The organism is Xylanibacter ruminicola Ga6B6 (assembly GCF_000687715.1).
GTDB lineage: Bacteria > Bacteroidota > Bacteroidia > Bacteroidales > Bacteroidaceae > Prevotella > Prevotella ruminicola_B.
The window spans coordinates 1-57671 of the sequence record NZ_JHXD01000018.1; the positions used below are offsets into that span (position 1 = coordinate 1).

At 49.6% G+C, this 57671-nt stretch carries 35 protein-coding genes (1 of these 35 running past the window's edge); 24 read left to right on the top strand and 11 right to left on the bottom strand.

Translation table 11 applies throughout. The annotated features are described in order from the left end of the window. The 7 genes from T500_RS15855 to T500_RS0110875 form a co-directional block, all read left to right on the top strand. Window positions 1–242 (top strand): ATP-binding protein (locus T500_RS15855; protein WP_036908997.1); only part of this gene is annotated, 242 nt, incomplete at its 5' end. Between the two features lie 669 nt (window positions 243–911). Next, on the top strand, window positions 912–2075 hold the full coding sequence (locus T500_RS0110840; RefSeq protein ID WP_028908124.1) for an AAA family ATPase: 1164 nt from the start codon (window positions 912–914) through the stop codon (window positions 2073–2075). A 266-nt stretch (window positions 2076–2341) separates the two neighbouring features. Beyond that, window positions 2342–3370, top strand: a complete 1029-nt coding sequence (locus T500_RS16475) for a DUF6371 domain-containing protein (RefSeq protein ID WP_051612034.1) — start codon at window positions 2342–2344, stop codon at window positions 3368–3370. A gap of 445 nt (window positions 3371–3815) precedes the next feature. After that, the gene (locus tag T500_RS16480) at window positions 3816–4412 is read left to right on the top strand and encodes a hypothetical protein (protein ID WP_051612035.1); all 597 of its coding nucleotides are present in this window, start codon (window positions 3816–3818) and stop codon (window positions 4410–4412) included. Window positions 4413–4777: 365 nt separating this feature from the next. Continuing rightward, window positions 4778–5218 carry an N-acetylmuramoyl-L-alanine amidase gene (locus tag T500_RS0110865; RefSeq protein ID WP_028908126.1) on the top strand — a complete coding sequence of 147 codons (441 nt, stop codon included), beginning with the start codon at window positions 4778–4780 and terminating at the stop codon, window positions 5216–5218. 413 nt (window positions 5219–5631) lie between these two features. Continuing rightward, window positions 5632–6489, top strand: a complete 858-nt coding sequence (locus T500_RS0110870; RefSeq protein WP_196243508.1) for an MraY family glycosyltransferase — start codon at window positions 5632–5634, stop codon at window positions 6487–6489. 17 nt (window positions 6490–6506) lie between these two features. Further along, window positions 6507–7640, top strand: a complete 1134-nt coding sequence (locus T500_RS0110875) for an MraY family glycosyltransferase (protein WP_230580896.1) — start codon at window positions 6507–6509, stop codon at window positions 7638–7640. Between the two features lie 30 nt (window positions 7641–7670). Here the strand turns inward: T500_RS0110875 and T500_RS0110880 are convergent, their stop codons facing one another. Together T500_RS0110880 and hflX are read right to left on the bottom strand one after the other, a co-directional pair. Further along, window positions 7671–9524, bottom strand: a complete 1854-nt coding sequence (locus T500_RS0110880; RefSeq protein WP_028908129.1) for a DUF4954 family protein — start codon at window positions 9522–9524, stop codon at window positions 7671–7673. Continuing rightward, complete coding sequence (hflX, locus tag T500_RS0110885) at window positions 9517–10848, bottom strand: GTPase HflX (RefSeq protein ID WP_028908130.1); 1332 nt, start codon at window positions 10846–10848, stop codon at window positions 9517–9519. Before hflX ends, T500_RS0110880 begins: the two co-directional genes overlap by 8 nt. A gap of 135 nt (window positions 10849–10983) precedes the next feature. On the opposite strand from hflX, the gene nagB reads away from it, so the two are divergent. The 5 genes from nagB to T500_RS0110910 all read left to right on the top strand — a co-directional run bounded on the left by nagB (window position 10984) and on the right by T500_RS0110910 (window position 19923). After that, window positions 10984–11778, top strand: coding sequence for a glucosamine-6-phosphate deaminase (nagB, locus tag T500_RS0110890; RefSeq protein ID WP_028908131.1), 795 nt, complete (start codon window positions 10984–10986; stop codon window positions 11776–11778). A gap of 25 nt (window positions 11779–11803) precedes the next feature. Then, window positions 11804–13747 carry a glycoside hydrolase family 97 protein gene (locus tag T500_RS0110895; RefSeq protein ID WP_028908132.1) on the top strand — a complete coding sequence of 648 codons (1944 nt, stop codon included), beginning with the start codon at window positions 11804–11806 and terminating at the stop codon, window positions 13745–13747. Window positions 13748–13857: 110 nt separating this feature from the next. Next, window positions 13858–16761, top strand: coding sequence for a M16 family metallopeptidase (locus T500_RS0110900; protein ID WP_028908133.1), 2904 nt, complete (start codon window positions 13858–13860; stop codon window positions 16759–16761). A 31-nt stretch (window positions 16762–16792) separates the two neighbouring features. Further along, the gene (locus tag T500_RS0110905; protein WP_028908134.1) at window positions 16793–18442 is read left to right on the top strand and encodes a fumarate hydratase; all 1650 of its coding nucleotides are present in this window, start codon (window positions 16793–16795) and stop codon (window positions 18440–18442) included. A 53-nt stretch (window positions 18443–18495) separates the two neighbouring features. Then, window positions 18496–19923, top strand: a complete 1428-nt coding sequence (locus tag T500_RS0110910; protein ID WP_196243510.1) for a M6 family metalloprotease domain-containing protein — start codon at window positions 18496–18498, stop codon at window positions 19921–19923. Between the two features lie 18 nt (window positions 19924–19941). Here the strand turns inward: T500_RS0110910 and clpB are convergent, their stop codons facing one another. Further along, a complete protein-coding gene (gene clpB, locus T500_RS0110915; RefSeq protein ID WP_028908136.1) occupies window positions 19942–22452 on the bottom strand; it encodes an ATP-dependent chaperone ClpB in 2511 nt (836 codons plus the stop codon). 197 nt (window positions 22453–22649) lie between these two features. Here clpB and T500_RS0110920 point away from each other — a divergent pair, with 197 nt between their 5' ends. Then, window positions 22650–25142, top strand: a complete 2493-nt coding sequence (locus tag T500_RS0110920) for a TonB-dependent receptor (protein ID WP_230580897.1) — start codon at window positions 22650–22652, stop codon at window positions 25140–25142. A gap of 120 nt (window positions 25143–25262) precedes the next feature. Here the strand turns inward: T500_RS0110920 and typA are convergent, their stop codons facing one another. Continuing rightward, on the bottom strand, window positions 25263–27065 hold the full coding sequence (gene typA, locus T500_RS0110925) for a translational GTPase TypA (RefSeq protein WP_028908138.1): 1803 nt from the start codon (window positions 27063–27065) through the stop codon (window positions 25263–25265). Window positions 27066–27258: 193 nt separating this feature from the next. Between typA and rpsO the strand changes: the two genes are divergently transcribed. Further along, on the top strand, window positions 27259–27528 hold the full coding sequence (rpsO, locus tag T500_RS0110930; protein WP_013063513.1) for a 30S ribosomal protein S15: 270 nt from the start codon (window positions 27259–27261) through the stop codon (window positions 27526–27528). A 79-nt stretch (window positions 27529–27607) separates the two neighbouring features. Here rpsO and T500_RS0110935 read toward each other — a convergent pair whose 3' ends face one another. The 3 genes from T500_RS0110935 to T500_RS0110945 are packed head-to-tail and all read right to left on the bottom strand — an operon-like array spanning window position 27608 to window position 29501. Further along, window positions 27608–28102 (bottom strand): S-ribosylhomocysteine lyase, encoded by a 495-nt coding sequence (locus T500_RS0110935; protein WP_028908139.1) that lies wholly within the window; start codon window positions 28100–28102, stop codon window positions 27608–27610. Window positions 28103–28105: 3 nt separating this feature from the next. Continuing rightward, window positions 28106–28735, bottom strand: coding sequence for a 5'-methylthioadenosine/S-adenosylhomocysteine nucleosidase (mtnN, locus tag T500_RS0110940; RefSeq protein WP_028908140.1), 630 nt, complete (start codon window positions 28733–28735; stop codon window positions 28106–28108). A gap of 19 nt (window positions 28736–28754) precedes the next feature. Then, window positions 28755–29501 (bottom strand): TrmH family RNA methyltransferase, encoded by a 747-nt coding sequence (locus T500_RS0110945; RefSeq protein ID WP_028908141.1) that lies wholly within the window; start codon window positions 29499–29501, stop codon window positions 28755–28757. A gap of 125 nt (window positions 29502–29626) precedes the next feature. Here T500_RS0110945 and T500_RS0110950 point away from each other — a divergent pair, with 125 nt between their 5' ends. The 4 genes from T500_RS0110950 to T500_RS0110965 are packed head-to-tail and all read left to right on the top strand — an operon-like array spanning window position 29627 to window position 38024. Beyond that, window positions 29627–32110: a YfhO family protein gene (locus tag T500_RS0110950; protein WP_028908142.1), complete on the top strand. Its 2484-nt coding sequence runs from the start codon at window positions 29627–29629 to the stop codon at window positions 32108–32110. A gap of 3 nt (window positions 32111–32113) precedes the next feature. Beyond that, window positions 32114–34768 carry a bifunctional fucokinase/fucose-1-phosphate guanylyltransferase gene (locus tag T500_RS0110955; RefSeq protein ID WP_028908143.1) on the top strand — a complete coding sequence of 885 codons (2655 nt, stop codon included), beginning with the start codon at window positions 32114–32116 and terminating at the stop codon, window positions 34766–34768. Further along, window positions 34768–35571 carry a GSCFA domain-containing protein gene (locus T500_RS0110960; protein ID WP_028908144.1) on the top strand — a complete coding sequence of 268 codons (804 nt, stop codon included), beginning with the start codon at window positions 34768–34770 and terminating at the stop codon, window positions 35569–35571. Before T500_RS0110955 ends, T500_RS0110960 begins: the two co-directional genes overlap by 1 nt. Continuing rightward, window positions 35568–38024, top strand: coding sequence for a bifunctional UDP-N-acetylmuramoyl-tripeptide:D-alanyl-D-alanine ligase/alanine racemase (locus tag T500_RS0110965; RefSeq protein ID WP_028908145.1), 2457 nt, complete (start codon window positions 35568–35570; stop codon window positions 38022–38024). The genes T500_RS0110960 and T500_RS0110965 overlap by 4 nt, the downstream gene beginning before the upstream one ends. Before the next feature lie 50 nt (window positions 38025–38074). Here the strand turns inward: T500_RS0110965 and T500_RS0110970 are convergent, their stop codons facing one another. Together T500_RS0110970 and T500_RS0110975 are read right to left on the bottom strand one after the other, a co-directional pair. Beyond that, complete coding sequence (locus T500_RS0110970; RefSeq protein ID WP_139209046.1) at window positions 38075–38545, bottom strand: hypothetical protein; 471 nt, start codon at window positions 38543–38545, stop codon at window positions 38075–38077. Between the two features lie 319 nt (window positions 38546–38864). After that, the gene (locus T500_RS0110975; protein WP_028908146.1) at window positions 38865–41306 is read right to left on the bottom strand and encodes a GH36-type glycosyl hydrolase domain-containing protein; all 2442 of its coding nucleotides are present in this window, start codon (window positions 41304–41306) and stop codon (window positions 38865–38867) included. A gap of 289 nt (window positions 41307–41595) precedes the next feature. Here T500_RS0110975 and T500_RS0110980 point away from each other — a divergent pair, with 289 nt between their 5' ends. After that, a complete protein-coding gene (locus T500_RS0110980) occupies window positions 41596–44868 on the top strand; it encodes a SusC/RagA family TonB-linked outer membrane protein (protein ID WP_028908147.1) in 3273 nt (1090 codons plus the stop codon). A 28-nt stretch (window positions 44869–44896) separates the two neighbouring features. Next, entirely contained in the window at window positions 44897–46441 is a 1545-nt protein-coding gene (locus tag T500_RS0110985; RefSeq protein ID WP_028908148.1) for a RagB/SusD family nutrient uptake outer membrane protein, read from the top strand. Here the strand turns inward: T500_RS0110985 and T500_RS0110990 are convergent. Both T500_RS0110990 and T500_RS0110995 read right to left on the bottom strand, forming a co-directional pair. Then, window positions 46398–47585 carry an aminoacetone oxidase family FAD-binding enzyme gene (locus T500_RS0110990; protein WP_028908149.1) on the bottom strand — a complete coding sequence of 396 codons (1188 nt, stop codon included), beginning with the start codon at window positions 47583–47585 and terminating at the stop codon, window positions 46398–46400. The genes T500_RS0110985 and T500_RS0110990 overlap by 44 nt on opposite strands. Before the next feature lie 28 nt (window positions 47586–47613). Then, complete coding sequence (locus T500_RS0110995) at window positions 47614–49674, bottom strand: acetate--CoA ligase family protein (RefSeq protein WP_028908150.1); 2061 nt, start codon at window positions 49672–49674, stop codon at window positions 47614–47616. Between the two features lie 114 nt (window positions 49675–49788). On the opposite strand from T500_RS0110995, the gene T500_RS0111000 reads away from it, so the two are divergent. The 4 genes in view from T500_RS0111000 to T500_RS0111015 are tightly spaced (at most 28 nt apart) and all read left to right on the top strand, a layout consistent with a single transcriptional unit that may run on beyond the window. Then, window positions 49789–55074 (top strand): alpha-2-macroglobulin family protein, encoded by a 5286-nt coding sequence (locus T500_RS0111000; RefSeq protein WP_028908151.1) that lies wholly within the window; start codon window positions 49789–49791, stop codon window positions 55072–55074. A 14-nt stretch (window positions 55075–55088) separates the two neighbouring features. Then, entirely contained in the window at window positions 55089–56159 is a 1071-nt protein-coding gene (locus T500_RS0111005) for a DUF1573 domain-containing protein (protein ID WP_028908152.1), read from the top strand. 28 nt (window positions 56160–56187) lie between these two features. Beyond that, on the top strand, window positions 56188–57288 hold the full coding sequence (gene meaB / locus T500_RS0111010; protein WP_028908153.1) for a methylmalonyl Co-A mutase-associated GTPase MeaB: 1101 nt from the start codon (window positions 56188–56190) through the stop codon (window positions 57286–57288). 27 nt (window positions 57289–57315) lie between these two features. Further along, window positions 57316–57671: the 5' end (the start) of a 4-hydroxy-3-methylbut-2-enyl diphosphate reductase gene (locus T500_RS0111015; protein WP_013063493.1), read on the top strand. It continues 520 nt past the right edge of the window; only the first 356 of its 876 coding nucleotides appear in the window; the start codon lies at window positions 57316–57318; the stop codon falls past the right edge of the window.

The window sequence follows — 57671 nt, forward strand, 5'->3', positions numbered from 1 at the left end:
TGCTTGATGGGCAGCAACTGTTAGACTTTATGGAGATTATCGAGGACAGACATGGTCAGAAGTCCACTATCATCGTGTCTCAATTGCCAGTTTCAAACTGGTACGACGTGCTTAAGAAGAATACCACTGCTGCTGATGCCATCCTTGACAGAATCGTGCACACAGCTGTACGTTTTGACCTCAAAGGAGAGAGTATGCGGAAGAAAAAATCGACAAAAAAGAGCGATGTTACAGAAAAATGATTAAATTTGCAGCGCCATTAGGATGAACGAGTCAGAAAAGTGAACGGATATCCCCGTTTTGGGTGGGTGGATATCGACCGTTTTTTGCAAAGTAATATTAAATTTTCAAATAAACAAATAATAATTGCGTTTTTTGATTAATTGCGGGAGCTCCAACCATGAAGCTCCCGCTGTTGTTTTTATGGTTGGGTGACTAGGGCGAAGAGGGCTTCGCGGAAGCCTTGGGAGAAGATGGGGGGCTCGTTGGGGAAGGCTTCTTGGTAGTCGTGCTCCAGACTGTCGAGAACCTTGGCTATCAGTTGCCATTTTTGATAGGAACTGAGTCCGGGCTTCTGCAGGAAGTAACGGAGCACTACATAGCCCTGCCAAAGGGCTATTACACTGTCTTCGCTTTTAAAAAACGGTCCCGTGTCTTGCGACCAACATGGACATTCTCAAGGTTACGCACAGTGGCCTGCGCGTCGTTGTCAATCATGCCTTTAATCAAGGCACGAAATGACGGTGTTGTCATAAAATCTTTCATCTTATTGTTAAAATGTGTTAGTTTTGTGTGCCCCTAATGGAGCACAAAGTGGATGCAAAGTTATTGTATTTTTATTATATTTGTGTCGTCAATCCATCAAGCAACTGAATTTTTCACATCATTTAAACATTAACATTATATCAATTATGCAGAACCTAAAACCTGTGGTGTTTAATCCGGATGCGGGGCATCTGATTCGTGGCGAGCTTTGGCTGGCAGGCATCTCCTGCCAGCAGGAGCACCGACTGAAACAGTTGGAACAGCGACGTATTACACCAACCACTAAGTTACGGCCGATGGAGTTCCTGTTTCGCTTGGCGGGCAAGCCCTGCTTTGCTCGTGGTGAACTGACAGGACTATCGGGCAAGGCCAAGAGCGGTAAGACATTTGTTTCAAGTATTTTGATGGCACTATGCTTTCGCAACCAGTTGCTCTCCGTAGAAAGGATCGAGCCGAAACGGTTGCACGTGCTGTGGTATGATACTGAACAGAGCGAAGAGTCGACGCAAGACATCCTCAAGCATCGTATCATACCACTTACAGGCATAGCTGAAGAACGATTCCCGATGGAACAGATGGATGTGTTTAACGTGCGTGGCGAAACCATGACTGAACGCTTAGGCCTGTTAGAACTGTTGGTTTTGCGCTATCAGCCCGACCTGGTAGTGCTGGATGGTATTCGCGATCTGGTGGCCGATATCAACGATGGTGTGGTGGCGCAGGACACCATAGAACGGTTGATGCGTCTGGCTTCGGATAACCATTGTGCCATTGTGTGTGTGCTGCACCAGAACAAGAGTCAGGAGGATAAGAATCTGCGTGGCTGGATTGGTACGGAGCTGAAGAACAAAGCCTTCGAGGTGTACGAGTGTGCCAAGAATTCGGAGCGCATCTTTACGTGGGGGCAGACGGATACACGCAAATACACCATCGCGACACCATTGCAGTTTGCTGTGAATGATGAGGGGCTGCCGTATCAGTGTACCCACGAAGAGTTGGTTGAAGCGCAGTTCCGCAGTCAGCAGAAGATGGCCGACAAATTGCAAGATCAGAAAAAATTGCCTGATTTGAATCCGAAGTATGCACACAAGGAGGGGCGCAGGCATGTGTTCGACGTTAAACAACTGTTTACCGACATCATGCAGCCAGGACAGGTATATACCGAGGAGCAGTTGATACCGAAGATTTTTGATCTTACCGGCGCCATCAAGCCGAAGTTGCATGATGAGATGTTGAAAAAGGCGGTAGATGAGAATGTAATCGTGTGTGTGACGAATCCGTTTGGTAAAAAAGAGTATGGCCTACGGTGAAGGGCTAACGTGCCCCACATACTACATTCTCTCTCGTAGAGAGAATTACGTATGGGGACTTAGCCATCACCTACGGAGTTATGAGCCCCCTACAGGGGCGAATGAATGGGGGCTCCCATTCACGTAGGGGCAAGCCCCTACGCTATGTTAGAAAGACCCCTTCAGGGTTAGGCAAGCCCCTACGCTATGTTAGCAAGACCCCTTCAGGGTCAAGCAAGCCCCTACGCTATGTTAGAAAGACCCTTTCAGGGTCAAAAATTTGAACAATGAAATACAGTGAATTAGATCTTCAAAAAATACGTGAGGTGCCTATATTTGATGTTTGTTCGAAGTTGGGCATTACGCTGAAGGGTAAGGGTAAACTTACCAAGCGTACCCTTTGCTGGCACCATAACGATAAGCACCCTTCCATGCGTGTTAACAGCGAAAAGAACCTCTACAAGTGCTTTGTTTGTGGCGAGGGTGGGGATGTGATCAAGCTGGTGCAGGAGCAAGAGAATCTGGATTTCCTGGCGGCTTGCGATTGGTTGGTAAAGGAGTTTGATGTGATATTGACACCCCCAACCGTTCAGAAACCTGTAAAAAGCAAACCTTCTGCACCGCCACCACCACCTGTTGTGGTGCCGCTGGATGCGACATTGGTTGCCAAAGCGAAAGGCCTGGGTTCGGAGTTTTGCAAAGCTGTGGTAGCCGCTGGTTATCTGAGCGAGGGGCAGCTACGCCATGCGGCAGAACGCTATCAGCTGGGCTATTCGAAAGAAGGTGGCGTTATCTTCTGGGAGATAGACGAACAGCAGCAGGTGCATACCGGCAAGATTATGTATTACCAACCCGACTGTCATCGCGACAAGGGGCATAACCCCACTTGGGTGCATACCATCCTGAAGCAGCAACTGCCTGCTGACTACGAGTTGCAGCATTGTCTGTTTGGGTTGCACCTGCTCAATGAACGCTCTGAACGCGTAGCGATTGTAGAATCAGAGAAAACGGCGGTAATCATGTCGGAGAAGTTTACGGATTTTGTGTGGTTATCGTGTGGTGGCATGCAAATGCTGAAACCAGAGTTGTTAGCACCCTTAGTACAGTATCGCATCATTATCTTCCCTGATGCCGATCCTGAGGGTGAGGCATTCAAGCAATGGACCGATATTGTGAATGAGGCACAGCGCCTATATCGCTTCCGTTATCCCATCCGTCTGTCGCCCCTGTTGGAACAGAAGGCTACTCAGGACCAGAAAAATCGAAAAATTGATATTGTAGATTTTTTATTTGAACAAGATGAAAGCCATGTATAAATCAGAACTCGCCAGATTGGCTGGCGTGTCACCCAGAACTTTTCAGCGCTATATGGTTTCTCGCCAAAACGTTCTTGAGAAAATGGGCGTAAGTCTTCATGCGCATCTGTTGCCACCTCAGGCCGTAAAATACATCTGTGATGACTATGGCATAGAAATCTGAATTTTTTTTCAGCCAAAATCGGCCAATAACAGACAAAAACAGACAACAGCATTTCAAAATGTTGTATCTTTGTAACCGGTAAGCGAACCAAATGATACCGAGTCATCTACGGGTCATTGAGACTATCTTTACGAGTCATTCAGAACGTCGGAACACCTCATTGAGATAATCCCTTAGGGGGTATAAAGATTATCTGAACAACTCATTAAGACTATCCGGATAGCGTGTTAAGATAGTCTCGTCGCCAGCCATAAACTATAAACATTTAAACATTAAAAAAACATGAGTCAGAAATTTATCAAGTCGCAGAACAAGAACAGTTCAAGTACGGCATTCGGCAAGTATTTTGCCCAGGCCGTGTACGACAACCACTTTGTGGGAACCGAGGAACTGGCAGATTTCATCCAGCGTCAGGCCTCAGTGAAGAAGAGTGACATCAAGGCTGTGCTGCAGGAACTGGGCGAAGCTTTTAAGCATTTCTTCGAGATGGGCCAGAAGATCAAACTCGACGGCATTGGCATCTTCAAGGTGGGTTTCTCCAGCATCGGTGTAACGAAACTCGAGGATTGCGGTGCCCAGACCATTACAACGCGCCGAGTGCTGTTCCAGCCCGAGACCACCCGCGTGGTGGTTGGTCAGCAGAAGACCAATGATGGTAGCGTGAAGCAGAAGTACGTGAATGCCATCACCATGCTGAAGGACGTAACCTTCGAGGAAACCCACGACAACGCCATGAATATCGAGCCAGAAGGCTCGGGCTCTGGAAACAACGGAGGTTCTTCGCAGAATTCAGGTGGAACTGGTAACGGTCAGAACACCGGTGGTAACTCAGGCGGCGGTGGCAACCCAGGCGGCAGCGGTGGCAGCGACATGAATTAACGAGCTAAGCATCTAAGGATCAAGGGCGTGTCCGGAGAAAAGCTATGACGCACCAGGTGGCCTAAGCGCCACAACAATATCCAATATCCGTTATGAAAGCATCTTGCGCGTCCCTTGCCTTAGTTCTTCCTTTTTATCATCCATAAACCTTAACCATTAATAATTATTAGCAATGAAAATCAAGTGGTCGACAATTAAGCAAATTATTAAACTCCTTGCAACCGTTATTACAACCGTGGCGGGTACCCTGGCCGTGCAGAGTTGCACTCCGCATTGGTTTTAGGGGCATTGCCCCTACCCAGGGGCAAGCCCCTGGGCTATGTTATACAGCCCTTTCAGGGCAATTACTCATAACTCAAACAATAATGACAGAATTGAAACCCCTTAAGAAAGTGGCGATGCTTGTGGTGCATTGTACGGCAACCAAATGTAACCGCCCATTCAGTGTTGAGAACCTGATAGGCTGTGGGATGGCCAAGTATGGTCAGTGTTCCTATCACTACTATGTACGCAGAGATGGACAGGTAATCCCGCTTTTGCCCGAAACGGTACAAGGTGTACATGCCAGGCATTACAACTACTGTTCGCTCGGTATTGTATATGAAGGCGGACTGAACGAGAAAGGCCAGGCTTACGATACCCGCACCGAAGCCCAGAAGCATGCGCTCTATGAGCTGCTGAAGGATCTGACCGAGGAATATCCTCAAGCCCGGATTATAGGACACTGCGAACTGCCCCACGTGGCCAAGGATTGTCCCTGCTACCTGCCCAGTCGCGAGTACGCCAACCTCCAGCCTAAGTGCTGAGACCTAACGGTTAACACCACGCCCCTAAGAAGAACAACGCTCCTTAGGGGCGTTTTCATTATTTTTTTCTTTTTGCAAGAAGAATGTTGCGTTATAATTTGTTTATTTAAAAATTTAGTATTACCTTTGCGGCGGATATTAGCAGTGGAATTTACTAAATGTTATATTACTCAATCATTATACCGCTATTGTTGGCAACCTCTCTGGCTCTTTATATCATCCCCCGTATTATTATGGTGAGTGTGAAGAAAGAACTGATGGGTGATGAGGCATTAGTGCGTGACGGAAGAGTTAGGCGAAATGTTCCGCGATTTGGGGGCGTTTCGCTTTTCCCTATACTTGTAATCAGTGTAGGCTTGCCTTTGGCTTGCACCTTTTTGCTGAATGACCAGTTCTCGACATATGCCGAAAATATGGAATATTTCGTGCAGTTTATGTTGATGATGACTGGGCTGACAGCCATGTATTTGGTTGGCGTGATGGACGACCTAGTGGGTGTGTCGCTTAAATCGAAACTCTCGATTGAGGTGTTGGCAGCCACTTTGATACCGCTTTCGGGCGCACGTATTGATCATTTGGATGGCCTGTTAGGTTTGTACGAATTGGAGCCGTGGATTAGCTTTCCGCTGACCATTGCTGCAGTGGTGTATGTATCGAATACGATATCGATGCTGGATGATATTGATGGCTTGGCTTCGGGTATGGCTATCATCGCTTTTGCTGTGATGGCTGTTTTTTGTGGCATGGCTAATCAGTATCTGCTACTGATGGTCTGTGTGGCTATGGTGGGGTTGTTGGGCCCATTCCTGTTCCGCAATGTGCTGGGCTGGCGAGTGGGCTGGCGCAAATTGTTCTTTGGTGATACTGGCGGTTTGACCATCGGCTATATTCTGGCTTACATAGTGATCTCTGTAAGTAGGATGGGAGGCGATGAATTGCCTTTTGGTATTGGAATGGCATGCTTTGGTACGTTGCTGATACCTATGTTTGATGTGATGCGTGTAGGTATCACCCGTCTGGTAAACGGCAGAAATGTATTCAGAACAGGTGACCGTAATCACATTCATCATCGACTGATTCAGGCAGGTTTGCAGCCCCGTCAGGTGCTGATGGTTGTACTGCTGATTACCGCTGAATTTATCGGCCTGAATATTTGGGGCGTTCTGCAAAGATGGGACCTGTCGCTGCTGTTAGTGGTAGATGTGTCGGCATGGGGCCTGATACAGGTTGTGATTATGTATTATAAAAATCGTGGGAGGGATAAGGCTTGAATTATTTTTTCGATATATTGATTAAGGCTGGGGCTGATGTGGATGCCCTGAAAACGGCTTATTCAACGGCTGTTCCTTTCCTGCTGTCTGCCTTGTTGGGCTGGTTGTTCGTACCAAGAGTGCTGTTGATTAGCAGAAAAAAGAAACTGTATGATATTCCTGATGCCCGCAAAGTGCATAACCGCCCCATCCCTAGATTGGGTGGTATTACTTTCTTCCCAGTACTTATCATGAGCTTCTGTCTCACCATAGGAATTTGGATGCTGATGCATTTGTATGGCGGATTGCTTCAGGTAAACCTGCTAATTGCGCGTTTTATCCTGTTGTCGGTGGGTATGATGGTACTTTATCTGACGGGTGTGACTGACGATTTGATAGGTGTATCGTATAAAGCCAAATTCATGGTGCAGATAGTTTGTGCCATGTTGTTCCCATTGTCAGGTTTGTGGATTCACGATTTGTCGGGCTTGTTCTGGTTACATGAAATTCCGGCTTGGATAGGTATTCCGCTTACTGTATTCTTAGTGGTGTATATTACGAATGCCATTAATCTGATTGATGGCGTGGATGGATTGGCATCGGGCCTCTGTTCAATTTCGCTCTTTACCTTGGGTATGGCTGCTGCCATCAAGGCACAATATCTGTTTAGTATGATTTCGTTCGGCATGCTGGGCGTGTTGCTGCCATTCTGGTTTTATAACGTGTTTGGCAATGCTGAAAAAGGTAAGAAAATATTTATGGGGGATACGGGTAGTTTGACATTAGGCTATCTGCTGAGTTTTCTGTTGGTATATATGGCTAGTCTGGATAAGATGGGATTCCCTAGAGGAATGTTGCTCATGGGCTTCTCGACGATGATTATCCCATTGATGGATATCCCACGTGTAATGTTGGCCCGAGTGCGTGAGGGCAGAAATCCGTTTACGCCTGATAAGAATCACATTCACCATAAGCTGATGCGAACAGGTATGAAGCCTTTCTGGACGATGATTACACTCTTGGTGGTTACTATGTTCCTGATTGTGTTTACTGTTGGTAGTGTGATGCTGGATATCAATAAAACACTGATTCTGTTGGTTGATATCTTCTTAGGTGTGATGCTACATCTTACTATTGATTACTTTATTAAGAAGAAAGAGAGTAAAAAATAAATAAAGCCTCGCAACTGCGAGGCTTTATTGTTAGTTTTCGTAATCAATCTCGTGATCGAGTTTGGAGAGGAAATCTTCGTAAACGTCCTGCTCGACATCACCCATCTGGAATTCTTTTTCGGCATCCTTGCGGATCTCGGCAATCCAGGCGCGGCGGGCTCTTACGTAGTCCTCACGAATGCGCTCACAGGCAGCCTCGTCGAGTTCTTCGAGCTGGTAGTAGTCGAGAATCATCTGGTAGCTCCATGCCCAGCGGTAATCGCTATAGTTGTTGTTGATCTCAACAAAACGGTCGAGCACATCGTGGATATTGTCGATGTTGCCATTCTTGATATCCTCAACCAGGCGCTGCTCCTCGCTCTCGGGCAACAGCAGTCCGCTCATGTCAATCCAGCGGCCCTGGCCTGTGGTGCTGATAGGCTTGCCAATATAGCCCTCCTTCTGGGCACGCTTCAGTACGGCACCCATATAGATGCGCAGAGCGATATCGTAGTACTTTAATCCCTTACGCAACGAGGTGGCATTAATCACGTACTCGTGGAAGTTGTAAGTGGTTACATTATCACCCGAAGCATGGCGCAGGTCCTTCAGAATCTGGATACCCTGCATAATCTCGCCTACGGTGAAAGGTGAGAGCCAGTCGAAGTTGATGATACTCTTACGCGACTGCTTAGAACGCTTATCGCGCTTGGGCCATTTCTTAATATCACGATACAATCCCACGGTGGTGATGTTACGACCTGGTACCAGATAGCAATCGTCGCCATAAGCCAACAGGTAACTGAATGGCAGATTGCGGGTATCGGGGTGGTGCATCAGCTTACCGAAGCACACCGAGAAAGCACCGATAGTGGCTGGCATGAGCACATAAGCACCTGAGGCGGTCTTGGTACCGCGCTCCAACGTACCATAGTGCATGGGGCCCATCTTATAGGCATGGTTCGAGAAGTTGGTGTTAGAGCCTGCGTTATAGAACGAGAACTCGCCACCAATCAGCAGCGAACTCTTATGGTGAGAGGCTGAGAATGGGCCGCAGAAGGCAGCACAGGCCTCGCCATTGGCCATGAACGAGTTGGCAAAGAAGAGGCTAGCCTCGGCGGTAAATCCATTGGTAATCTGACAGGCCTCGCCCACAAAGCAATCCTGCATTTTTACTGAGTTGTTAATCGAGCAACCATCGCAGATAATCGAATTCTCGCAAATCACACCTGTGCCGATAAATACAGGAGCATCCATCGAACTCATCACAGTACACTCTGAGAGGCGTGCTGCACCACTAATTTCGCAATCGCCCTTGATGATGGTGTTGGTGATATCCTTGGCATTGATAATCTTTACGTTGTTACCGATATAGCCACGATCTGGGCGCGATACACGCAGTTCGTCCTCAATCATCTGCTGGAGGGTTTGCTTCAGGTTCTTGTCGTTGTTATGTTTTACCATAAACGACGCCAGCTGTGAGTTCAACTCGCGGAAAATGGTTACATTGCCATCGCCCATCTCGTTGAGTACCGAAATCACTGAGCCTTCACCATAAGTGGCATCATCGGTGGTCTCGAGCGTACATATATTAGATATGTAACAGTCGTTACCAATGGTGTAGTTATTGATGTAATTGCCTATCTTCTCGATAAGGCAGTCGTTACCAACCGTTACATTACGCAGGGTGGCATCGTTGATACCAGAGTGCTTGGTGAAGCCCTTGCTTACCTCGACCATCTTGTTGAATGCGCCTAAGCAGATGTCGCCATAGAACATCACACGATGGAAGTTGTACGGTTTAAAGTTCTCGTCGACTAAAACACGTTGCCAGTCCTCTGCCCAGCAGCCGTTGTTCTCCAAAACGTCGATTTCGTTCTGGGTTAGTTGTCTGTAATTACTCATAATCTTGATATAAAAAGTCGTTATAGGGGTATTTCTGCACATGCAGCTCACGTACTCGTTTGTACAGAATGTCGCGCAGTGCATCAATATTATCCTTTTGTTTGGCCGAGATGAACAGACACTCCAGGTAGTGCTGGTTCTCGCCTGTGCGAGCCATCCAGGTTTTCTCAAGGTCGTCGAGTGTCATGTTCTCCTTGGTGGCAGGTGTCAGGTCGTCCTCCTCTTTCTCCACCCAGGTATAGGCATCAATCTTGTTGAATACCAGCATGGCAGGCTTATCGGCACAGCCTAACTCCTTCAAGGTCTCCTCAACCACGCGGATCTGATCCTCAAAGTCGGGGTGGGAGATATCTACCACGTGTACCAGCAGATCGGCCTCGCGCACCTCGTCGAGGGTGCTCTTGAACGATTCAACCAGGTCGCTGGGTAACTTGCGGATGAATCCAACGGTATCGGCCAACAGGAATGGCAGGTTATCGATGGTCATCTTACGTACAGTGGTATCGAGTGTGGCAAAGAGCTTGTTCTCGGCAAACACCTCGCTCTTGGCCAGCAGGTTCATCATGGTACTCTTACCTACGTTGGTATAACCTACGAGGGCCACACGAATCAGGCGACCGCGATTCTTACGCTGGGTGGTTTTCTGTTTGTCGATCTCGGCCAGGCGCTGTTTCAACAGGGTGATGCGCTGCAGAATGATACGACGGTCCATCTCCAACTGGGTTTCACCTGGTCCACGCAGTCCTACCGAACCTTTTCCGCCACCAGAGCCTGAGCCACCGCCCTGGCGCTCCAAGTGGGTCCAGAGTCGTTGCAAGCGGGGCAGCATATAGCGATGCTGCGCCAGCTCAACCTGGGCCTTGGCCTCGGCAGTCTGGGCACGCATGGCAAAGATATCGAGAATGAGTGAGGTTCGATCCAGAATCTTTACCTGCAGTTCCTTTTCGATATTGCGCATCTGCTTGGCACTCAGTTCATCATCAAAGATAACCATACCTACAGGCTGGGGGGCATTCGACTCGTCGAGCAAACCCTCGGCAAACAGCGAGGCATCCTGCTCGTCCAACCACTCATCGTAGGCATCTTGGCACTGCTTGATATATTCTTTGATTTCAAGCAGTTTACCGCTACCCACATAGGTGGTCTGACTGGGTCCACCCACTTTCTGGGTGAAACGCTTCACGGTTACAGCCCCGGCAGTATCTGCCAGAAACTCAAGTTCGTCGAGATATTCCTTGGTCTTGGCCTCATTCTGCTCTTTGGTAATGAGTCCCACCAGTACGGCAGTCTCTGCTTTCGCTTCTGATATTACAAATTCTTTCATATTGGGCACAAAGTTACGAATAAGTGCGTAAAAATCACTAAAAATCTATGTTAATCCGTGTTAATCCGTGCCTAAAAAGAATATTTCGTTGTATTTTTGCACGGAAATAGAAATAAACTTAAAAACAAATAGTGTATGAGAGTAATTATTCAGAGTGACTATCAGAAAATGTCACAGTGGGCTGCTAACCACGTTATTAAGCGTATCAACGAGTTCAATCCAACTCCCGATCACAAGTTTGTGCTGGGATTGCCAACCGGTTCATCGCCAGTAGGAATGTATAATGCACTGGTTGAGGCTAACCGTGCTGGTAAGGTTTCGTTTAAGAATGTGATTACCTTTAACATGGACGAGTATGTTGGTTTGCCCGAGGCTCATCCAGAAAGCTATCATGCTTTTATGGCCCGCAACCTGTTTGATCATATCGACTGCCCCAAGGAGAATATCCACATTCTGAATGGTAACGCACCTGACCTGCAGGCTGAGTGCAAGCACTACGAGGAGATGATTAAAGAGGCTGGTGGTATCGACCTGTTTATCGGTGGTATTGGTCCCGATGGTCATATTGCCTTTAACGAGCCAGGTTCATCACTGCGTAGCCGCACTCGTATGAAGACACTGACTACCGACACTCGTATTGCTAACAGCCGTTTCTTTGGTGGTAAGCCCGAGAATGTTCCTGCTCACGCACTGACTGTAGGTGTTGGTACCGTGATGGATGCCCGCGAGGTGATGATTCTGGTGAATGGTCATGGTAAGGCTCGCGCTATGCAGGCTGCTATTGAGGGAGCTGTAAACCACATGTGGACCATCTCGGCTCTGCAGATGCATGAGCACGGTATCATCGTGAGCGATGAGGAGGCTGCTGATGAGTTGAAGGTTAGCACCTATAAGTACTTTAAGGATATCGAAAGCGAACAGCTTTTGTAAAATGTTAATATTGAAAAATGTAAGAATGAGAAAATTATTCTTAGCAATATGCATAGCGTCATCAGTCCTTTGTTGGGCTGATGACGTTCGTGTTTCATCGCCTAACGGGAGTTTGGTGGTGACTGTGAGTGATGCTGATGGGCATCTGAGTTATACAGCGACTCTGGATGGTAAGCAAATGTTGGCACCATCGGCCCTGGGTATGAAAACCAGTTTGGGCGACCTGACAAAAGAATTGTCAATTGTAAAGTCTCAATTGTCAACTGTCAATTCCAGCTACCAGATGCGTGGCACCAAGGCATCGAAGGTGGATTATCAGGCTAATGCCTTGACTATCGACCTGCAGAACAAGGATGGTGTGAAGTTCAGTATCCTGTTCCAGGTGTCGGACAATGATATCGCCTTCCGCTATCAGATGCCTCGACAGACTATCCGCCGTCGTGAGTACAAGCGTGTGCGAATCCTTTCAGAGGTGAGCGGTTTTAACTTCCCTGATGGTACTACTACCTTTATCTCGCCACAGATTGGGCCTGAGACAGGCTGGGAGCAGACCAAGCCTTCGTATGAGGAGGGCTACTCTAACGATGCCCCCATGGACAAGGCTTCGCAGTATGGTCATGGTTACATCTTCCCTGCGCTGTTCCATCTGCCTACTGGTTGGGCACTGGTGAGTGAAACGGGTGTTACAGGAGGTTATTGCGGTAGTCATCTGAGCGATTATCAGACAGGTAGCGGCTATACCGTGGCTTATCCCGATAAGGGGGAGAACAATGGCTTTGGTACCGATTTTGCAGCTATTCCCCTGCCAGGCGAAACACCTTGGCGCACCATTACTTTGGGTAGCACTTTGAAGCCCATCCTGGAGACTACCATCAGCTATGATGTGGTAGAGCCCCGCTATCAGGCATCAACTGATTACAAGCCAGGACGCTACACCTGGAGCTGGCTGATTGGTCAGGACAACTCGATTAACTATAATGATCAGGTACGTTTTATTGATCTGGCTTCGGCCATGGGCTTTGAGTACTGTCTGGTAGACAACTGGTGGGACCAGAATATTGGTCGTGAGCGTATTGCAGAACTCTCGAAATATGCCCAGAGCAAAGGTGTACACCTGCTGATGTGGTATAACAGTAATGGTTTCTGGAACGATGCCCCACAAACCCCACGTAACTGCATGAATACCGCCATTGCCCGCGAAAAGGAGATGAGCTGGTTGGAGAGTATTGGTGTAAAGGGTATCAAGGTCGACTTCTTCGGTGGCGACAAGCAGCAGACCATGCAGCTGTATGAGGATATCCTGAGTGATGCCAATCGTCATGGTTTGCAGGTGGTGTTCCATGGTTGCACCGTGCCTCGTGGCTGGGAACGTATGTATCCTAACTTTGTGGCTTCGGAGGCTGTGCTGGCTTCGGAGAACCTGTTCTTTGGCGAGGGTGCTACCATCAGCGAGGGCTTCGACCTGACGTTGCATCCCTTCTGTCGTAATGCTACTGCCTCGATGGACTGGGGCGGTATTATCATGAACAAGTTCATGTCGACCGATAACAAGAGTCGTCACTCGCGAAAAACTACCGATATCTTCGAATTGGCATCGGGTATTACCATGCAGACCTCGGTACAGTGTGTGGCCATGCAGCCAAACAACCTGCAGGAGTTGCCCCAGTTTGAGATGGACTTTTTGCGTGAGTTGCCCACCACTTGGGAGGAGACACACTTTATTGATGGCTATCCCGGCAAGTATGTGGTGATGGCACGTAAAGCCACCAATGGCAAGTGGTACATCGCAGGCTTGAATGCCCAGAAAGAACCACTTGCGCTGACCCTTGATTTGAAGGCGTTTGGTGACCTGACTAAGTTGCTTGTTGACGATAAGCAGATGCAGCCAGTACAGACTGCCTTGAAGAAAGATAAGAAGGGAAAGATAAAAGTCACAATTCAGCCGAATGGCGGAATGATTATTAAATAACATCAAGGAGCATTTTTTTATTAAGAAATGCTCCTTTTTATTTGCAAATGTCGCAAATAATACCTACCTTTGCGGCTGAAATAATTATTATTATCAATTTATTATTATTAATGAAAACTAAATTTTTACTGACTATCGCAGCCATGGCACTTGGAATGAGTGCTCAGGCTAAGGATTACAAGTACGTCACCGTTCCTGGCGACATGATGCAAACCCGTATGTACACATTGGATAACGGATTGAAGGTGTACCTGAGTGTGAACACTGAGAAACCACGTATTCAGACTTATATTGCCGTACGTACCGGTTCGAAGAACGACCCTGCCGAAACCACAGGATTGGCTCACTATCTGGAGCACTTGATGTTTAAGGGCACCAAGCAGTTCGGTACTAACAACCCAGAGGCTGAGGCCCCACTGCTGGCAGAGATTGAGCAGCGCTACGAGGCTTATCGTAAGCTCACCGATCCTGAGGCTCGCAAAAAGGCATACCACGAGATTGACTCTGTTTCTCAGGTGGCTGCCCAGTACTTTATTCCTAATGAGTACGACAAACTGATGGCTGCTATTGGTGCTGAGGGTACCAATGCCTATACATCTAACGATGTGACTTGCTATACCGAGAATATCCCATCGAACGAGATTGATAACTGGGCCAAGATTCAGGCCGACCGTTTCCAGAATATGGTGATTCGCGGTTTCCACACTGAGCTGGAGGCTGTGTATGAGGAGTATAACATCGGACTCACATCCGACTCTCGTAAGCTCTTTGCTACCATCTCAAAGATGCTGTGGCCTAACCATCCTTATGGAACACAGACCACCATCGGTACTCAGGAGCACCTGAAGAACCCCTCAATCACCAATATCAAGAACTACTTTAATAAGTGGTATCGCCCTAATAACGTAGCCATCTGTATGGCTGGTGACTTCGATCCCGACAAGACCATCGCCACCATCGATAAGTACTTCAGCACCTGGAAACCCGGTGCAGATGTGAAGCAGCCCACCTTCGCTCCGCTGCCAGCACTTACGCAGCCTAAGGACACCACCATCGTTGGTCCTGAGGCCGAGCGCGTATGGATGGCTTGGCGCGCCAAGCAGGCCAATGCGTTGCAGGCTGATACCCTGCAGCTGTTGGAGGATGTGCTGAGCAATGGACGTGCCGGACTTTTCGACCTGGATCTGAACCAGACCATGAAGGTGCAGCGCGCCAATGGTGGTACCGAGCTCTTGCGCGATCATGGTGCTTTCTTCCTGATGGGTACACCTAAGCAGGGTCAGAGTCTGGAGGAAGTGCGCAGTCTGATGCTGGCCGAGATTGAGAAGCTGAAGAAGGGCGATTTCCCTGAGAGTCTGTTGCCAAGCATCATCAACAACTACAAGCGCAATCGCTATCAGGAGCTGGAGAGCAACGAGGGACGTGCTGATATGTTTGTAAACGCCTTTATTAACGAGGTAGACTGGAAACAGGAGGTTGAGAGTATCGACCGCGTGTCGAAGATTACTAAGCAGGAACTGGTGGCTTTCGCCAACAAGTTCTTTACAGATGCATATGTAACCGTATTCAAGAAGCAGGGTGTTGACAGCCTGCAGAAGAAAATTGACAAGCCTGCTATTACGCCCATCCCCACCAACCGCGACATGATGAGTGAGTTTGTGAAGGATGTACAGAATACAAAGGTAGAGCCTATCCAGCCAAGATTTGTTGACTTTAAGAAGGACCTGACCATCGCCAAGACTAAGAAGGGACTGCCACTAAAGTATGTGAAGAATACAGAGAACGGCCTGTTCCAGATGAACCTGCGCTATGAGTTTGGTCGCAAAGCCGACAATCGCTACGATGTAGCAACAGACTATATCGATTATCTGGGTACTGACAAGTACACTGCTGCTGAGCTGAAGCAGAAGTTCTATGAGCTTGGTTGCGACGTATTTATTGCCGAGGGTAGCGATGCTATCAACGTGCACCTGATGGGTCTGAGCGAGAATATGCAGGCTGCTATGGCACTGGGCGAGGAACTGCTGCAGAACGCCAAGGTGGATAAGGCTGCTTACGACGAGATGGTGAGCCAGATTTTGAAGCGTCGTAATGATGGCAAGAAGAACCAGCGTGGCTACTTTAACTGGCTGTATAACTATGGTGTATTTGGCCAGCGCAACTACAGCAGAGACATCATGACTGAGGAGCAGCTGAAGAATACCGACCCACAGGTGTTTGTTGACCTGTTGAAGAACCTGAGCAGCTATGAGCACAGCGTGGAGTATTATGGACCTATGAGCCTGAAGGAGGTTTCTGACATCGTGACAAAAATTCATAAGATGCCAAAGAAACTGATGCCTGTGCCACAGAACAAAGAGTACGAGCGCCAGCAGACACCTACCAACGAGGTATGGATTGCACCATTCGACGCTAAGAATATCTATATGCGTATGTATCACGATGAGCATCGCGACTGGAATATTGATGAAGCTGCTGTAGTTAGTGTATTCAACGAGTACTTTGGTGGTGGCATGAATGGTATCGTGTTCCAGGAGATGCGTGAGGCACGTGGTCTGGCTTATAATGCCGCCGCCTACTATGGACGTCCTGACAAGAAGAGTGGCAAGGAAAGCTATTTTACCCACATCATCACTCAGAACGATAAGATGATGGATTGTATCAATCACTTCCATAAGATTCTGAACGAGATGCCAGCCAGTGAGACTGCATTCAAGATTGCTAAGGATGCACTGACCAAGCAGTTGGCCAGCCTGCGTACCACCAAGATGAGCATCATCAATAAGTGGAACGCTATGAAGGAGCTGGGTCTGGACTACGATCTGAACCAGAAGATTTATCAGGATTTGGACAAGGTGACACTGCAGGATATGGTGAACTTCGAGAAGAAGACTATGGCCAATAAAACCTATCGCTACATTATTCTGGGCGATGAGAAGGAACTCGACATGAAGGCACTCGAGAAGATCGGTCCTGTGAAGAGACTGACTACCGAAGAAGTTTTTGGATACTAAAGATTAAGAGATAAATTTATATTTTGTGATTATGGCTAAGACAGTTGAATTTAAGTATGCGCCCATGTTCCAGGTGGGCGAGGACAAGACGGAATATCGTCTGTTGTCAAAGGAAGGCGTAACTACCGCCGAGTTTGAAGGTAAGCAGATCGTGAAGGTTAGCAAAGAAGCCCTCACTCTCTTGGCCCAGCAGGCTTTCCACGATGTGGAGTTTATGCTGCGTCGCGAACATAACGAACAGGTGGCTAAGATCCTCACCGATCCCGAGGCCTCTGAGAATGATAAGTATGTAGCCCTGCAGTTCCTGCGCAATGCAGAGGTGGCTTGCAAGGGTATCCTGCCTTTCTGTCAGGATACTGGTACTGCCATCATCCACGGTGAGAAGGGACAGCAGATATGGACTGGTTTCGAGGATGAAGAGGCTCTGAGCCTTGGTGTGTTCAACACCTTTACTCAGGACAACCTGCGCTACTCGCAGAACGCTCCTCTGAATATGTACGACGAGGTGAACACCCGTTGCAACCTGCCTGCACAGATTGACATCGAGGCAACAGAGGGTGCTGAGTATAAGTTTGTGATGGTAGCTAAGGGTGGTGGCTCTGCCAACAAGACCTACTTCTACCCAATGACCAAGGCTACCATCCAGAACGAGGGTACACTCATCCCATTCCTGGTAGAGAAGATGAAGAGTCTGGGTACAGCTGCATGTCCTCCATACCACATCGCATTCGTTATCGGTGGTACATCGGCTGAGAAGAACCTGCTGACAGTGAAGCTGGCTTCAATCAAGTTCTACGACGGTCTGCCAACAACTGGTGACGAGACCGGTCGTGCTTTCCGTGATATCGACCTGGAGCAGAAGCTGATTAAGGAGGCTCAGAAGATTGGACTGGGTGCACAGTTCGGTGGTAAGTATCTGGCACACGATATCCGTGTGATCCGTCTGCCTCGTCATGGCGCCAGCTGTCCTATCGGTATGGGTGTAAGCTGCTCTGCCGACCGTAACATCAAGGCAAAGATCAATGCCGATGGTATCTGGCTGGAGAAGATGGATAGCAACCCAACAGAGCTGATTCCTGAGGAGTTGCGTAAGCCTGGTGAGGGCGGCAAGGGTATCGAGATCGATTTGAATGAGGGTATCGATGCTGTACGTGCTGAGCTCTCTAAGTATCCTGTAAGCACCCGTGTGAACCTGAAGGGTACCATCATCGTGGCTCGTGATATCGCTCACGCTAAGCTCAAGGCTCGTCTGGATGCTGGTGAGGGTATGCCTGAGTACTTCAAGAAGTATCCTGTGCTGTATGCTGGACCTGCTAAGACTCCAGAGGGCTATCCTTGTGGATCGATGGGACCAACAACAGCTAACCGTATGGACCCATACGTTGATGAGTTCCAGGCTAACGGTGCATCACTGGTTATGATTGCTAAGGGTAACCGCTCGGATGTAGTTACCGAGGCTTGTAAGAAGCATGGTGGTTTCTACCTCGGAACCATTGGTGGTGTAGCCGCAGTTCTCTCTAAGAGCTCTATCAAGAGCATTGAGTGCGTAGAGTACCCAGAGCTGGGTATGGAGGCTGTATGGAAGATTGAGGTTGAGGACTTCCCCGCATTCATCCTGGTTGACGACAAGGGTAATGACTTCTTCAAGACCCTGAAGCCATGGACACCTTGCGCAAAATAATACAGTTCGCATTTGTGTTGCTGGTGGCAGTTGCCACCAGCGCACAGCGGCGAATGCCTTGTTTACGAAATATCCCCACTGATAAAGCTAAGACCCGCGGGGTGCTTAGCTATCCCGTTCAAGATTGGGATCCGCAGAAAGTGTATCGTCAGGCTGTGGTGCTGATATCCTTTGCCGATTGCGATTTTTCGATGGAGGATCCTGCCGCCTATTACCAGCGTTTGTTTAATGAGAATGGCTATAACGAGGGTTATGGTTTAGGCTCTGTGGCTGATTATTTTCGCGATCAGTCAGGTGGACTTTTTAACTTGCAGTTTGACATTTATGGCCCTATTAAGGTTAGCATCAGTGCAAAAGGTTCTTATAATAACTATGGCTTTAATGCTATGGAAGAGGCTTTGGCGGCATTGGATACCTTGACCACTCAAGACTTCTCTGTTTACGATTGGAATGGAGATGGTGTGGTTGAACAGATGCTGTTTGTGGCAGCTGGTCTTTGCGGAAACCAGGCTTCGGGTTACATTTGGCCTAACACAGATTATACTACTTTTAATGCCCCAGGAAAAAAGGAAATGGTGAATACCTGTATAACTTGTGAACTGTGGAGAGACAAGACACTATGTGGTATTGGTACCATTTGCCACGAGTTTGCCCATTGCTTAGGGTTGCCTGATATCTACCCTACTAGTGGCTCAAGCTATTTCTCGGTGGTGGATGAGTGGGACCTGATGGATGGGGGAAACTACACCAACAAGGGTTGGTGCCCCCCCAACTTATCGATCTTGGAGAAAATGCTCTTGGGGTGGGGGACACCTACCGAACTGACAGAACCCACTACTATCACAGAAATGAAGCCTGTAAGTGAGGGAGGGGCAACCTATTTAATTCGTAACTCTGGCTGCACAAACGAGTACTATCTGCTGGAGAATCGAAGACAAACTAAGTGGGATTATGGTATTCCTGGCAATGGCTTAGCAATTTTTCATGTAGATTACGATCAGGAAAGGTGGCATTTAAATGAAGTAAATATTGCTGATACCCTTTTCCGTTACGATTTGTTCCATGCGGATAGTAAGGATTACCTGACTTGGGATCCCAAGAATAATGGCAAGGATTTGGGGAAATATACGATGGACGACTGGTTGCGTAACAGGTACCTGAGTACCTCGACTTATCCTTATACCAATCCCGAAACGCAGTTGATAAACGATGTGCTGAATGATAGCAGTACACCTGCATCTACCGTGCATAATAAGAATGCTGAAGGTGCCCTGCTGATGTCGAAGGCTATTACCAATATCCGTATAGCTGATGATGGTACGGTATCATTCGATTTTATGAAAGGTACATCGGACATCCAGCCGATTATCGAGGTAAAGGATACTGATAATCGTTGGTACGACCTGCAAGGCCGACAGCTACAAGGCGAACCACGCCAGAAAGGAGTTTATATCCATAACAGAAAAAAGGTTGCTCGATAACTCGAGCAACCCTTTTTCTTAATTCCTAAAGATTAGTCCTTCGCCGTATTCATCGATGATGATAGGTTTGGTGCGATCCACCTCGTCTGACAGGATCTTCTTCGACAGGTCGTTGAGCACGAACTGCTGGATGGCACGCTTTACAGGACGAGCACCATAGTCGGGATCGTAACCCTGCTCGGCCAGATAGTCGATGGCCTGTGGTGTACACTCTAAGGTGATGCCCTGAGGTGCCAGCATATCGGTAACCTTCTTCATCTGCAACTTCACTACGTCGGCAATCTGTTCCTTGGTAAGAGGTGTAAAGGTGATAATCTCATCAATACGGTTCAGGAACTCTGGGCGCATAGTGGCTCTGAGTTGCTCACGGGTAGCGTTCGAGGTCATGATAATGATGGTGTTCTTAAAGTTGGCGGTACGTCCCTTGTTGTCCGTCAAACGTCCATCGTCCAGCACCTGCAACAGAATGTTGAACACATCCGGATGGGCCTTCTCAATCTCATCGAACAGCACTACCGAGTAAGGCTTGCGGCGCACGGCCTCGGTCAGTTGTCCACCCTCGTCGTAGCCTACGTATCCTGGAGGTGCACCAATCAGTCGGCTCACGCTGTATTTCTCCTGATACTCACTCATGTCGATACGCGTCATCATGGTCTCGTCGTTAAACAGATAGTCGGCCAAGGTCTTGGCGAGCTCTGTTTTACCTACACCTGTGGTACCTAAGAAGATGAAACTTGCGATAGGACGCTTAGGATCCTGCAAACCAGCACGACTGCGGCGCACAGCATCAGATACAGCGATAATGGCTTCGTCCTGACCAATCACGCGCTTGTGCAACTCATCCTCCAGATGCAACAGCTTTTCGCGTTCGCTCTGCATCATCTTGGTAACAGGGATGCCTGTCCAGCGGCTTACTACCTCGGCGATGTCATCGGCGGTAACCTCTTCGCGAACCAGAGAGTTATCGCCTTGGGCATTGGCCAGCTGACTCTGGATATGTGCAATGTCGTCCTCAAGTGCTTTCAGTTTCGAGTAACGTATTTCGGCTACCTTACCATAGTCGCCCTCGCGCTCAGCACGTTCTGCCTCCAGTTTGAGGTTCTCAATGTCCTGCTTGTCCTGCTGGATTTTGTTGATGAGTTGGCGCTCGCCTTCCCACTTGGCACGGAACTGGGTTTCCTGCTCCTTCAGTTCGGCGATGTCCTTATCCAACTGTGCTATCTTCTGGGTGTCGCCCTCTCTCTTGATAGCCTCGCGCTCGATTTCGAGCTGGGCCAAACGGCGGGTAATCTCATCCAATTCCTCAGGTACCGAGTCGCGCTCCATACGTAACTTGGCTGCGGCCTCGTCCATCAGGTCGATAGCCTTATCAGGCAGGAATCGCTCGCTGATATATCGCTCTGAGAGTTGTACGGCAGCGATACAGGCATCGTCCTGGATACGTACCTTGTGGTGATTTTCGTAGCGCTCTTTCAAGCCTCGCAGAATACTGATGGCGCTCAGTTCATCAGGCTCATCTACCATCACAGTCTGGAATCGACGCTCCAGGGCCTTATCCTTTTCAAAGTATTTCTGATACTCGTTCAGTGTAGTGGCACCAATGGCTCTCAGTTCGCCACGTGCCAGGGCTGGCTTCAGAATGTTGGCGGCATCCATGGCACCCTCGCCACCGCCGGCACCTACCAGGGTGTGGATCTCGTCGATAAACAGGATGATGCGGCCCTCAGCCTTGGTCACCTCGTTGATCACACTCTTCAGGCGCTCCTCAAATTCTCCTTTGTACTTGGCACCAGCTACCAGCGCACCCATATCCAGCGAGTAGAGTTGCTTGTCCTTCAGGTTCTCAGGTACATCGCCACGCACAATACGGCCAGCCAGTCCCTCAACGATGGCAGTCTTACCCGTACCAGGTTCACCTATTAATATAGGGTTGTTCTTGGTGCGACGACTCAGAATCTGCAGCACACGACGGATCTCATCGTCGCGACCAATCACTGGGTCCAGCTTGCCTTGTCGCGCCAGATCAACCAGGTTCTTGGCGTATTTCTCCAAACTCTGGTAGTTGTCGTCGGCACTCTGCGATTGTACTTTCTGTCCCTGGCGCAACTCCTGAATAGCAGCCTGCATTTCCTTCTCGGTACAGCCGGCATCCTTCATAATGCGCGAGGCGGTAGAGTTAACTTTGAGCAGGGCGAGTAGGATAGGTTCTACCGATACAAACTCGTCGCCACCTTTTTGGGCTACCTCTTGCGCGCGCACGAGTACATTATTACTATCACTGGAGAGATAAGGCTGACCAGCGCCCTGCACTTTGGGCAGATGCTGTATCTCCTGATCTACCAGTAACTCTATCTGCTGGGCATTCACACCCAACTTCTGGAAGATGAAGGTGGTTACATCCTTCGCCTTCTCTATCACACCTTTCAGTATGTGTACAGGTTCGATGACCTGCTGACCATTCATCTGGGCACTGTTTACTGCCTGCTGAATGGCTTCTTGTGCTTTAATTGTAAACTTGTCGAATGTCATATATAACTCCTTTCTTTATTATTATTCCTATGTTCTTATTATCCAAAACCATGCCGAGTGAATAAATGCTGACAAAATGGCATTGATATATGTCTGTTTGTCGCAGTACTCCTGAAAATCCATATAAATGTGGATTGCTCAAGTTGCAAAAATTGCGTACCTTTGCAGCGCAATTAAGAACATAAGTTGTAAAATTGATGAATAAGAAGATTGTTTTCGTGCTTTTGGCACTGGGTGGCCAGCTTTCTGGCCTGGCCACTCCTCTTTTTAGTCTCGATACTGAGGCTCTTAGCGATTCAAGTAAAGTAGTCGACCTCGACGAGGTAGTTGTAGTTTCGCAGCCTAAGGAGCAGGTTCGCCTGCGTCTGCTGCCTGTGAGCAGCAACGTGTTTGGTAGCGAGCAGCTTCAGCAGCTCAACGTACATGATCTGTCGCAGCTGTCGCAGTATGTACCTTCGTTTGTGATGCCATCGTATGGTTCGCGCCTCACCTCGTCGATGTATATCCGTGGTATCGGTTCGCGTATCAACAACCCTGCAGTAGGTGTGTATTACGATAATATCCCACTGATGTCGAAGTCGGCTTTCAATAACCATTTCTATATGCTGGATCGTGTAGACGTGCTGCGTGGTCCCCAGGGTTCGCTCTATGGCATGAACACTGAGGGTGGACTGGTACGTATCTACTCTAAGAATCCTATGGAATCGGCTTGCCGCTTGCTACCGGAGGGACGCAAGAATTATCAGGGCACTGATATCAAGTTGGGTATCGGCACAGGTCTGTATAGCAATGTAGAGGTGGCTCACTACCATCGTCCATCTGAGAAGCTGGCATTCAGCGTGGCTGGTTTCTACAGCGGTCTGAAGGGCTTTATCAATAATCAGAACTTCGACCAGAAGAATGACCTGACCAACGAGGCTGGTGGTAAACTCCGTCTGATCTATGCCCCAAACAAGCAGCTGAAGTTTGACTGGACTGCTGATTATCAGTATGTAAACCAGAATGGTTTCGGCTATGGAGAATTCCAACCTTTTGAATGGAGTTCGGTAAAACCTTATACCATGAAGCCTGATGACCCTGCCACCACCATTATGAATGGTTACAAGCGCAATATGTTCACCACAGGTTTGAACATTGGTTACGAGACAGAGAGCCTGCTCTTTACCTCAACCACCAGCTATCAGTACCTGAACGACCTGATGCTGATGGACCAGGATTATATGACAGGCGATTATCTGCAGCTTAATCAGGCTCAGAAGATGAACGCCATCACTCAGGAGTTTGTGCTGCGTAGCAACAACAAGGGTCTGATTCGTCAGATATTCCCAAGTCGTTGGCAGCATGCTACAGGTTTGTTCGCTTCGTACCAGTGGCTTAACACCAATGCACCCGTGCTCTTTGGCGATGGCATCACAGGTCCTATCGGCAATGCGATTGCCAATGCTATGAAGAACTCTATGCTCCAGGCTATGATTGGTCGCTATATGGGGCAGGGTATGAGTGCCCAGGCTGCTCAGACTGCTGCTCAGGCTGCAGTAGATAAGATGGGTGTAACCATGACTGCCGAGATGGCTGTGCCTGGTGAGTACAAAACTCCAACTTGGAACTTTGCAGCTTTCCACGAGAGTAACATCCTGTTGGGCGACAACTGGAAGCTTACCCTTGGTTTGCGCTTTAATATAGATAAGGTGAAGATTGAGTACGATGCTTTGGCTTATATGAACATGACTGGTGGTACAGCCAATGCTACAGCTACCTATCACCTCACATCGCATGTACAGGACAGTCGCTCTAAGAGCTACACCCAGCTGCTGCCAAAGGTGGCGCTGACCTATAGCTTCGACGAGAATATTGGTAATATCTACGCACTGGTATCAAAGGGCTATCGCGCTGGTGGATACAATTTCCAGATGTTCAGCGATGTGCTGCAGACTGAGTTGAATGCGCATCAGCAGGACGCTATGCGTGGTGACTACGATGTGGAGCACACTGCTGCCGACTATGATGCTATCAACGAGACTATCGCATATAAGCCAGAGGAGAGTTGGAACTATGAGATTGGTACCCACCTCAACCTGTTTGGTGGTAGCACCCACTTCGACTTGGCTCTTTACTACATGCAGATTCGCAATCAACAGCTGTCGATCATGGAGCCTAACAGCAACTATGGTCGCATAATGGTCAATGCAGGTAAGAGTCACTCATGCGGACTTGAGGCTACTCTGCGTGGAAAGGCTATCGACAATGCTCTCGACTGGGCTGTAACCTATGCATTCACAAATGCTAAGTTTGATGAGTACCAGCATACCGTAGGTGGTTCTACATCTCCAAATACGGATACATTCGCTGGCGATTACGATGGCAACTATGTTCCATTCGTTCCCCAGCACACTCTTAGCGCTATGGTTGACTGGCACATTGGCAAGTTCACCATTGGTGCCAACATGAATGGCCAGGGTAAAACATGGTGGGACGAGGCTAACACCTACGCCCAGAAGTTCTATGCTGTGGCTGGTGCACATGCTGATTACGACTTCGGACCAGTGCTGGTATCGCTTTGGGGACGAAACCTCACCAACACGCACTACAATACATTTGCCGTTGCATCGAGTGCTGTAGGTGGAACTCACTACTTCGCTCAGCGAGCAACACCTATCCAGGTTGGATTAGACGTAAACATTCACTTCTAAGCATAAAAAAACCTCGCCGATTGGCGAGGCTTTTTTTGCTATATAAACCTTATACTTTATTAGCCTTGACCTACAGTCGAGCCTGCTTGCGTTCGGCAATCGATGCAAGCATCATTACACTCACTGTTTCGCAGCCTTTTTACGCTGGTCGTGATCCAGAATCGTTTTGCGCATACGCATCGACTTTGGTGTTACCTCTACCAGCTCGTCGCTCTTGATGTACTCCAGGCACTCCTCAAGACTCATTACGGTCTTTGGAATAATGCGAGCCTTATCATCGGTACCCGATGCACGTACGTTAGTAAGCTGCTTAGCCTTACATACGTTTACTACCAGGTCGTTATCGTGAACATGCTCACCTACTACCTGACCCATGTAAACATCCTCACCTGGATCGATGAAGAACTTACCACGGTCCTGCAGCTTATCGATAGCATAAGCAAAGGCGTTACCAGTATCCATCGATATCATCGAACCATTTACACGGCGCTCAATCTCGCCCTTGTATGGCTGATACTCCTTAAAGCGGTGGGCCATGATAGCCTCGCCCTGACTGGCCGTAAGCACATTGGTACGCAGTCCGATGATTCCGCGTGATGGGATATCGAACTCGATATTTACACGCTCGCCCTGACTCTCCATTGATGTCATTTCACCCTTACGACGGGTTACCATATCAATCATCTTTGATGAGAACTCCTCGGGCACGTTGATAGTGAGCTCCTCAACAGGCTCGTGCTTTACACCGTCGATCTCCTTGTAGATTACCTGAGGCTGACCAACCTGCAACTCGTAGCCCTCACGACGCATGGTCTCAACCAGCACTGAGAGGTGCAGCACACCACGTCCTGATACAATCCACTTATCGGTGCTATCCTCGAAAGGTGACACGCGCAGGGCCAGGTTCTTCTCCAGCTCCTTCTCCAAGCGGTCGTTAATATGGCGCGATGTAACAAACTTACCCTCCTTACCAAAGAAAGGCGAGTCGTTAATCATGAAGAGCATCGACATGGTAGGCTCGTCGATAGCGATAGGAGCGAGTGGCTCTGGGTTCTCCAGGTCGCAGATGCTATCGCCAATCTCAAACTTGTCCAGTCCGATTACAGCGCAGATGTCGCCACACTCCACCTGTTCGGTATGTACATGTCCCATACCCTCAAAGGTGTGCAGCTCCTTAATCTTAGTCTTCTCCATGGTGCCATCGCGGTGTGCAATGGTTACCTGCATGCCATCCTTCAGGGTGCCACGGTGTACACGACCTACGGCGATACGACCCTGATAGCTCGAGTAGTCGAGTGATGTGATGAGCATCTGGGGTGTTCCCTCTTCCTGTTTTGGGGCGGGGATCATCTCTACGATTTTATCAAGCAGATAAGTGATATTGTCGGTAGGTTTCTGCCAGTCCTCACTCATCCAGCCATTCTTAGCCGAACCATAAACCACGGGGAAATCCAACTGCTCCTCGGTGGCATTGAGCGAGAACATCAGATCGAATACCATCTCGTAAACCTCCTCAGGGCGGCAGTTAGGCTTATCTACCTTGTTAACTACAACGATAGGCTTCAGTCCGATTTCGAGTGCCTTCTGCAGCACGAAACGAGTCTGAGGCATAGGACCTTCGAAGGCATCAACCAACAGCAGACAGCCATCGGCCATGTTGAGCACACGCTCTACCTCGCCACCGAAATCCGAGTGTCCTGGAGTGTCGATGATATTGATTTTAACGCCTTTCCAATTGATACTGACGTTTTTTGAAAGAATGGTGATACCACGCTCGCGCTCCAAGTCGTTGGCATCCAGTACCTGATTGCTGAGATTCTGTCCGTCACGGAACAGGTGTCCAGCCAGCATCATCTTGTCCACGAGTGTTGTTTTTCCGTGGTCAACATGAGCGATAATTGCAATGTTTCTGATATCCTGCATACGAAAATACTTAAATTCGGGTGCAAAGTTACACATTTTTTCGGAAAAAATTTGTAGAAACGAAAAAAAGTTGTACCTTTGCAGCCGCATTTCGGAAAATCCGGAGCATTTGACGACGTAAACCCACTGGTGATTAGGCGGGAATCGCGTTTGAAAAATGTTATTGCAACAATTTTTTAATCACATTAAAATTATGTATTTAGACAAGGCAAAGAAAGAGGAGATCTTCGGTCAGTACGGTAAGAGCACTACTGATACTGGTTCTGCAGAGGCTCAGATTGCACTCTTCAGCTACCGTATCTCTCACCTGACAGAGCACCTGAAGAAGAATCACAAGGATCACAACACTGCACGTTCACTCACCATGCTGGTAGGTAAGCGTCGTAAGTTGCTGAAGTACCTGTACAATAACGATATCAATCGTTATCGTGCTATCATCAAGGCTCTGGGTCTCCGTAAGTAATATTCGTACTTACAACCAAGAAAAGAATAATCCCCATCTCAATCGAGGTGGGGATTACTTTTTTATGCTTGTTGATAGATTAGGCATCGGCAAACACCTTACCATCTTCGAGTGTAATCTGCAGTTTGGTGTACTCACAGTGGAAATCGTTCTTTAGGCGATCCAGATAGCGGGCGCACTCCCATTTGCACATGGGCAGATCGTGCAGCAGATAGTTGCCACAGGCCTCGGGACGTGTAGCAGGCACCTCGTCCTGTGTCAGTATCCACTCCAGGCACTCGATGGTCAACTGGCGCATATCCTCAACTGTGTATTCGCCTGTCATAATGATGTACATACCTGTGAGGCAGCCCATCGGACCTACATATACCACATCCTCTTTGGCGCACGAATTGCGGAACCAGGTGGCCATCAGGTGCTCAATGCTGTGGATAGCGGCAGGGGCAACAGCAGGCTCCTTGTTGGGTTCGGTAATGCGCAAGTCGAATGTGGTGAAACCTTTATCCACACGCGATACGTAGATACCTGGCTTCAGGTGCGTGTGGTCAATTGTAAAACTCTGTATAACTTCCATAATTTAAAGACTTTCAATGAATGTTTTGGTGGTGATGAATGATTTCTCGGCCACGGTATCCCAGAAGTTGTGATACTGCGAGGCATCAGTGTCGCGCAGGGGAATATCGCTGATTACACGGAACGAGATAAAGGGCACCTTATAGATGTGGCACACCTGCGCGATGGCACAGCTCTCCATATCCACGGCCTTAGCCTCGGGGAAGTGACTTACTATCTCGCGCATTTTTTCCTTTGAATCCACAAACCAGTCGCCTGTAACTATCAGTCCTGGCTTGGCACCTGCCAACTGAGCCTTCTCAAGCAGATAGGGATCAGCCTGATAACGGGCTGGCAAACCCTGCACCTGTCCATATACAGTGCTTTCATCGATAGCGTAACCACAATACACATCGTGGTAGGTCAGTTCCGAACTAACCACTACATCCTGCAGGTTGATATCATCGCCATTGCCACCAGCGCAACCACTCGAGATAATCACGTCGGGCTTGTACTGGCGAATCATCTCTACAGCCTGGATGGCGGCATTTACAGTGGCAATACCACTCTTCTGCAGAATCACTTTATCTTCGGGGAATAATGGACGGAGCTGCTTCAGTTCCTTGTCCATTGCTACGATCATTCCAATCTTCATACTTTGAATTTTTACATTGTTAATTTTTTACATTGCGCTGGCGTACGGCCTCGTACATCAGGATTGCAGCACTAACGCTGACGTTCAGCGAGTCTAAGCGGCCCAGCATGGGTATGCGGATATGTGCATCGGCGGCCTCGCGCCACTGGTTGGTAAGACCCGTACTCTCGGTGCCCATCACAATGGCTGTGCCCTGTGTCATATCGTAATCGTAATACTCGTACGAATCCTGCAACTGGGCGGTGAGAATTTTAATGCCGTGCTCCTTGAGGAAGGCGATACACTCCTGTGACGGACAAACGGCTGTGGGCACGCAGAACACACCGCCGATACTGGCACGAATCACGTTGGGGTTGTACATATCCGTCAGTGGGTCGCACACTATCAGCGCATCGATACCAGCGGCCTCGGCACTACGCAGAATCGCACCTAAGTTGCCTGGTTTCTCCACACTCTCCAGCACTACAATCAAAGGGTTCTCCTTTAACTGTAATTTGGCCAGTGTATGCTCCTTGCAGCGCACCACGGCAATGTGCCCCTCGGTACTGCCGCGATAGGCCATCTTTTCATATACCTGCGGCGAAACGTTTTTGTCGCGGATGTACTCCTCAACCACCTCGTAGCCACAGGCTTTGCAGTGCTCTATCTCGCGCTGGCCCTCAACCACAAACAGTCCCTCCTCACGGCGGAGCGACGACTTTTGTTGCAGGGCTACTACGTGCTTAATCTTGGCGTTTTGTACGCTTGTAATGATTGTTTCTTCCATATTTTGCTGCAAAGATACGAAAAAAATGAGAATTGACAATTCTTTTTTTTAAAAAAGCGGCAAAGCCGAGCGGATAATAAAAAAATATGTGTAATTTTGCAGGCAAATTAAATAATTTGCAAGTTATGACATTATTGAAAAAATGGCTGCCCGATATGTTGGCAGTGTTGTTATTTGCCGTTCTGGCCTTTGCGTATTTCTTCCCTGCCGATATCGAGGGACGTATCCTGTACCGTCACGATGCCTCAGCTGGTCGTGGTGCTGGTCAGGAGGGTATCGAATATATGCAGAAAACAGGTGAGCGTAGTCGTTGGACCAACGCCCTGTTTGGTGGTATGCCTACCTACCAGATGGCTCCCTCGTATCACTCTACCGATAAACTCAGTACGATGACCAAGATCTACCACTTGTTCTTACCCGAGAATGTGTGGTATGTGTTTGCTTATCTGCTAGGATTCTATATCTTGCTGCGTGCTTTCGATTTCCGTCAGCATCTGGCTGCGTTAGGCTCTATTGTGTGGGCCTTCAGCACTTATTTCCTCATTATCATAGCCGCAGGTCACATCTGGAAGGTGTGGGCCCTGGCCTATCTGCCACCATTGATTGCAGGTTTAGTGCTGGCCTATAGGGGCAAATACCTGTGGGGCTTTGTGCTCACAGCCATTTTTACCGCTTTCGAGATTAATGCTAACCACGTGCAGATGACGTATTACTATCTGTTCATCATCCTGGCTATGGTGATTGCCTGGCTGGTAGATGCCATCCGCAAGCATCAGTTGGCTACCTTTGGCAAGGCTACAGCCGTGTGCCTGGCAGGTGCCACCATTGGTGTGTGCATCAATCTCTCTAACCTCTATCACACCTGGCAGTATGGTCAGGAGTCGATGCGTGGTAAGAGCGAACTGGTAAAGAAGAACTCGGCCAACCAGACCAGCAGTGGTTTGGAGCGTGATTATATTACACAGTGGAGTTATGGTATCGACGAGACCTGGACCTTGCTCATCCCAAACACCAAGGGTGGTGCCTCGGTACCCATGAGCGAGAGTAAGATTGCCATGGAGAAAGCCGATCCTACCTACGAGAGCATCTACCAGCAGATTGGTCAGTACTGGGGCGAACAGCCTGGTACCAGCGGTCCTGTGTATGTAGGTGCCTTTGTGATGTTCCTGTTTGTGTTGGGACTGCTGATTGTCAAAGGTCCTATGAAGTGGGCTTTGCTCGCTGTTACCATCCTGTCGATACTCCTTTCGTGGGGTCGTAACTTCATGGGCTTTACCGATTTCTTCCTCGACTATGTGCCCATGTATGCCAAGTTCCGTACTGTGGCCTCGATATTGGTGATTGCCGAATTCACCATCCCCTTGTTGGCCATGATGGCCCTCAAGAAACTGTTTGACGAGCCCGAGGGTTTTACCAAGTATAGCAAGTCTATCTACATCAGCTTTGGTGTTACTGCAGGCTTCTGCCTGTTGTTTGCCTTGATGCCAACCACGTTCTTCGATGGCTTTATTTCGTCGAGCGAAATGCGTGCCCTGAGCACCTTGCCACAGGAGCACATCCAGCCACTTGTCAGTAACTTGGTTGACATGCGTACAGCCGTGTTTACTGCCGATTGCTGGCGTTCGTTCTGGATTATCGTGGTGGGCATGGTATTGCTCATGGCCTATAAGTATCGCAAACTCAAGGCCGAATATACCATTGGCGCTATCCTGGTGCTCTGCTTGATCGACCTTTGGCAGGTAAACAAGCGTTACCTGAACGATGAGATGTTTGTGCCCCAGAGCGAGCGCGAGGCTCCACAGCAGATGTCGCAGACTGATGAGCTCATCCTGCGCGACAAGGCCTTGGATTACCGTGTGCTCAACCTCGCTTCAAACACCTTTAACGAGAACGAGACGTCTTACTACCATAAGAGCATTGGTGGTTACCATGCCGCTAAGCTGCGCCGCTATCAGGAGATGATAGAGCAGTACATCTCGCCCGAGATGCAGCGCCTGATGAATGCCGTGGCCGAGGCTGGTGGCGACATGACTCAGGTTAAGGGCGACAGCATCTGCCCAGTTATCAATATGCTTAACACCCGCTACTTTGTGTTCCCACTGCAAGGGGGCCAGACAGTGCCCATCCAGAACCCCTATACTTTGGGTAATGCGTGGTTTGTTGATAAGATTAGCTATGCCAAGAATGCCAACGAGGAAATCTTGAAGGTGGGTCAGATTGATCTGCGCCACGAGGCTGTGGCCGACGAGAAGTTCCAAACCCAGTTGGGTGATGCTGTTACACAGGATACCACCAGCACCGTGGATATCAAGAGCTACGAGCCTAACCAGCTTACCTACGAGGTTAACTCGGGTAAGGGTGGTGTACTGGTATTCTCCGAGGTTTACTATCCAGGCTGGACAGCTACCATCGATGGTGAGCCTGCCGAGTTGGGTAGGGTAAACTATATTCTGCGTGCCCTGAACGTAAAACCTGGTAAACACGAGGTTGTGCTCAGCTTCTTCCCCAAGTCGGTAGATGTTACTGAGTCTATCGCATATACTGCTTATGCCATTTTGCTGCTTGTGCTCATCGGCACAGCAGTGATGTATTGGCGCAAAAAGAAATAGCCTATGAAAAAACTGCTTTCATTGCCACCAAACTTGGTGGACAGTTTTCACGATGTTACCGGACTGAGTCGTGAGGAGTATTTCTGTACCAACGATCCAGTTGGTCATAAGTTGGGTAGTGGTGGTGGAACCACCTGGCTGTTGCAGGCCTGTATGACTACCGAGGATGGCGCCTCGCTTGCCGAGTGGCTGCCCCGCGAAAAGCGTATCCTGCTGCATGCCGGCGGCCAGAGTCGTCGCCTGCCCTCGTATGCCCCATCAGGTAAGATCCTAACCCCCGTACCCGTGTTCCGTTGGGAGCGTGGACAGCGCCTCTCGCAGGATTTGCTCAGTCTGCAGCTGCCCCTTTACGAGCAGATGATGGATATGGCCCCCGAGGGCATCCACACCATGGTGGTAAGTGGCGATGTGCTGGTGCGCACCTCACAGCCTCTGCAACCCATCCCCGATGCCGATGTGGTGTGCTATGGCTTGTGGCTCGATGCCTCAGTTGCCAAAAACCACGGTGTGTTTGTCAGCTCGCGCAAGTCGCCCCAGGTGCTCAAGCATATGCTGCAGAAACCCAGCATCGAGACCCTTAACGAGCTTCAGAAGGATCATTATTACCTCACCGATATCGGCATCTGGATGCTGAGCGACAAGGCTGTAGAGCTCCTCGCCAAGAAGTCGAAGAAAGGCGATGATATTATCGAGTACGATATGTACTCTGAGTTCGGTTGTGCTTTGGGTACCAACCCTTCGTTGCCCGACGACGATCTGAAGGATCTTAAGGTGGCCATTGTGCCCCTGCAGGGTGGCGAGTTCTACCATTTTGGTACTTCGCGCGAGATGATTTCTTCTACCCTCCGCATTCAGAACCTGGTAAACGATCAGCGAGAGATTATGCACCACGATCGCAAACCGCACCCCAGCATCTTTGTGCAGAATGCCGTTTGCAAGTACAAGTTTACCGAGGATAATACCAATATCTGGATTGAAAACAGCGACGTGAGCGAGGGCTGGACCCTGAGCCACGACAATATTATAACAGGTGTGCCCGAGAACCATTGGAAGGTGAACCTGGCCCCAGGCGAGTGTATCGATGTAGTGCCCATTGGCGATACCGAATACGCCGTGCGCCTGTACCATATCGACGATAAGTTTGCTGGTGCTGAACAGCAGAAGCAGCAGTTTGTAGTAACTAGCAGTCTAGCAGAACTAGAGGTTCTAGAAACTCTAGATGGGCTAGCTTTGCTAGCCACTCGGCTGATCTCAGCCGAGGAGATTAGTACCGAGGCTAATCTGCATCGCTTGTTTGCCCAGCGTAAGGCTTTCCGCAAACTCAACTGGAGTGCATTGGCCAAAAACTGGAACCATAGCGTGTTCTATCAGCTCGACCTGGCCGATGCAAAGCGCGAGTTCGAGGAACAGCATATCGAGATGCCCCCCGCGCTCGACCTTGAGGCCCCCTTGATGACTCGCATCCACGATGCCATGTTCCGTGGCGAGAGTGACAAGGCGTTTACACTCCTTCGCGAGGGCTTGCTCGATGCCGACGATCTTCAGCAAATACCACAGCTCAGTGTGGCTGACGACCAGATTGTATGGGGACGTTCACCCGTGCGTATCGATATCGCAGGTGGTTGGACTGATACCCCTCCTTATTGTTTGATGGAAGGCGGAAATGTCATCAACCTGGCAATCGAACTCAATGGCCAGCCCCCGTTGCAAACCTATGTACGCCCCTGTCAGGAGCCCCGTATCGTGCTGCGTAGTATCGATCTGGGTGCCATGGAGGTGGTAGAGACCTCCGAGCAGTTGCGTGATTTTATGCACGTAGGCTCGCCTTTCTCAATCCCCAAGGCAGCCTTGGTATTGGCAGGCTTTGGTCAGCATTCGCTCAAGGACGAGTTGTCAGCCTTTGGCGCAGGTATCGAGCTCACGCTGCTCAGTGCCATCCCGGCAGGCAGTGGTTTAGGCACTAGCAGTATCCTGGCTGCTACTGTGCTGGGGGCGCTCAACGACTTCTGCGGACTGGGTTGGGATAAGAACGAGATTGGTCATCGCACGCTTATGCTCGAACAGATGCTCACCACAGGTGGTGGTTGGCAGGATCAGTTTGGTGGTGTGCTGGGTGGCGTAAAACTTCTGCAAACGGGTAGGGGATTTGCCCAGAACCCACAGGTGCGCTGGTTGCCCACCGATCTATGGACACAACCCGAATATCGCCCCTGCCACCTATTATATTATACAGGTATCACGCGTACGGCTAAGAGTATCCTGGCCGAGATTGTGCGCCGCATGTTCCTGAACCATGGTGGCGAACTGCGCATGTTGCGCCAGATGAAACAGCATACCCTCGATATGTACGAGGCCATTCAGCAGAACGACTTTGAACGTATGGGCTTGCTGGTGCGTAAGACATGGGCACAGAACCAGGCACTCGATTCGGGTACCAACCCCGTCGATGTGGCTAAGCTCACCAGCTTGATCGACGACCTTTGCTTAGGTTATAAACTGCCAGGTGCAGGTGGTGGCGGCTATTTGTACATGATAGCCAAGGATCCCGAAGCTGCAGCACGTATCAAACAGATTCTTTCTGAAAACAGCATCCGTAAAAATGCCCGCTTTGTCGAGATGAGTCTCTCTACCACGGGCCTGCAAATCAGCAGGAGCTAATGGATTTTCGAACGATTGTAGATATTGACGCCCCTGGGTTTAGGATAGGGGCTTGCGAGGAGATGCTCTTCGTAGGGTCGTGCTTTGCTGATAAGATAGGCGCGCGCTTCACTGATGAGAAGTTCCGCACCATTGTTAATCCCTTTGGCGTGATGTATAATCCCGCCTCCATCCTCCATACTATCCAGCGTCTCGCTGCTCAGTCCGAGCTGGCATCCGTAAAAACAGCCTTCCTTACTTTAGGCACTAATCACGTGTATATCTTAAAGGAAACTGGTGAGATAGTGGATAACTGTCAGAAGCGCCCACAGTCGCTCTTTATCGAGCAGGAACTCACCGTTGATGAGTGTGCCGATTACCTGCAGCAGGGCATCGATATCCTGCATGCGGCTAATCCCGATATGCACATCGTGCTCACCGTCAGTCCCATCCGCTATCGCAAATACGGCTACCACGGCTCCCAGCTCTCCAAGGCCACCCTTCTGCTTGCCACCAGTCAGGTGGCGGGCGCAAGCTACTTCCCCGCCTACGAAATCATCAACGACGAGTTGCGCGATTACCGCTTTTATGCCGATGATATGCTGCATCCCTCATCGCAGGCCGTAGAGTATATCTGGCAGCGATTCTCCGAGGTGTACCTCAGCCCCGAGGCCAAGGCATTCCTCAAGGAGTGGCAACCCCTCAAGGCCGCGCTGAATCACAAGCCGTTCAACCCCGACTCGGATGAATATCGCATATTTATGGATAAAACTATGTTAAAAATTTCTGAGTTGCAAAAAAAATATCCTAACTTTGCAGTATGAAATACAGTATAGAAAAGGTTACCACGCTCATTGGAGCGCGACGATATGGAAACACTGAGGCTCAGGTAAGCTGGTTGCTCACCGATAGCCGTAGTCTTTGTTTCCCCGAAGAAACATTGTTTTTTGCCCTGAAAACACAGCGTAACGATGGTCATCGTTACATTCAGGACTTGTATAACCGTGGTGTGCGTCAGTTCGTAGTAGAACAGGTGCCTGAGGCTTACGAAACCCTTTATCCGCAAGCCAATTTCTTGCGCGTACCGCACACGTTGGCAGCCTTGCAGCGTTTGGCCGAGCGCCATCGCGACGAGTTCTCGTTGCCCATCGTAGGCATCACCGGCTCCAACGGTAAAACCATGGTTAAGGAGTGGCTTTATCAGTTGCTGTTGCCCTCGCAGCGCATTGTGCGTTCGCCTCGCAGCTACAACTCACAGATAGGTGTGCCCCTCTCGGTATGGTTACTTAACGAGCAAACCGAGATAGGTATCTTCGAGGCAGGTATCTCGCAGCCTGGCGAGATGATGGCCTTGCGCGATATCATCCAGCCCACCATCGGTGTGCTCACCTCGTTAGGTGCCGCCCATCAGGAAAACTTCCGCTCGATGGAAGAAAAGTGTATGGAGAAACTTGAGCTCATGCACGATACCGAGGCCATGGTATATTGCTCTGATAACGATATCGTGAGCCGTTGCATCCGTCGCATGAACTACAAAGGCGAGAAAATCTCGTGGAGCACCTGCGATCAGCAGGCCGCCTTCTTCGTCAAGAGCGTCGAGAACTCGCGTATCACCTATATCTATAAGGAAGAGGAAAACTGCTTTGAGATTCCGTTTATCGACGAGGCCTCAATCGAGGATTGTATCACCTGTGCAGCCGTAGCCTTGCGCCTGGGCCTCACCCCTGGCGATCTGGCCGACCGCATGCCTAAGCTCGAACCTGTGGCCATGCGCCTCGAGGTTAAAGAAGGCCAGCGTGGTTGCATCCTGATTAACGACTCGTACAACTCCGATATCAACTCGCTCGATATCGCGCTCGATTTCATGAATCGCCGCGAGGAGTTGAAGAAGCGTACCCTTATTCTCAGCGATATGTATCAGTCGGGTCTTTCACCCGAAAAACTCTACGCCCAGGTATCCGAGTTAGCTGTTAAACGTGGTATCACCAAGTTTATTGGTATCGGCGCCCAGCTCACTGCCCAGGCCGATAAAATCCAGATTGCCGACAAGCAGTTCTTTGCCGATGTAAACCACTTCCTGGGTAGCGATGCCTTTGTTGGTTTGCGCGACGAGATGATTCTTTTGAAGGGTGCCCGTCCCTTCGGTTTTGATCAGATTACCGAGCAGCTCGAACAGAAGGTTCACGAAACCATCCTCGAGGTTAACCTCAATGCCGTGGTCGAGAATCTCAACTTCTACCGTTCGTTCATGAAGCCCGAAACCAAGATGGTGTGCATGATCAAGGCCGATGCCTATGGAGCAGGCGCTGTCGAGATAGCCAAAACCCTGCAGGACCACCGTGTTGATTACCTTGCAGTGGCCGTGGCCGACGAGGGTGTTACCCTCCGTAAGGCAGGTATCACCGCCAATATCATGATTATGAACCCCGAGATGACCGCCTTTAAGACCATGTTCGATTACGACCTGGAGCCTGAGGTATATAGCTTCCGTTTGCTCGATGCCCTCATCAAGGCAGCCCGCAAGGAGGGTATCACTGGCTGGCCTGTACATATCAAACTCGATACCGGTATGCATCGCTTAGGCTTCGATCCCGAGCAGGATATGGACGAGCTCATCGATCGCCTCACCCATCAGCAGGCTGTTATCCCCCGTTCCGTATTCAGCCATTTCGTAGGCTCTGATAGCGACGATTTCGATAACTTCTCAAAGCTGCAGTTCCTCAAGTTCGACGAGGGCAGCAAGAAGCTTCAGGCCGCTTTCTCGCATAAGATTCTGCGCCATATCGACAACTCTGCTGGTATCGAGCACTTCCCCGATCGCCAGTTGGATATGTGCCGTCTGGGTCTTGGCCTGTATGGTATCGACTCGCGCGATAACCGCATCCTCCATACCGTCAGCACCCTGAAGACCACCATCCTGCAGATGCGCCAGGTGCCTAAGACCGATACCGTTGGTTACAGTCGCAAGGGCAAGCTTACCCGCGATTCTGTCATTGCTGCCATTCCTATTGGCTATGCCGATGGTTTGAACCGTCACCTGGGCAATCGCCACTGCTACTGCCTCGTGAACGGTCAGAAGGCCGAATACGTTGGTAATATCTGCATGGACGTAGCTTTGATTGATGTCACCGACATCCCATGTGTTGAGGGCGACCAGGTAGAGATCTTTGGTGAGAACCTGCCCGTTACCGTGCTCAGCGATGTCCTCGACACCATCCCCTACGAGGTCCTCACCGGCATCAGCAACCGCGTAAAACGCGTTTATTTCCAGGATTAGTTTAATCCTATATACAACTACAAGTCAGGGAGTGCAGTTATGTACTCCCTTTATTGTATGTAAGCGTCTATCTGTGCGGCAATGTCGCCAGCCAGTACGGCACCGTAGCCCACACGGAGCTCGATAGTGGGACGAAGCGGGTCGTTGGTACCGATGATCACAGCATACTCGTCTATGGTGTAGGGCGTGGCCATGTTCTTTGACATCACGCACTCCAGACTGCTGAGTTTCAGCTCTTCGCCGGCGATAATCGCAATGTCATGGTTGGGATAGAATAGGATAAGGGCAGGGAGCTCGTTGGCTCGCGAGGCATCCAGCACCACCACGCCGTCGGGTTCTCCGTATCTCTGTTTTGCCTCTTCCACCGTGGCGTAGGTCACCCTTGGAACAGCCGTCCGCTCCTTGCGCTTGATGATGAAGTAAGCGAAGGGGGCGATAACCAGCAGCAACAGTAAGTACGGTCCAAAGCCAATGGCTAACATAATGCCGGCAACGACGGCAAGAATCGTGTTTCGTTTCATAAATAGTCTGTTATTTGTCTTTACCGAAAAATCGCTGGCAAAGTTACGCATTCTTTCCAAGATAACAAAGCACAGTGGTAGAAATTTAATTCTTTTTGAAGCGATTGACTGAAAAATAAAATACTGTACTTCCCTAGAAAAAGTTGAATGGTTTTTAACTTAACCCTGCCATTGGTTGAATGCTCGTTTGGTACCTTAGCCGAACGCAGGTACGCAGGTACATTTTTGAAGTGTATAACATACTTATTGTCGCCTAAAACCAATAATCCTCGCTCAGTGATGGGCGGGGATTGGTTTGTATAGATGTATGTAATCCTGATTACATCGTAACCTCGACTACGTGCTTGCCGGCAGAGTAGGGGATAACGGTTCCATCAACAGGCTGGCCATCGAGGGTGATGGCTTTAACACCCTTCTGGGCGCCGTTGGGGTGGATGGTGATCTCGTACTCGGCATCGCGGAACTTACGCTGTACGGTGTAGTCGGTAGCTGTCTGTGGCAGACAGGGATCGATGCGGATACCATCGTAGTCGGGCTTGATACCGAGGATGAATTCTGATACGGTGTACCACATCCAAGCTGCGGTACCTGTGAGCCATGAGTTCTTACCCTCGCCTGGCTTAAAGGCATCCTTACCAGCTACCATCTGGCAGTTAACGTATGGCTCTACTTTGTGCAGAGTCTGGTATTTCTCCTCGACGTATGAGGGGAGAATCTTGGCATAGTGGCTCCAGGCATCGTTACCACGACCTGCCAAGCACTCGCCGATGATGACCCAAGGATTGTTGTGGCAGAAGATACCTGCATTCTCCTTGTAGCCCTCGGGATATGATGAGATTTCGCCGTACTCGTAGATGTACTTGGTAAAGGCGGGATTGTTAAGAACCATACCGTGCTCGCACTCGAGGTACTTCTTACAAGAGTCGAGACTCTTGGCAACCATACCTTCCTGAGCGCCAATCTCGGCCATGGTGCACCAGCCCTGGCTCTCGATAAAGATCTTGGCTTCTTCGCACTCGTTGCTACCAATCTTGTTGCCATAGAAATCGTATGCGCGCAGATACCACTCGCCATCCCAACCATGCTTCTTCACAGCCTCGATCATAGCGTCGATAGCTTTCTGCATGCGCTCGGCCTCCTGGGTCTTACCCAGCTTCTGGCACAGGGCTACGTAATCCTTACCTGTTACTACGAACAAGCCGGCAATCATCAAGCTCTCAGCCTTGGTGCCCTCAGATACGTTCTCGGTAGTCTGGAAGCTCTCGTTAGGATCCCATGAGAAGCAGTTGAGGTTCAAGCAGTCGTTCCAGTCGGCACGGCCGATGAGTGGCAGCATGTGGGGACCGAGGTTGTTGATAACGTGATCCATCGAAATCTTGAGGTGCTCGAAGAGTGTTACCTCAGAGCCTGGCTGATTGTCGAATGGTACCATCTCGTCGAGGATAGAGAAGTCGCCTGTTTCCTTGATGTAAGCCACGGTGCCGAAGATGAGCCAGCAGGGATCGTCGTTGAATCCACCGCCGATATCGTTGTTACCGCGCTTGGTAAGGGGCTGATACTGGTGATAGCAGCCGCCATCGGGGAACTGGGTTGAGGCAATATCGATGATGCGCTGACGGGCGCGTGATGGAATCTGGTGTACAAAGCCTACGAGGTCCTGGTTAGAATCGCGGAAGCCCATGCCACGGCCGATACCACTCTCGAAGAACGAAGCCGAACGAGAGAAGTTGAAGGTTACCATGCACTGGTACTGGTTCCAGATGTTAACCATGCGGTCGAGCTTATCGTTGCCTGTGCGTACATTATATATATTAAGGAGGGCATCCCAGTACTGACAGAGCTCGGCAAAGGCCTGATCGACCTTCTGTGTGGTGTCGAGTTCGGCAATGAGGGCGTGTGCCTTGTCCTTATTGATGACCTGAGGAGCAGAGAATTTTTTGTCCTGTTCGTTCTCGATGTAACCCAGCAGGAACACAAAGTCCTTGCTTTCGCCTGGCTGCAGGGTTACCTCGATGTAATGCGAGGCGATGGGGCTCCAGCCGTGGGCGTGGCTGTTGCGGGGCTTGCCCTCGATCACTACCTGGGGATCGGCAAACTCGTTATAGAGACCTACGAAGGTTTCGCGATCGGTATCGAAGCCCTGGATAGGGGTGTTTACATGGTAGAACGCATAATGGTTGCGACGCTCACGGTACTCGGTCTTGTGATAGATGGTGCTACCCTCGATCTCTACCTCTCCGGTAGAGAAATTACGCTGGAAATTCTCCATATCGGTAGCAGCATTCCACAGGCACCACTCCTCGAACGAGAATAATTTGAGGTTCTTAACCTCGTTGCTCTGGTTGGTGAGTGTGAGCTTCTGTACCTCGGCCCACTTCTTCAGGGGTACGAAGAACAGCACGCTGGCCTCGACGCCGTTTTTACGGCCTGTGACGCGGGTGTAGCTCATACCATGACGGCACTCGTAGAAATCGAGTGGAGTCTTGCAGGGCTTCCAACCTGGGTTCCAAACGGTGTCGCCGTCCTTGATATAAAAGTATCGGCCACCATTGTCCATTGGTACATTGTTGTAACGATAACGAGTGATACGGCGGAACTTGGCATCCTTGTAGAATGAGTAACCACCGGCGGTATTAGAAATTAAAGAGAAAAAGTCCTCGTTGCCCAGATAGTTAATCCAGGGCCAAGGAGTCTGCGGGTCGGTAATCACGTACTCGCGGTGCTGGTCGTCGAAGTGACCGTAGCGTTTTTGTTGCTCCATGATGCGATAAATATTTTATTTAATGATAGTAATCAATAATTGCGGATGCAAAGTTACGAAATTTGCACAAACGTACAATAGTTGGAGCAACTTAGCGCAAGAATTGAGCATAAAAATACCATATATTTTGAAAAAAACTTGTGAGTATTAAAAATTTTTCTTAACTTTGCGCCCTCATTCCAGTGATATTGATTAAAATTTTAGAAAAAAGAAGAAGATTAGGTTGATAATTTTGGTTTGTTTAAGTTGAATAGTAATTACTAATATATTTTTTATACTTTTAAATTAAATGAAAAGACTCAGTATGATGTTGGCTGGGCTGTTCCTTAGTGTGGGGATGGCACTGGCACAAACAACGGTTACTGGTACAGTGGTAAGTTATGAGGATAACGAGCCTATTATTGGTGCCACCATCCAGGTGGTTGGCAATTCAAGCATTGGTACCATTACCGATTATGATGGTAACTTCACACTCGAAGTACCAGAGGGTATGAAAACACTGCGTATTACCTATGTGGGCATGGAACCACTTGAGGTGGCAGTAAGCACAAAAACTTTAAAGATTCAGTTAAGAAATGATGTACACACCCTGGACGAGGTAGTGGTTGTGGCTTATGGTACACAGAAGAAGACATCGCTTACCGGATCTATTCAGGAGGTAAAGAGCGAGGCCATCGAGCTGCGTCCTACCACTTCGGTAGCATCGGCTCTGGAAGGTACCGTAACTGGTGTACAGGTGAACAGCAGTGTTGGAGCACCTGGTGAAGACCCACAGATTCGTATTCGTGGCGTGGGAACCGTCAATGGTTCTTCGTCACCACTCTATATTCTTGATGGCGTGCCTTATAGCGGTAGCATCAGCGACCTGAACCCACAGGACATCGAGTCGATGTCGGTACTGAAGGATGCTGCTTCGGCTGCTTTGTATGGTAACCGTGCCTCTAACGGTGTCATCCTGATTACCACCAAGAAGGGTAAGCAGGGTAAGATGAACATCACCTTCGATGTGAAGCAGGGTACCTATTCACGCGGTATTGCCGAGTACGACCGTCTGGGCGCCCGCGAGTGGATGGAGGCTCAGTGGCTCAACATGAAGAACAACCGCATGGCTGCTGGCGACGATGCTGCTACAGCTGGTGCATACGCCTCGAAGCACCTGATTGCCGACCGACTTCAGCTGAATATCTTCGACAAGGCCGACGAGGCACTCTTTACTGCCGACGGCAAGCTGGTGAGCGACGCCCGCATAAAGGGTACCTATGGCGAGGATCTGGACTGGTATAAGCAGGCCATTGGTCACGGCTATCGTCAGGAGTACAATTTCAACGCCAACGGCGCTACCGAGAAGTCAGACTATCTGGTTTCATTAGGCTATCTCGACGAGCAGGGCTACCTGAAGACCTCTGGTTTCGACCGTCTGTCGGCTCGTCTCTCGGGTAACATCCAGCCAGCTGAGTGGCTCAAGGTGGGTGTTAGTCTTAACGCTACCCACCAGAACTTCAATGCCGGCTATGGTACTGGTAACGCCAATACCAACCCATTCAACTTCTGTCGCAAGATTTCGCCCATTTATCCTGTTCATGCCCACAACCTGACTACAGGTGAGTACTATCTCGACGGTATGGGCAACCTGATGTACGATGGCGGTTCATATATCGATCCCGATGGTCAGGTGGTTCACACCCGCAATCAGTATCCCGATCGTCACATCATCTGGGAGAACCAGTTGAACACCGATAAGATTATCCGCAATACCGTTAACAGTATTGCCTACGCCAATATCATTCTGCCTTACAACTTCACACTCTCGCTGAAGGGTAGTCTGAACCTGAGCAACGACTCAGAGAACAAGTACTACTCGGCTGTGATTGGCGACGGTAAGGCCAACAACGGCCGTTTGCGCCGTACCGATGTTCGCCAGAAGAACTACACCTTCCAGCAGCAGCTGCATTGGCGCCAGGAGTTTGGCGTACATTCTGTCGACGCTCTGCTGGGTCACGAGAGCTACAAGCTCACCCGCAACTACATGGCTTCGGGTAAGGATTCAGAGATTGTGCCCAATCTCACCAATCTGCTCAACTTCACTCAGTTTGCTCAGCTCTACGACTACAACGACAACTACGCCCTCGAGTCATACCTGGGTCGTGTGCGCTATGGCTACGACAGCCGTTACAACATCGAGTTCTCGTTCCGTCGCGATGGTTCGTCGCGCTTTGCCAAGAATGCCCGTTGGGGTAACTTCTGGAGCACAGGTGCCAGCTGGGTCATCTCTAACGAGAAGTTTATGAAGCAGTATGACTGGGTGAACTACCTGAAGTTGCGTGCCGACTATGGTGAGGTAGGTAACGACTCTGGTTCTGGTCTCTATGGCTATATGGCCCTCTATCAGCAGGATGTTCATGCCGGCAAGGGTGCTTACTATATCTCTCAGCTGCCTAACGAGGATTTGAAGTGGGAGACAGGTCAGTCATGGGGTGTTGCCATCGAGGGGCGCCTCTTCAACAAGCTCAACTTCAATGTCGAGTACTTCGACCGTCGCAACAAGGACCTTATCTTCAACGTCTACAACCCACTCTCTGCGGGTGCTACTGATACCACCACACCTCAGTCGGTAACCACCATGAATCTGGGTACCATCTCAAACCACGGTGTCGAGATTTCTGGCGATATGGACGTTTACAAGTCGAAGAACTGGAGCGTGAACGTAGGTGCTAGCATCACCTTCGAGAAGAACAAGGTGGTGAAGCTGCCCGAGCAGAACCGCGATGGTATCATCGATGGTACCAAGAAGATTGTTGAGGGTATGGACCGCTATCAGTTCTATACCTACACCTGGGAGGGCGTGAACACCAAGAACGGACTCTCGCTCTATAAGTTCAACGGCGATGAGTACTTCTTTACCGATGGCGGCACTACCTACGGTAACCCTGCCGGTGCAGAGATTACCGGTTCGCAGAAGAACGCTGTGGTTGTGATTGATGGCACACCTTACAGCTATCTCACCACCTATGGCAAGCGCGAGTTCCACGGTTCGGCCATGCCTACCGCCTATGGTAGCTTCAACTTCAGCGTGAGCTACAAGGCCTTCTCGCTCTACACCCTGTTCACCTATCAGCTGGGTGGTAAGGTGATGGACAGCAACTATCAGCTGCTGATGAACTCACAGAGCACCCCAACCGCCCTGCATAAGGACGTGCTGAAGGGCTGGACCGCCGAACAGGCTACTGCTACCGATGCTATCGACCGCAACGGTGTGCCTATGCTGAGCGACGTTCCTGTCATCGTGAGTGGTCTTGAGGCCGACCTCAACTCTACCTCTTCACGTTGGCTCACCAGTGCCAGCTATCTCATTCTGAAGAACATCAACCTTAGCTACCAGCTGCCTAAGGAACTGGTGCGCAAGGCTGGTATCGAGAACGTGATGCTCACACTGACCTGCGAGAACCTCTTCACGCTGACATCGCGCAAGGGTATGAACCCACAGCAGAACTTTGCTGGCACCCAGAGTGCTACCTTCGTCACACCACGCATCTTCTCTGCAGGGGTGAACATCAAGTTTTAAGAGTTAATAGTTAATAGTGAATAGTTTTATGAAAAAGTATATATATATAGGTATCGCAACGCTGGCACTCAGCGCTTGTAGCAAGGATTTCCTGGATACCGCTCCCGAGTCGGAGATGGGTACTCCCACCGTGCTCAGCAACACCCAGAATGCCGAGATGGCACTCAATGGTATCTGCAAGGCCATGACTACTCAGTATATGAGCAAGCAGGGCTGTAATGGCGAGGGCACCATCCTGAACTGGTATGGCACCTTTACAGGTAACGATGCTCAGAAGAGCAATAACTCTGGTTGGCAGGGTGTGTGGAACTCAACCTACCACCTGCGTCCAACTTCTGATTATACCGTTTATCCTTGGTTCTATTATTACAAGTTGGTGAGCAATGCCAATGCCATCATCAACAATATCGATGCTGCCGAGGGTGAGGAGAACGATAAGAAGTTTATCAAGGCTCAGGCCCTTACTTTCCGTGCTTACTCGTTCTTCCGTCTGGCTCAGCTCTACACCAACCGTTGGAGCGATCATCAGGGTAATACCGATGGTATCGTGCTGCGTGTCGACGAGAGTCTGGGCGAGCAGGCCATCGCTACTCAGGCCGAGACCTATCAGCAGATTTACAACGACCTCGACGAGGCCATTGCCCTCTATCAGCAGAGCGATCGCAAGCGCGAGGAGTTCTTCCAGCCCGGTCTCGATGTGGCCTATGCCGTTTATGCCAAGGCAGCTCTCAACCGCGAGGATTGGCAGAATGCTGCCAAGTATGCAGCTCTGGCTCGCGAGGGCCACAAGCTGATGACGGTTGAGCAGTATCAGGACGGTTTCCACACACCTAACAACGAGTGGATATGGGGTGTGTATGAGGATGAACAGCAGAACATCTCTTACTATAGCTTCTTTGCTTACATCGGTGCCAACTCAAGTGCCAGCAACTGCCGCACTTATCCTGTAGCCATCAGCAAGGAGCTCATCGATCAGATTCCTGCCAGCGACGTGCGCCGCTCGCTCTATCTGGTACCAACCGAAGAGGAGTATGCCGAGTGTAATGCAGCTGGTCGTAGCACTGGTATGCTTTACAACCGCGCAAAGGCTGAGTACAAGGATCGCTTGTATTTCGACCAGAGCGGCAAGCTTACCTCGCTCGTCTATGCTTATATGCAGACTAAGTTCCTGGTAGGTTTCTATCCTGGTGGTGGATCGTTCCCCATTATCCGTGCCGCTGAGATGCTGTATACCGAGGCTGAGGCCGACATGCATCTGAACAAGGAGGCTGAGGCACAGCAGCTGCTGTTTGAGGCTGTTAGTCAGTACGACGAGGCTTACACCAAGAGCACCAAGACCGGCGACGACTTGATGACTGAGATTAAGCTCTATCGCCGTTTCGACCTCTTTGCCGAGGGTAACGACTGGTTCGACTACAAGCGTTGGGGTCAGCCCATCGTGCGTAAGAACCGCACACAGGGTGGTAGCTTTATGGAGGGTGTGTTCGATATCACCATCCTTCCTGAAGAGACTAACGCCTGGACTTGGGTCATCCCTCAGAAGGAGACTGACTACAACGCACTTGTTGAGTAATAGCCATGGAAACTACATAAGCGGTGGTCCAGGCGGCTTGGAAATTAAATCCGCCTGTGATGCCATCGATATCGAGAACCTCTCCAGCGAAATAAACGCTGGGGAGGTTTTTGCTTTCTAAGGTGTTTGGATTAACGCCAGCCAAGTCGATACCGCCACAGGTCACAAACTCGTCCTTAAAGGCCGAACGACCTGCTATCTGGTACTGATCGTTGCACAGGGCATTGGTCAGTCGGTTCAGCTCCTTCTGGTTCAGATTCTGCCAACGGTTCTGGGCACGTTCGCCAAGGGTCTTGGCTACGAGGTAATCCCACAAACGACTGGGCAGACCAAAGGGACGGATGGTGGCTATCTGCTTTTGTGGATGGTTACTGATAATCTCGCGCAACTCCTGTTGGATTTCGGGCTCCTTGAGCGAGGTCCAGTTCACAGCCAAAGGCATCTGGTAGTTATGCTCGTGCAGATCGCGAGCGGCATGACTACTGAGCTTCAGAATGGCTGGTCCGCTCATACCCCAGTGGGTGATGAGCAATGGTCCGTTGCTGCGGAACTTGGTACCTGGGATTGAGGCGGTGGCATCTTCTACCACCGTGCCCATCAAGGCACGCAAGGCCTCGTCGGCAATGCTGAAGGTGAACAATGACGGAACGGGTTCGATGGTTGGAACGCCAGCCATCGAAGCGGTACCACCACCTGTGGTGATGACCTTAAAATCGAAATCCTTCAGTTCGTCGAGGCTGTCGATTTTATGCTGGGTGCATATCTTAATGTTCTTCCGACGGGCTTCGGCTAAGAAGATATTAATGATGGTATGCGAATCCTGGGAAGCGGGAAATACACAATGATCGTCCTGAGTGGTGAGTTTTACCCCATGGTTCTCGAACCACGCATAAGCATCGCGGTAGTCGAAGGTCTTAAACAGTCGTTTCAGTAGCCTGTGTCCACGTGGATATACCTGTTGCAAATCGCTTACAGCCTCGAACGAGTTGGTGCAGTTACATCTGCCACCACCAGATACCTCGACCTTGGCCAGCACCTTCTTCGATTTCTCAAAAATGGTGATGTCCATATCGGGGCACATTTCCTTGAGGTTAACGGCTAGGAAGAATCCAGCCGCACCTCCACCTACTATCGCAGTCTTCATTTTTACATTCTTACATTTTTACATTTTCTCATTTCTCAATGAGAATGCGAGCATCGACGGCTACTACGTCGTTCTCGTCGGCCAGCAGCGGGTTGATGTCCATCTCTTTGATTTCGATGGCGAAACGCAGCAGGGTTGACAGGCGCACGATAATCTCGGCAAACTTCTGTTCGTTAATACCCTTCTGGCCTCGTGTACCTTTTAATATCTTATAGCCCTTGAGCGAGTGAATCATCGAGTATGCCTCGTCGTAACTCAATGGGGCTAATCCGCTTGATACATCCTTCAGTACCTCGACAAAGATGCCGCCCAAACCGCAAAGGGTTACATGGCCGAAACGGTTCTCGTATTTGGCGCCGATAAACAGCTCGGTACCCTTCATCATCTTCTGTACCATCACACCTGTGGCATCCTTAATCTTCATCATGCGGTCGAACTCAAGAGCCAGGTGCTCAGGGGTGCGGATGTTCAGGGCCACACCACCCACATCGCTCTTGTGGATAGGACCAACTACCTTAGCCACTACGGGGAATCCCACACGTTCGGCAAAGGCACGTAGCTCTTCCTTGCTGGTGCTTACCATCTCGGGCACAAGGGGAATGCCTGCACACGAAAGAATATCGCGTACGGTTTGTGGCGATACATAACCATTATCTGTAACACTGCTGATAATCTTATAGAGTCGGGGCAGGTCGATGCCATAAAGCTGCACCTCGGGTGGTGCTGGCTTGGGGGTGCGCATAATCTGGCTGAGTGCTGTGGCCAGCGTCACCTCGTCGCTGAAGTTAACGTGACCGCGCTTCAGAAACTCCTCAACCTCGGGACCTGCTGTGTGCAGACTGGGCAGGATGGGGAAGATAGGTTTTTTGCACTCTTTGATTTTCTTGTCGAGCACATCGTAGGCCTCGTACAGATGGGTGAGACCAGGTGTGCCGTAGATTACGGCGATGGCATCGATATGATCAAACTTGTTTTCGCAATAATCAATCACGGTACCCAACTGCTCGGCAGTACCTGTAGCCAGGAAATCGATAGGATTGGCTACCGATGAGCCAGGGAAGAGCTTTGCTTTCAGTTCGTCGGCCTCATGACCTTCAATCTTGGGCACGTTCAGTCCGCCTTTCGACAGGGCATCTGTCAGCATCACACCAGGACCGCCTGCATGGGTAACAATCGCAAAGTTCTTACCCTTCAGTTCGGGCAGCGTAAAGATACAACCCACGGTGGTGAGCTCCTCGCGTGAGAAACAGCGCACGATACCTGCCTTACGGAACAGAGCCTCTACGGCCGAATCGCTCGAGGCGATGGCACCTGTATGCGATGAAGCTGCGCGACTGCCACTCTCGCTCGAACCTGCCTTGATAGCTGCAATCCTACAACCCTTTCGAATCAGGTTACTGGCATGATACAACAGCTTATCAGGGTTAGAGATATTCTCGATATAAAGCAGTTTTACTTTCGAATCCGTCTCGGGATTAAAGCGCTCGTCCATATACTGCAGCACATCCTCGATACCAATCTGTTTGCCGTTACCAATGCTCCATACGCTGTTAAACTGCAAGCCTTTGATAACCGCACTCTCCAAAATAAATACGGCTGTGGCACCCGATCCCGATACGAAATCAACACCCTGTGGGTTCAGGTTGGGGATGGGTAGCGTAAACACACTATGATGGTTGCGGTTCAGCAGTCCGATACAGTTAGGACCAATGAGTGCTGCTCCGAACTTTTTGCACGTATCCAGGATGCGTTGCTCCAGTTCGGCACCCGCCTTGGTCTCCTCGCCAAATCCGGCTGAGATAATCACGAAGGCGCGCACCCCTTTCTCGGCACAAAGATAGTCTACGTAATCGGGACAGAACTTGGCAGCCACTACGAGCACGGCCAAGTCCGTTTCGGGGATGTCCTTTACATCATGATAGGCTTTGATTCCCTGCACTTCGTCTTCCTTGGGGTTTACGATGTGCAGCGGACCATCGAAACCACCATTCTTAATGTTACGTACAATAGCACCACCGGGCTTATGCACGTTGTTAGAGCCGCCGATGACGACGATGCTCTTGGGATTCAATAATTGTTGGTTAATCATAGGTGCAAAGATAGTGCAAATCGAACAAAATACAAAATAAAAAACGTTATTTTTCTTTGTATTTGGGAAATAAATAGCTACCTTTGCATAGTTAAACCAATTAAAGTGGGCTTTATGAAGAAATTTCTCATCATAACTATAGCTTTGATCATGCCAATGTTCCTATTCGGACAATCCTATTCGGCACTCTGGAAACAGGTATCAGAGGCTGAAGAGAAAGATCTGCCCAAAACTCAGTACGAGGTGCTGCAGAAGATTGTGAAAAAGGCCGAGAAGGAGCGCCAATACGGACAACTGCTCAAAGCCGAGCTTTATGCTGCCCAGACCATGGTGGATATCGCTCCCGATTCGCTGAAACCCGAGGTGGATCGTATTGTGGCACGCTATCAGAAAGCCACCGGCCAGGTGCAGCGCTTGGTTTACCAAACGGTACTTTGGCAGATTGACCGTGATAACTATAGCATAGATTTAGGCATCAAGAAACCTCAGCTTACCCCCGAACTTTGCAAGCTGTTGGCTAACACCAAGGAACGTTCGTATCAGCCTTTTGTGGTGATGGGAAGCGATGCTTCGGTGTTTGGCAACGATATGCTGAGTGTGATAGGCGCTGAGTTGGGTGAGTATCAGCAGTTGCGCGATTATTATCAGAAGGTGGGCAACCAAAAGGCTGTGAGCATTATCGATGCCCATCTGGCTATCGACAGATATAATGCGTTGCCGTATAACACTCCCGTTGTAGAGCGCATCGCCTTTATCGATGATGCCATCGCCAAATGGGGACGTTGGCCTGAGATCAACCATCTGCGCAACACCAAAAAGGAACTTACCAATCCCCAGTTCCATTTGTCGTATCCCCTCTCTGTAGCTCGTCCCATGCAGGCCCAGCAGGTGATGCTGAATGATTTACGCCATCTGTCGCAACTCACTATGACGGTGTATCCCGTACGTTGTGAGGGTGATATCGAACACTCACCATCAAGCGAAAAGGGCTGGGCTAAGATTCGTCCACTTTTAGGTGTGCCTGTGTTGACAGAAACAAAACATTTTGCAGCACGTCCTGAGTACGAGTTGTTCGAGGATAGTATGACGCTGAAAGGTCTGCCCGTAGGCATGTACCTGGTGGAGTTTAAGAGCAATCCTGGTACCGAGGTAATCCGTACGTTGTATCATGTCACCAACGTCTTTACGATTGCCGAGGCCCAGCCCGATGGCAAAATACGTTACGAGGTGGTGAATGCTACGACTGGTCAGCCTATCGCCGATGCCCATCTGCGTATCAAGGAACGTCCATATTCGGTATTTGCCTATACCGATACCGACAAGGCGGGTGCAGTGCTGTATGTGAATGGCCGTTACGAATTCTACGGGGCTGATCGTACGGTGAATCAGACCGATATTTTTACCGATCGCAGCATCTATCGCCCAGGTCAGACGGTACACGCTTCGGCATTGGTGTATCAGGTGGAGAAGGGCATCAAACAAACCGTTCGTGCCCATCAGAATATAAAATTTGTACTGCGCGATGCCAACCATAAGGTGGTGGCCGAGAAGCAGACCGAGAGCGATGCCTATGGTGTGGGTGCAGTAGATTTTACCCTACCTGCCAAGGGACTTACGGGTATGTTTACCATCCAGGTGGAGAATAGCTCGCAGAGCATTCGTGTTGAGGAATACAAGCGTCCCACGTTCCATGTGGACTTTGCAGAATATCAGGATGCCTATAAGGCTGGCGATGTGCTTGATATCAAAGGTACAGCACTCAGCTATGCGGGTGTGCCTGTTCAGGATGCCAAGGTAGCGTATAAGGTATTGCGCCGTACCGCCCTTTGGTGGTGGTCGTACAATCGCTACTACGACGAGGGTACTCTGGGCTACAGCAATCACGGTACCGAGATTTGTTCGGGCGAAGCTACTACCGATGCTGATGGTAACTTTGTGATAAAAATGCCGCTCGAGATGCCCGAAACCAAGTACACCATGTTCTATAACTTTGTGTTGCAGGCTGATGTGACTGATATGGCTGGTGAAACCCATCAAGGACAGTTTACGTTGCCTTTGGGCAATCGTCCAACCGCACTTAGCATCGATCTCGACGAAAAAGTTCTGGTTGAAGATACCCCCCAAGCTACTTTTCATCTGCGCAATGCCGCAGGTAAGGATATCGATGCCGAAGTACGTTATCGTATTGACGGTGGCGAATGGCAGATGGCAAAAACAAATCAGCAGATCGCATTGGCTAAGCTGGCTTCTGGTAAGCATCGTGTAGAGGCTGCGTATGAGGATCAGACCATCGATCGCACTTTTGTTGTTTTCTCGCTCGATGATGAACAACCTGCTACTGCTACTGATGATTGGTTCTATCAGTCGGCTACCCAGTTTCCTAACGACGGCACGCCTGTTACTATCCAGGTGGGTAGTTCGGATCAGAATGTGCATATCTTCTATAGCATCTTCTCGGGGCATAAGCTGATAGAGCAGGGGAGTGTGGATAAGAGCAACGAGCTGATAAACCGTAAGTTTACTTATCAGGATGAGTACGAAAACGGCTTGCTGCTTACCTTTGCTTGGGTAAAGAACGGCAAGTGTTACACCCATACTGCCCAGATTCAGCGTCCCATGCCTGATAAGAAGCTGACCTTAGAGTGGGCTACCTTCCGCGATCGTCTGACACCAGGACAGAAAGAAGAGTGGACACTGACCATTAAGGATGCCAATGGCAACCCAGTGGATGCTAACCTGATGGCCACACTGTACGATCAGAGTCTGGACCAGTTGGTTAAGCACCAGTGGATTTTTACACCTTATCAGTGGATAGCATTGCCCCATGTAAATTGGCAGTTTGTATCGCCTCGAAGCTTTAGCCGATTCGCCTCGTACGATTGGGAGGCTTTCAACTATGACGAGATTGGCTTCAGCCTGTTTGATCACAATATTTATCCCCACCCATTGTATCGCCATTCGTTCCGTGGTGTTAAGGCTTTGAGTCGTGGCATTGTGGGCTATGGTGTGCAGTTAGAAATGGCTGAAGCTCCAATGGCTGCAAATGAGTCGAAGGTTTTTGATGTTGTTGAAGATGGTGAGATATTGAAATCAAAGGAGACTATCGACACTTCGAGCGCTGGTAGTGCTGATGCTGATGAAAGTCATGCAGATGATGTACAGGTTCGCGAGAATTTAAACGAGACAGCCTTCTTCTATCCCCAGCTTACTACCGATGCCAATGGTCGAGTTGCTATCAAGTTTACTTTGCCAGAGAGCTTGACTACCTGGCAGATGTTTGGTTTTGCACACACTAGCGATTTGCACTATGGCAACATTCAAGGCGAGGCTGTGGCTAAGAAGGATGTGATGATACAGCCCAACGTGCCTCGCTTTATCCGCGAGGGCGATAAGGCCACCATCTCGGCCCGTATCTTTAGCGAGAAACAGGCACAAGGCAAGGCTACCCTGCAGATCATCAATGCCGAGACCAACGCCATCGTATACGAAAAGTCGCAGCAAGTATCGCTCGCCGCAGGTTCTACAACCCCCGTCGAGTTTGAATGGTCAATGGTCCATGGTCCGCTCGGCTTTGCCGCTTGGCACGTCCAAGAATGTTCAATGTTGATTGTCAAAATGACGATCAGCGGAAAAGGCTTCAGCGATGGCGAGCAGCATTATCTGCCTGTACTGCCAGCTACCGAACGAGTTACTGTTTCGATGCCTATCACCCAGCACCAGCCAGGTACTACTACCATTGATCTGAACAAGCTGGTTCCAGCTGATGCCAAGAATACCAAACTTACTTTCGAATATACTAACAATCCCGTTTGGTTGATGGTGCAGGCTCTACCAGCAGTAGGCTCGCCCATCGACGATAACGCCATCTCATTGGCTGCCTCGTTCTATGCCAACGGGCTGGGACGATATATCATCAATCAGAACCCACAGATCAAAAACGTGTTCGAGCTATGGAAGCAGGAACCTAACGAGACCTCGCTCACCTCTCAACTGGAAAAGAACGAGGATTTGAAGAATCTTGTTCTGAGCGCAACCCCTTGGGTGCTGGATGCCGACAACGAGACTGAGCAGAAGCATCGCTTGGCCGACTTCTTCGACGAGAACCTGATGGACAATCGTCTCTCAACCTGTGTCGAGAAGTTGCAGAAACTGCAGAACGCTGAGGGTGCGTGGACCTGGTTCCCAGGTATGCCAAGCTCGTTCTATACCACTGTTGCCGTTAGCGAAATGCTGGTACGTCTGAATGCCCTCACCGAAAAGCAGAGTGCTACCAGCGCCATGCTGAACAAGGCCTTTGGCTATATGGGTCAGGAGATGATAGAGTTGGTAAAGGAACTGAAGAAAGCCGAGAAGAAGGGCGAGGTTTACTTCCCAAGTTATAAGGCATTGCAGTGGTTATATCTGGTAACCCTCGATGGTCGCCAGTTGCCTGCCGATGTTCAGCAGGCCAACAGCTATCTGATTAATCTGCTTAAAAAAGATATCAAGCGTCAGAGCATTTACGATAAAGCCCTTGCAGCAGTTATCTTTGCTAAGGTTGACGCCAAGCGTGCTCAGGAGTATGCCCAGTCGCTCAAGGAGTACACCGTTTACCGTGAGGAAATGGGCAGATATTACGATACCCCACGTGCTGGCTACTCTTGGTTTGATTATAAGATTCCAACCCAGAGCATCGCCATCGAGGCCCTGCAGCAGTTAACACCTAATGATGTACAGACTATTGATGAGATGCAACGCTGGTTGCTGCAGCAAAAGCGCACACAGGCTTGGGATACACCTATCAACAGCGTGAATGCGGTTTATGCCTTCCTCAAGGGGCAGGAGTGCCGCTTGGTTCAGAGTTCAAACATGCCCGTTATCTGTATCGATGCGCGCACCGTTGCGCTGCCTAATGCTACATCAGCCATCGGCTATGCTAAGACCGAATTGCCAAAGGGTAAGCAACTCACCATCCGCAAAACCACCGATGGCACCTCGTGGGGCGCCGTTTATGCCCAGTTCTTCCAGCAGACAAAGAATATCGCTGAGAATGGTAGCGGATTGACAATCAAGCGCGAGATGCTGAATAAGGATTTGAAGGTTGGCGATCGCCTGAAAGTTCGCCTCACCATTACTGCCGATCGCGATTACGATTTTGTGCAGGTGGTTGATAAGCGTGCGGCTTGTATGGAGCCCGTTAAGCCGTTGAGTGGTTATCATGCGGGTGCTTATATAACGCCTCGCGATAACGCCACATGCTACTTCTTCGGCATGCTGTCGAAGGGTACTCATGTAATCGAAACCGAATATTATATCGATCGTGCAGGAACATACGAAACGGGTACCGCTACCGTAGAGTGTGCCTATGCCCCCGAGTTCCGTGCTGTCACTCATTCTGAGACATTAAACATTAAGAATTAAACATTATAATATTGATGAAGAAATTAACAGTTATACTACTCACAGTCCTCGCTTCACAGCTCTCGCCTCTTGAGGCGAATGCGCAGCGTCTCACCGTAAAAACCACCACCATCGATGTGGGTGCTACGGGCTACGAACAGCCTGTTACAGCCACTTTCGAGATGCGTAACAAGGGGTTGCGCCGATTGGTTATTCAGAGTGTGAAACCCGATTGTGGTTGCACCAAAATAGAATATCCTAAAGAGGTGGGCATTGGCGAGCGATTCACTATTAAGATGACTTACGATGCCCGTATGTTAGGTCACTTCCAGAAGATGTGTCTGGTTAAGAGTAATGCCTCAAAAAAGCCGTTCTACCTTACGATGACAGGTGTGGTTAAGAGTGATTTCAGAGATTATTCGGGCGAGTATCCTATCGAGATGGGCGACCTGCTGTTGGATAAGGCCGTACTTGAGTTCGATGATGTGAACAAGGGCGATGTGCCTGAGCAGGAGATTCACATCCTGAATAATGGTAAGAAAGCCATGCGTCCCAACCTGATGCACCTGCCTCCTTATCTCACTGCTATCACCAGTCCCGATCATCTGTTGCCAGGGCGTGCGGCTACTATCAGCGTGAAGTTGCTCTCAGAAAAATTGCGTGATTATGGCTTGACCAAGACCACTCTTTATATGGCCCACAACCCAGGCGATAAGGTACGTCAGGATTACGCCATCGATGTGGCTACCGTATTGTTGCCCGATATGAAACAGTTCGAGAAAGAGAATAAGGATCTGGCACCACAGTTGCAGATGTCGGCTAAGGATGTAGATTTTACTGACTTTGGTGGTAAGACTAAGAAAACGGCTACTGTTACGTTACAAAATACAGGTCAATCGCCCCTGAAGATTACCTCGCTCCAGCTCTTTACGTCAGGCTTGAAGGTAACCCTCTCAAAGAGTGAGATTGCTCCAGGTCAGAGTGCTAACTTAAAGATTACGGGTATTGCCGAAGAGCTACAGAAGCTCCGTACGCGTCCTCGTATCCTGATGATTACCAACGATCCCGACCACGCCAAAGTGGTGGTCAACATCAAGTTGCAGTAATGTATATTTTCAATTATCAATTATTGTCATGGAACATCCCGAAAATAGCTCAGAATATGCAGGCTTGCAGGTAAACAGTGGGGTAGAGCAGCCCTCTATCGTTAATCCCTACCTCAAGCGAGGTCGTTTCCGTCGTCACGAACTCTCTGTCGGCGAGATGGTCGAAGGCATCCTCAAGGGCGATGTCACTATCCTCTCGCAGGCTGTTACGCTCATTGAGAGTGTGAATCCCGACCATCAGGCCCGTGCTCAGGAGGTTATCAACAAGTGCTTGCCTTATAGCGGCAATTCCATCCGCATTGGTATCAGTGGTGTACCAGGCGCTGGAAAAAGTACCTCAATCGACGAGTTCGGTATGCACGTTCTCAAAGAGAAGGGTGGTAAATTGGCTGTGCTGGCCATCGACCCTAGTAGCGAGCGCACCAAGGGCTCAATCCTGGGCGATAAAACACGTATGGAGAAGTTGGCGCAACATCCATCGTCGTTCATACGTCCTAGCCCATCAGCCGGCTCGTTGGGAGGTGTGGCTCGCAAGACTCGCGAGACGATTATTCTATGCGAAGCCGCTGGTTTCGACAAGATTTTTGTTGAGACCGTTGGTGTTGGTCAGAGCGAAACAGCCTGTCACTCGATGGTAGATTTCTTCCTGCTCATTCAGGTGGCTGGTACCGGCGACGAGTTGCAGGGTATTAAGCGCGGCATTATGGAGATAAGCGATGGGATCGTGATTAATAAGTGCGATGGCGATAATGTGGATCGTTGCCAGATGGCGGCTACCAACTTCCGTAATGCCCTCCACTTCTTCCCCATGCCCGATAGCGGTTGGAGTCCTAAGGTGCTATGCTACAGTGGATTCTACGGTACAGGCGTAAAAGAGATATTCGACATGATTTACGAGTATATGGATTTTGTAAAGGCCAACGGCTATTTTGCCTATCGCCGCAATGAGCAGGCTAAATACTGGATGTACGAGAGTATCAACGAGCATCTGCGACTCAACTTCTACAACAATCCCGCCATCCAGGCTCAGTTGGGCACCGCCGAAACGTCAGTCCTCGCAGGTCAGAAAACATCGTTCGTAGCTGCTCAGGATCTTCTCGACGAATATTTCTCTTTGCTCAAAAAATAATGTTTAATGTTTAATATTTAATCATTTATGATTATCGAAATAGATAACGGCAGTGGTTTCTGCTTCGGAGTTACCACCGCTATCAAGAAAGCCGAAGAAGAGCTCGCTCAGGGCGAAACACTTTATTGTTTAGGTGATATTGTACACAACGGTATGGAGTGCGAACGCCTGCGCGAGATGGGACTTATTACTATCAATCACGACCAGATGCGCGAACTGCACAACGCTAAAGTGTTGCTGCGTGCTCATGGTGAGCCCCCCGAAACTTACGAGCTGGCCCGTAAAAACAATATCGAGATTATCGATGCAACCTGTCCTGTGGTGCTCAAGCTGCAAAAGCGCATCAAGGAGCAGTACGAAACCTCGCCCAATCTTCCCGAAGG

What these genes read in the sequence shown, in the direction of transcription:
- T500_RS0110840 (WP_028908124.1), top strand. Translation starts at nt 912, where the DNA reads ATGCAGAACCTAAAACCTGTGGTGTTTAATCCGGATGCGGGGCATCTG.
- T500_RS16475 (WP_051612034.1), top strand. Translation starts at nt 2,342, where the DNA reads ATGAAATACAGTGAATTAGATCTTCAAAAAATACGTGAGGTGCCTATA.
- T500_RS16480 (WP_051612035.1), top strand. Translation starts at nt 3,816, where the DNA reads ATGAGTCAGAAATTTATCAAGTCGCAGAACAAGAACAGTTCAAGTACG.
- T500_RS0110865 (WP_028908126.1), top strand. Translation starts at nt 4,778, where the DNA reads ATGACAGAATTGAAACCCCTTAAGAAAGTGGCGATGCTTGTGGTGCAT.
- T500_RS0110870 (WP_196243508.1), top strand. Translation starts at nt 5,632, where the DNA reads ATGGAATATTTCGTGCAGTTTATGTTGATGATGACTGGGCTGACAGCC.
- T500_RS0110880 (WP_028908129.1), bottom strand. Translation starts at nt 9,524, where the DNA reads ATGAGTAATTACAGACAACTAACCCAGAACGAAATCGACGTTTTGGAG.
- hflX (WP_028908130.1), bottom strand. Translation starts at nt 10,848, where the DNA reads ATGAAAGAATTTGTAATATCAGAAGCGAAAGCAGAGACTGCCGTACTG.
- nagB (WP_028908131.1), top strand. Translation starts at nt 10,984, where the DNA reads ATGAGAGTAATTATTCAGAGTGACTATCAGAAAATGTCACAGTGGGCT.
- T500_RS0110895 (WP_028908132.1), top strand. Translation starts at nt 11,804, where the DNA reads ATGAGAAAATTATTCTTAGCAATATGCATAGCGTCATCAGTCCTTTGT.
- T500_RS0110900 (WP_028908133.1), top strand. Translation starts at nt 13,858, where the DNA reads ATGAAAACTAAATTTTTACTGACTATCGCAGCCATGGCACTTGGAATG.
- T500_RS0110905 (WP_028908134.1), top strand. Translation starts at nt 16,793, where the DNA reads ATGGCTAAGACAGTTGAATTTAAGTATGCGCCCATGTTCCAGGTGGGC.
- T500_RS0110910 (WP_196243510.1), top strand. Translation starts at nt 18,496, where the DNA reads ATGCCTTGTTTACGAAATATCCCCACTGATAAAGCTAAGACCCGCGGG.
- clpB (WP_028908136.1), bottom strand. Translation starts at nt 22,452, where the DNA reads ATGACATTCGACAAGTTTACAATTAAAGCACAAGAAGCCATTCAGCAG.
- T500_RS0110920 (WP_230580897.1), top strand. Translation starts at nt 22,650, where the DNA reads ATGAATAAGAAGATTGTTTTCGTGCTTTTGGCACTGGGTGGCCAGCTT.
- typA (WP_028908138.1), bottom strand. Translation starts at nt 27,065, where the DNA reads ATGCAGGATATCAGAAACATTGCAATTATCGCTCATGTTGACCACGGA.
- rpsO (WP_013063513.1), top strand. Translation starts at nt 27,259, where the DNA reads ATGTATTTAGACAAGGCAAAGAAAGAGGAGATCTTCGGTCAGTACGGT.
- T500_RS0110935 (WP_028908139.1), bottom strand. Translation starts at nt 28,102, where the DNA reads ATGGAAGTTATACAGAGTTTTACAATTGACCACACGCACCTGAAGCCA.
- mtnN (WP_028908140.1), bottom strand. Translation starts at nt 28,735, where the DNA reads ATGAAGATTGGAATGATCGTAGCAATGGACAAGGAACTGAAGCAGCTC.
- T500_RS0110945 (WP_028908141.1), bottom strand. Translation starts at nt 29,501, where the DNA reads ATGGAAGAAACAATCATTACAAGCGTACAAAACGCCAAGATTAAGCAC.
- T500_RS0110950 (WP_028908142.1), top strand. Translation starts at nt 29,627, where the DNA reads ATGACATTATTGAAAAAATGGCTGCCCGATATGTTGGCAGTGTTGTTA.
- T500_RS0110955 (WP_028908143.1), top strand. Translation starts at nt 32,114, where the DNA reads ATGAAAAAACTGCTTTCATTGCCACCAAACTTGGTGGACAGTTTTCAC.
- T500_RS0110960 (WP_028908144.1), top strand. Translation starts at nt 34,768, where the DNA reads ATGGATTTTCGAACGATTGTAGATATTGACGCCCCTGGGTTTAGGATA.
- T500_RS0110965 (WP_028908145.1), top strand. Translation starts at nt 35,568, where the DNA reads ATGAAATACAGTATAGAAAAGGTTACCACGCTCATTGGAGCGCGACGA.
- T500_RS0110970 (WP_139209046.1), bottom strand. Translation starts at nt 38,545, where the DNA reads ATGAAACGAAACACGATTCTTGCCGTCGTTGCCGGCATTATGTTAGCC.
- T500_RS0110975 (WP_028908146.1), bottom strand. Translation starts at nt 41,306, where the DNA reads ATGGAGCAACAAAAACGCTACGGTCACTTCGACGACCAGCACCGCGAG.
- T500_RS0110980 (WP_028908147.1), top strand. Translation starts at nt 41,596, where the DNA reads ATGAAAAGACTCAGTATGATGTTGGCTGGGCTGTTCCTTAGTGTGGGG.
- T500_RS0110985 (WP_028908148.1), top strand. Translation starts at nt 44,897, where the DNA reads ATGAAAAAGTATATATATATAGGTATCGCAACGCTGGCACTCAGCGCT.
- T500_RS0110990 (WP_028908149.1), bottom strand. Translation starts at nt 47,585, where the DNA reads ATGAAGACTGCGATAGTAGGTGGAGGTGCGGCTGGATTCTTCCTAGCC.
- T500_RS0110995 (WP_028908150.1), bottom strand. Translation starts at nt 49,674, where the DNA reads ATGATTAACCAACAATTATTGAATCCCAAGAGCATCGTCGTCATCGGC.
- T500_RS0111000 (WP_028908151.1), top strand. Translation starts at nt 49,789, where the DNA reads ATGAAGAAATTTCTCATCATAACTATAGCTTTGATCATGCCAATGTTC.
- T500_RS0111005 (WP_028908152.1), top strand. Translation starts at nt 55,089, where the DNA reads ATGAAGAAATTAACAGTTATACTACTCACAGTCCTCGCTTCACAGCTC.
- meaB (WP_028908153.1), top strand. Translation starts at nt 56,188, where the DNA reads ATGGAACATCCCGAAAATAGCTCAGAATATGCAGGCTTGCAGGTAAAC.